Source organism: Streptomyces massasporeus (assembly GCF_014648995.1).
Lineage (GTDB): Bacteria > Actinomycetota > Actinomycetes > Streptomycetales > Streptomycetaceae > Streptomyces > Streptomyces massasporeus.
Window position 1 is genome coordinate 1 of record NZ_BMSE01000018.1, and the last position, 54,776, is coordinate 54,776.

Sequence of the window (54,776 nt, forward strand, 5' to 3'; positions counted from 1 at the left end):
CAGCTCGGCGCGCATGAGCAGCGCCATCACGCCGCCGATGACGAAGAACGCGAACGACGTCACCAGGTACAGCGTGCCGATCGTCTTGTGATCAGTGGTCGTCAGCCACTTGAGGTGCCTCATGCCCCGCCTGTGTCCGCGCCCCGCCCGGACATCACACTTCACTGACGCGACGAGCATCACGAAAACGGGTGTGACGATCGGGAAGGTGCCGGACAAGAACGGGACATGAGCAACGACGAGATCTTCGCCGCTGCCTACCGCGAGCACTACTGGGCGGTCAGCCGTTATGTCGCCCGGCGACTGGACGGGCGGGCCGACGATGTGGAGGAAGTGGTGGCGGAGGTGTTCACGGTCGCCTGGCGACGCCGGGCCGACCTCCCGGCCGCCGCGCTGCCCTGGCTGTACGGCGTGGCACGCAACTGCCTGGCCAACGCGGTACGCGGCCACGGCCGCCGCCGCAGGCTCGTCGACCGGCTCGGCAACGACGACACCGCGCACGGACGGCACATCGCGGCGGGCCCCGAGGCCGACACGCCCGGCGGCTGGGTGCACGAGGCACTCGCCCGCCTCTCCGCGGCCGACCAGGAGGTGCTCCGGCTGACGGCCTGGGAACAACTCGGCGTCGACGAGGTGGCCGTCGCCCTCGGCTGCGGCAGCCGGGCCGCGTCCATGCGGCTGCACCGGGCCCGGCGCCGCCTCAGAGCCGAGATCGACCGCATGCGTCCCGAGCCCCCGATCGCCGAGCACTCCTGCATGACCGCCCCGAAGGAACACGGCCATGGCTGACGAACTCGAACTGCTGCGCAGCGCCGATCCCGTGCCGCCCGGCGGCCCCCACTTCGGCGACGGCCCTCTGGACCACAACGCCGAGCGCCGGCTCGAACAACTGCTGCGCGACCCGGGGAACGGGCTCCCCGGGCGGCCACGCGACCGACGAGGGCCGCTCTCCGACCGTCGAGACCCCGAGGGCCGGCTCCCCGGCCACGTGCGCGACCTGCTGCTCCCGGGGCCCCGCCGGCTCCGGCTGGCCTGGGGGCTGGTCGCCACCGCCGTCGTCGCCGCCCTGACCCTCACCCTCGTGCTGAGCGGACCGAGCACCCCGCCCGCGGTCGCCGCGCCCCGCCCGCTGGTGGTCGAGACCGGCTCCACACCCGTGCCCCTGCACCGCCTGGCCGAGCTGGCGTCAGCCGTGGCCGGGACCGACGACGCGCCCCGCCTGCGCAAGGGCACGCACGTGCAGTCCTGGAGTCTCGGCATGTCCGACGACAAGCCCCCGATCACCCTGCCCGAAGAGCGCATCGTGCGCTGGCGGGCCGACGACAGCCACACCGAACTCGTCGTGGCCACGGACCCCAGGCATCCGGGCCGCCCGGTCCTCTCGGACGAGGGCGACGAACCGCACCTCGTCGACGACGGTCACGTCCTCCTCGACCGGACCTACCCGCCGAGCTGGAGCGACGCCCCGCCCAAGTCACCCCCGCCCCGCGACCCGGCCCGGCTGCGCGCCTACCTGATGGAAGCTCAGTACACCGACACCCCGCTGACCACGCCCGAGTTGCTCGACGCCATGGCGACGCTGCTCGACAACTGGACCCTCGGCGCACGGGAGAACGCGGCGCTCACCCGGCTCCTCGCCGGCGCCGAGGGGCTGCGGCCGGTCGGCCGGGTGACCGACCGGCTGGGCCGGCGTGGCCAGGCCTACGTGAACGACGACGACGGCCGCGGCGTCCGCCGCATGCTGATCATGGACCCGGCCACCGGCGCCGTCCTCGGGTTGGAGAGCACCGTGACGGCACCGGAGCCCGCGTTCGGCGTCAAGGAGGGCGACGTCATGTCGTACAGCGCCTGGATGCGCTGATCACCCCTCGGTGACACCGAGTTGCCGGGCGGCGGCCTCCACGGTCTGCTCCAGCAGCGTGGCGATGGTCATCGGGCCGACACCGCCCGGCACCGGTGTGATCAGCGAGGCCCGTTCCACGGCGGAGCCGAAGTCGACGTCGCCGACGTTCCCGGCGTTGTACCCGGCGTCGATCACCACCGCGCCGGGCTTGATGTCCTGGCCGCGGATGAGCCGGGGCCGGCCCACCGCGGCGACCACGATGTCGGCCTCGCGCACGGCCGCCGACAGGTCCCGGGTGCGCGAGTGGCAGTAGGTGACCGTCGCGTCCCGGGCGAGCAGGAGCATGCCGACGGGCTTGCCGAGGATCGCGCTGCGGCCCACGACCACGGCACGCTTCCCGGCCGGGTCGACGCCGTACGCGGCGAGCAGCCGCATGATGCCGCCGGGCGTGCACGACACGAAGCCGGGCAGGCCGAAGCTCATGGTGGCGAAGGAGGCGAAGGTGACGCCGTCGACGTCCTTCCCGGGCGCTATCGCCTCGAACGCGGCCCGCTCGTCGATGTGCTCGCCCACCGGGTGCTGGAGCAGGATGCCGTGCACGCCGGGGTCGGCGGAGAGCGCCTCGATCGTGCCGACGAGTTCCGCGGTGGTCGTGGCGGCGGGCAGCGCCACGTGCCGCGAGGTGATGCCGGCCGTACGGCAGCGGTTCTGCTTCATCCGGACGTACGTGACGGACGCGGGGTCCTCACCGACGAGCACCGTCGCGAGACAGGGCGCGGTGCCCGTCCGCTCGGTGAGGACGGCCGCGCGCTCGCCGGTCTCCTCGACGATCCGCCGGGCGAGTGCGGTGCCGTCCATGAGCCGTGCCTGCGACATGATCCACTCCTGGGCCGAGGTACTGCTTCGCCCAGGCGCACGGCATCGACTTCTGCGGGGCCGCTCCCCGGTGGTGCTCCACCTCAGCGCCAGTCACGGCCCGACCCCACCCTAACGGAGCCCGGTGACGGCCCTGCTACTCGTCCCAGGCCTGGACCAGGGTCTGCTCGGCGATCTTGCCGTCGCGCAGCCCGATCATGGACTCCGACAGCACGCGCACCCCGTCCGCGTACTGGCAGCTCTCGCTGTAGGCGGCCTCGTCGCCCTGGATGACGCACCGTTCCAGCTTGTGCGACATGTCGCGGCTGTAGACGTCCTCCAGCATCCGGCCGATCTCGTCCCGGCCGTGCAGGACCTTGGGGTGGCTGGGTTGGGTCGTGCGGTCCACGATGCGCAGCTCCGCATCGTCGGCGTACAGGGAGAGCAGGATGTCCGGATCCCCTTCCACGCCCTGGCGCAGGGTGTCCCGGTCGAAGGCGGGGTCTGCCGCGGTTCCCATGATGACCTCCTTCGAAGGGCCGCGGCCCGGCGGATGCGGGCCGCGAAAGGCCTCTCCTGTCGAGCGTCCTCCCGCCCGGCGGGCTCGGCAAGCGCAACCGGAACACTGGCCTGACGGGTGAGCGGCGCCGCCCGCCCGTGTCCGCCGGGGGCCCGTTGGCGTTGCGCCAGGCATGATCCCAACACGACGTATCGTCGCCGCCGTTGGTCTCGCCGCTGGGATCACCGGCCTTGCCGCGCCGATGGCGAACGCGGCCCACGCGGAAGCGAAGAGCCCGCTCAGCCCGATGGCCACGCTCGACTCGCTGACCGTGAGCGACATCCCCGCCGCGCACAAGGACGAGATCCCGCGGCCCTCCTCGCAGCCGGCCGGGCTCAACCGCCTCAACGACCTCGACCAGCTGAACCAGGTCGTCGGGCTGGTCTCCCCGCTCTTCGGCTTCGTCCCGAACGTCCGCTGACGGCAGCGCACGCCGAGGGCCGCCGGGATTCCGGGCGGCCCTCACGCGTGCGCGGACAGTCCGCGGTGGCCGGGCTCAGTCCGCGGTGGCCAGGAACTGCGTCGCCGCCAGCTCCGCGTACAGCGGATCGGCCGTCACGAGCTCACGGTGCGTGCCGACGGCCCGGACCCGGCCCGCGTCCATCACCACGATCCGGTCGGCCATCGTCACCGTGGACAGCCGGTGCGCCACCACGAGGACCGTGGTCGTGCGCGCCACGTCCGCGACGGTGTCGCGCAGCGCCGCCTCGTTCACCGCGTCCAGCTGCGAGGTCGCCTCATCGAGCAGCAGCAGCCGGGGGCGGCGCAGCAGCGCGCGGGCGATGGCCACGCGCTGCCGCTCACCGCCGGACAGCTTGGTGCCGCGGTGCCCCACGAGCGTGTCGAGGCCGCCGGGCAGCCGGGAGACCAGACCGTCGAGCCGGGTCGTCTTGAGCACCCGCGCGAGGGCGTCCTCGTCCGCCTCCGGATTGCCCAGCAGCAGGTTGTCCCGCAGGGAGCCCGACAGCACCGGCGCGTCCTGCTCCACGTAGCCGATCGCGGCGCGCAGCCGGGGCAGCTCCCAGTCGTTCAGGTCCCGCCCGTCCAGCGTGATCACGCCGGACTCGGGGTCGTAGAACCGCTCGATCAGCGAGAAGACGGTGGTCTTGCCGGCGCCGGACGGGCCGACGAACGCCGTCATGCCCTGCGCGGGCACGGTGAAGGTCACTCCGTGGTGGACGTGGGGCAGGTCGTCGGCGTAGCGGAAGCGGACGTCGTCGAAGGCGAGGGCGGCGGGTCCGGCGCCCGGGGAGGGCAGTGGGGCGGCCTCGGCGGCCGGTTCGGCGGGCAGGCGCAGGGCCTCCTCGATGCGGGTGAGGGCCGCGGCGCCCGTCTGGTACTGGGTGATGGCGCCGACGACCTGCTGTATCGGCGACATCAGGTAGAAGACGTACAGCAGGAACGCGACCAGCGTGCCCACGTCGACCGCGCCGGTCGCGACGCGTGCGCCGCCCACGGCGAGCACCGTGATGAAGGCGATCTGCATGGCGAGCCCCGCCGTGTTGCCCGCGGCGGCCGACCACTTGGCGGCCCGCACGCTCTGCCGCCACGACTCGTGCGCCGCCTCGTGCAGCGTCCGCTCCTCCCGGTGCTCGGCGCCGGACGCCTTCACCGTGCGCAGGGCGCCGAGGATCCGCTCCAGTGAGGCACCCATGACTCCGACCGCGTCCTGCGCCTGCCGGCTGGCCTGGTTGATGCGCGGCACGATCACCCCGAGGACCACGCCGGCGCCCAGGATCACGGCCAGGGTGACGCCCAGCAGCACCGCGTCCACCAAGCCCATCATCACCACCGTGGCGACGAGGGTGAGCCCGCCCGTGCCCAGTCCGACCAGCGAGTCGGTGGTGACCGCGCGCAGCAGCGTGGTGTCGGAGGTGATGCGGGCCATCAGGTCCCCGGGTTCGCTGCGGTCCACGGCCGTGATCCGCAGCCGCAGCAGATACGACGACAGGGTCCGCCGCGCGCCGAGCACCACCGACTCGGCGGTGCGCGTCAGTACGTACGAACCCAGCGCGCCCACCGCCGCGTTGGCCACGACCAGGGCGGACATCGCCAGCAGGGCGCCGGTGATGGCCCGGTCGTGGGACAGGTCGTCGATCAGGCCCCGCGCCACCAGCGGCAGCAGCAGCCCGGTCGCCCCGGTGACCAGGGAGAGCAGCGCACCGGTGAACAGGGACCAGCGGTGCGGCCGTACGTATCCGAGGAGCTGCCGCCACGGGGGTGTGGCGGTCTCGGTCTCTGCGATGCTCACGGCGCTCCCTCGGCGTCGGCGGAGCGTTCAGGCTACGTCGCCGCCGACCCGCGCGGCCTGCCCTTTCCGCAGGGAACAGGCCGGCCGATCAGCGCTCCTTACCGATCGGTCGCGCGTAGGGTCGGAAGGGAACGGACCCCGGCCGACGAAGGAGTCAGCAGCATGGCCCAGGAAGTACGCGGCGTGATCGCCCCCGGCAAGGACGAGCCGGTGCGGATCGAGACGGTCGTGGTGCCCGACCCCGGCCCGGGCGAGGCCGTGGTGCAGGTGCAGGCCTGCGGGGTGTGCCACACCGACCTGCACTACAAGCAGGGCGGCATCAACGACGAGTTCCCGTTCCTGCTCGGCCATGAGGCCGCGGGCGTGGTCGAGGCGGTGGGCCCCGGCGTCACCGACGTCGAGCCCGGTGACTTCGTGATCCTCAACTGGCGTGCGGTGTGCGGGAAGTGCCGTGCCTGTCTGCGCGGGCGCCCCTGGTACTGCTTCGACACCCACAACGCGCAGCAGAAGATGACCCTCGCCTCCACCGGCCAGGAGCTGTCCCCGGCCCTCGGCATCGGCGCCTTCGCGGAGAAGACGCTGGTCGCGGCCGGGCAGTGCACCAAGGTCGACCCGGGCGTCGCCCCGCAGGTCGCCGGGCTGCTGGGCTGCGGTGTGATGGCCGGCATCGGCGCCGCGATCAACACCGGGAACGTCGGCCGGGGCGACTCGGTCGCCGTCATCGGCTGCGGCGGAGTCGGCGACGCGGCCATCGCCGGATCGCAGCTGGCCGGGGCGGCGACGATCATCGCCGTCGACATCGACGACCGCAAGCTGGAGACCGCCCGCTCCATGGGCGCCACCCACACCGTCAACTCGCGCGAGAACGACCCGGTCGAGGCGATCCGCGAACTCACCGGCGGCTTCGGCGCCGACGTCGTCATCGAGGCCGTCGGCCGCCCCGAGACGTACCAGCAGGCCTTCTACGCCCGTGACCTCGCGGGCACGGTCGTCCTCGTCGGCGTCCCCACACCCGAGATGAAGCTCGAACTGCCGCTGCTCGACGTCTTCGGCCGCGGCGGGTCCCTCAAGTCGAGCTGGTACGGCGACTGCCTGCCCTCCCGCGACTTCCCCATGCTGATCGACCTGCATCTGCAGGGGCGTCTGGACCTCGGCGCGTTCGTCACGGAGACGATCCAGCTCGACGAGGTGGAGAAGGCGTTCGAGCGGATGCACCACGGCGACGTGCTGCGCTCGGTGGTGGTGCTGTGATGACGACGCGCATCGAACACCTCGTCACCTCCGGCCAGTTCAGCCTCGACGGCGGCACCTGGGACGTCGACAACAACGTGTGGATCGTCGGCGACGACCACGAGGCGATCGTCATCGACGCCGCCCACGACGCCGACGCCATCGCCGAGGCCGTCGGGGACCGCCGGCTCACCGCCATCGTGTGCACGCACGCCCACAACGACCACATCGACGCCGCCCCCGCGCTCGCCGAGCGCACCGGCGCCACCATCTGGCTGCACCGCGACGACCTGCCGCTGTGGAAGCAGACCCACCCGGACCGCGAGCCGGACGCCTGGCTCGTCGACGGCCAGACGATCGAGGCCGGCGGCGCCGACCTCCGGGTCCTGCACACCCCGGGGCACGCGCCCGGCGCGGTCTGCCTCTACGACCCGGGCCTCGGCACCGTCTTCACCGGCGACACCCTCTTCCAGGGCGGCCCCGGCGCCACCGGCCGGTCCTTCTCGCACTTCCCGACGATCATCGACTCGATCCGCGACCGGCTGCTGAGCCTGCCGCCCGAGACGACGGTCCGCACCGGCCACGGCGACTCCACGACCATCGGCGCGGAGGCCCCGCAGCTTCAGGAATGGATCGCCCGGGGCCACTGACCGCGTGTCGCCGGTAAAAGGCGACAGAAGATGTCCGGCTTACCCATGACCCTGGAGGCGACAAGCAGCCACGGTCACGGGAGGTCGGACATGTCAGCTCCGTTGCAGGACAAGGTCGCACTGGTCGCCGGGGCGACCCGGGGCGCGGGACGGGGGATCGCCGTGGAACTCGGCGCGGCCGGCGCCACCGTCTACGTCACCGGCCGCAGCACCCGCGCCCGCCGCTCGGAGTACGACCGGCCGGAGACCATCGAGGACACAGTCGACCTGGTCACCGCCGCCGGTGGCAGGGGCATCGCCGTCCCCACCGACCACCTCGACCGGGCACAGGTCAAGGCTCTCGTGGACCGGATCGCGGACGAGCAGGGCCGCCTCGACGTCCTGGTCAACGACATCTGGGGCGGCGAGAAGCTCTTCGAGTGGGACACCCCCCTCTGGGAGCACGACCTCGACAACGGCCTGCGTCTGCTGAGGCTCGCCGTCGAGACGCACGCCGTCACCGCCCACCACGCCCTGCCCCTGCTGCTGCGCAACCCCGGCGGCCTGGTCGTCGAGGTCACCGACGGCACCGCCGACTACAACGCCGGGAACTACCGCGTGAGCTTCTTCTACGACCTCGCCAAGGCCTCCGTGCTGCGCATGGCCTTCGCCCTCGGCCACGAACTGGGCCCGCGCGGCGCCACCGCCGTCGCCCTCACCCCCGGCTGGCTGCGCTCGGAGCTGATGCTGGACGGCTTCGGGGTACGGGAGGAGAACTGGCGCGACGCCCTGGAGCGCGTCCCCCACTTCGCCATCTCGGAGACCCCGCACTACGTGGGCCGGGCCGTGGCCGCACTCGCCGCCGACGCGGACGTGGCGCGCTGGAACGGGCAGTCGCTGTCCAGCGGCGGTCTCGCCCAGGTGTACGACTTCACCGACCTCGACGGCAGCCGCCCGGACGCCTGGCGTTACCTCGTGGAGGTGCAGGACGCGGGGAAGCCCGCGGACGTCACCGGATACCGGTGAGGCCGCCCACCCGAACCGGTGTCCGGTGAGGCGGACGGGCTCCGGCGGGCCTCACAGGCCTCTCTCGCTCACAGGCCTCTCTCGCTCACAGGCCTCTCTCGACGAAGCGGTCCAGCAGCGCGTCCAGGCCCGCCGCCAGGCCTTCCGGCCCGCCCCGCTCGGCGAGGGCGGGCGCGGTCGCACGCAGCCTCGGGAGCTCCTCCGACGGCATGCGGTACAGACCGGGCCGGAACGCCGGGTCCGGCTCCCTGGGGTTGTCCACCACGGCCCGCAGTTCCACGGACACGTACCCGAGGACCCAGGCGGTGAAGGCCCGCACGACCGGGGCGGAACGTGTCTCGTCGAAACCGGCGTCCCACAGGACGCCGAGTACGCGTTCATGATCCCTGAGGACCGCCGGCGCCCTGCGCGCCGGCGGTACCTCGGTGCAGCGCGTGAAGATCAGCGGTGCCCCCTCCGGGTGGTCGAGGCAGACCTGGTAGGTGACCGGGCGATGCGGTGCAGCTCGGACCGCCACTCTGCCCCTGGCCCATCTTCCTGAGGGTCACCTCCATGAAATGGGGGACATGCAGTTCGCGGCATAGGTTTCGTCTGTCCACTGCTTGGCCCGGTCCCGGGCCGCTCATGAGGAATGTCACTGTTCCGTCCCAGCGCGGCCGACCGCACAACCGGAACCGGTCTCCGTCCGTCTAGCTGGCAGACATCACCGAACCGCTTTCGCGAAAGGGCAGGACCAGCCATGGGGGACGTACGCAGACGGAGCGCCGTCGCACTGGGGATCACCGGCCTGGTGGCACCGCTCACGCTCGCGCTCGGGGCCGCACCGGCCCAGGCGGCGAGCTGCACCACGCAGGCCGGCCCGTACCAGAAGAAGGTGGAGAAGTTCCTCGGCCGTCCGGTCGACGGCAAGCAGTCCGCCGCCGACTGCAAGGCCATCAAGGCCTTCCAGACCAAGCACGGCATCACCCCGAACATCGGCTACGCCGGCTCCGTCACCTGGGGCGTGATGGACCTGATGCAGAAGCAGAAGGCCGTCGGGAAGACCCCCAACAAGGATGGCAAGTGCCCGGTGAACAAGGGCCGGATCGCCTGCGTGAACCTGACGCTGCAGCTCAGCTGGATCCAGGACGGCAAGAAGCTCGTCTACGGCCCCGTCCCGGTCCGCACCGGCCGCGACGGGTACGAGACCCGCACCGGCCTGAAGAAGATCTACTGGCGCAACATCGACCACGTGTCGTCCATCTACGACGTGCCGATGCCCTACGCGCAGTTCTTCGACGGCGGCCAGGCCTTCCACTCGGTCGGCGTCAGCATGTGGAACCCGCCGGGCTCGCACGGCTGCACCAACATGACCAAGACCGACGCCAAGAAGTACTGGTCGCTGCTGAAGAAGGGCGACGACGTCTTCGTCTACGGCCGCAAGCCGGGCACCTGATACCAGGCACCCGACTCGCGTCGGACGGTGTCCCCTTACTGGGGCGCGTCCCCGAAGTCCGGGATCTCCAGCCTGACCCCGCCCTGCCGCGCCGACTCGTGCGCGATGATGCCCGGCAGGGTGTAGCGGGCCGCCACCCACGCGTTCACCGACGGCAACGTGCGGGCGTTGACGGCGGTCACGAAGTCGTCCACCAGGAAGTGGTGGCTGCCCTCGTGGCCGTTGTGGAGGTGGTCGAACTCCCTCGGCAGCCGCGCGCGGTCGTGCACGGGCGCCGACCCGGAGGTGAAGGCGGCCCGCAGTTCCGGCGCGATGTGCTGGAGTGACGGGTCGTCGGGCGCCATGGTGGGCTTGGGCTCCAGCAGTTCGCTGATGTCCTGCACCCCCTTCTTGTCCTGCCACAGGGCGACCGTGGCGAGCTGCTCCATGCTCGCCTCGGTGCCGAAGAAGCGGAACCGCGACTCCCGTATGTGCGAGGGGTAGCCGACCCGCCGGAACTCGTTCGTACGGAACGAGCCGCCGCCCGCCACCTCGAACAGCGCGGTGGCGTTGGAGACGTCGTTGCCGAACTGGCTGACGTCCTTGTCGAAGACGCCGTCGCCCCGGTCGTCGACGACACCGATCGCCGACACGCTCACCGCGTGGGTCTTCCAGGCGCCCAGCACCCCGCCGACCGCGTGCGTCGGGTACAGCAGCGGGGGATAGCTGGCGGTCGCCTTCCAGTTCTCGCCGCCGCTGTACTGGTAGGCCTCGTAGAACCCCAGGTCCATGTCGTGGACGTAGTCGCCCTCGGCGTAGAAGAGCCGTCCGAAGGCGCCTTCGGCGATCTGGTTGCGGGCGTGGACCGTGGCCGGGTTGTACTCGCTGGTCTCGCCCATCATGTAGGTCAGCCCGGTGGCTTTGACCGCGTCGATGATCGCCGCGATCTCCTCCGTGCTGATGGCCATCGGGACGGCGGAGTACACGTGCTTGCCGGCGTTCAGGCCCTGGAGCACCAGCGGCCCGTGCGTCCAGCGCTGGGTGAAGATCGCGACGGCGTCGACGTCCTCCGACTCCAGCATGGCCTGGTAGGACGGAAAGGTGCCCGCCAGCCCCTGGGCGGAGGCGAGTTGCGCGGCCCGCTCGGGCAGCAGGTCGGTGACGTAGACGTCGCCGACACCGGGGTGGGCCTGGAACAGGGTGGCGAACTGGCCCGAGAACTGTCCGGCGCCGACGATGCCGATGGAGAACGTCATGTGAGGCGTGCCCTTCACTGGTGGGGGATCACTGCGAGAGGATCAGGTTGATCTGTTCATTGGTCTGGTCGAGGCTGCTCACGGGCTTGCCGTTGCCGTAGATGTCCTCCATCGCGGGTGCCATCAGGGCCGTCATGTCCGCCGAGTAGCTGGCGATCGGATAGGAGAAGGTCCGGAAGCGCTTCTTGTCGGCCACGGGCTCGGTGAACGCCGAGACGTCGATGCCCTTCTTCCGGTACGCGGCGACGGCCGCCTCGGTCCCGGCCGGGGTGGCGGGGAAGACCACCCCGGACTTGCCGACGACGGTCTGGCAGCGGTCCGAGGCCAGGTAGGCCACCCACTTGCGGGCGCCCGCCTTGTTCTTGGAGGCCTTGGTGATGGAGTCGGCGAGGCCGTTCATCATCGTGGCGCGCTTGCCGGTCGGGCCGGTCGGCGTCACGGCGGTCCTGATGTCCTTGCCCTTGAAGCCGGCGTAGGTGGAGATCATCCAGGCGCCGTCGAACGCCGTGGCCGCCTTGCCCGCCGCGATCTGGGTGTTCTGCTGGTTGGACTGGATGTTGTAGTCCGACAGGGGCGGCATGTAGCCCTTCTTCGCCAGGCCGAAGTACCACTTGACGACCGACTGGAAGGTCTTGCTGTCGTACTGGTACTTCGTGCCCCAGCGCGGCTTGTTCAGGTAGTTCCACCCGGCCGAGCCGGTGAAGGGGCTCCACTGCGTCTGGCCGTCGCCGAAGCCGCCTCCGCCCGTGGCCATGCCGTAGACCCTGACGTTGTTCTTGTCGAAGCCCGCCTCGTCGCCCCGCTTGCCGTTCCTGTCGACGGTGAGGTGGGCGATGGCCTTCTCGAAGGTGCCGCCGTCCTTCGGGTTCCAGGACAGGCTGTTGAGCTGATCGGCGGTCAGCCCGGCCTTCTCGGTCATCTTCGAGTTGTAGAACAGCGCGACGGTGTCCCAGTCCTTCGGAGCGCCGTAGCGGTGGCCGTCCTGGCCGACCCAGTTGGCGGCGAGGCCCGGCTGGTAGTCGGAGTCCTCGATGCCGAGGTCGTCGAGCGGTTCGAGGACCTTCAGGTCGGCGAACTGGCCGAAGTTCTGGATGTGGTCGGTGAAGACGTCCGGCGCGGTGCCCGCTATGAACCCGGCGGTGAGCTTGGTCCAGTAGTCGCTCCAGCCCAGCTGCGTGATCTTCACCTTCAGTCCGGGGTTCTCCTTCTCGAACCCCTTCGCGCACGCCTGGTAGGCCGGCAGCTGGTTGGCGTCCCACAGCCAGTAGGTGACCGTGTGGGCGGAGGACCCGGTGGCACCTCCCTGCGCACACCCGCTGACCAGGGACAGCGCCAGCGCTCCGGTCGCCGCGACGAGCGGACGAAGTCGAATTCGCATCACATGCCCCTTACTTGATCCCGGTGAAGCCGATGGAGCTGACGATGCGGCGGGCGAAGCCGGCGAACAGCACCAGCATCGGCAGCGCGGCGATCAGCGTCGCGGCCATGAGTCCGGACCAGTCGACGCCGGTCGCGGGGGTCTGTGCCCGGAAGACCGCGAGCGCCACGGTCAGCACCCGCGAGCTGTCGCTGTAGGAGACCATCAGCGGCCAGAAGTAGTCGTTCCAGGAGGTGATGTACGTCAGCACGCCCAGCGTGATGATCGGCGTGGACGCCATCGGCAGGACCACCCGGAAGAAGATCTTGACCTTCCCGGCGCCGTCGAGCAGCGCGGCCTCCTCGACCTCCTTGGGGATGTTCATGAAGAACTGCCGCAGGAAGAACACCGCGAACGGCGTCATGAACATGGTGGGCAGCGCGATGCCGAGGAGCGTGTCGATCAGGTGCAGTTGCTTGATGAGCACGAAGTTCGGCAGCAGGGTGAAGATGGCCGGCACCATCATCCCGGCCAGGAACAGCCCGAACACCTTGTCCCGGCCCCGCCAGCGCAGCCGCGAGAAGGCGTAGGCGGCCATCGCGCTGAAGAAGATCTGACAGCCGGTGATCAGGGTCGAGACCAGCACCGAGTTGAGCAGGTAGCGCCAGAAGTCCAGTCCGCCGCCCGCGCCGCCCTGCGCGACGGCCTCCTCGGCAGACTGCAGTCCCAGGGCGCGTTGGAAGCCGCTGGTGGTCAGGTCGACCGGCAGCGGACTGGTCGGGTCGGCGCTCAGGCCCGCGTTGGTGGAGAGCGCGGTGCGCAGGATCCAGTAGAACGGCAGCAGGGTGATGAGGACGATCAGTCCCATCACGGTCCAGGCGGCGGCCCGCCCGAAGGAGAACCTGCGCCGGACCGGCCGCAGGGTCGTCGGCGGTGTAGTCGGCGGTGTTGTCGTCACGGCAGCCATGGCGGTGTCTCCCTTCTCAGCCGAGGTCGGTCCGGCCGGCCCGGGTGAGCCGGTACTGGAGGACGGTGATCGCGCTCAGCACGACCAGCAGGGCGACGGACATGGCCGAGGCGTAGCCGAACTGGAAGCGGCCGAACGCCGAGCCGTAGATGTAGTACTGCAGGACGTTGGTCGCGTTCGCCGGGCCGCCCGCGGTGGTCACGGCGACGGTGTCGAAGACCTGGAACGACCCGATCACCGTCATGATCAGCACGACCGCGAGCACCGGCCGCAGCAGCGGCATGGTGATCCGCCAGAACATCCGCCACTCGCTCGCGCCGTCCACCCGGGCCGCCTCGTACATGTCGTTCGGGATGGCCTGCAGCCCGGCGAACAGCAGCAGGGCGGTGTACCCCACGTGCCGCCACACGTTGATGAGCGCGATCGTCGGGATCGCCCAGGTCTCGTCGGCGAGGAACGGGATGCGGTCCACGCCGAGGCCGCTGATGATCTCGTTGCCGATGCCGAGCTGGGTGTCGAGGATCCACAGCCAGACCAGACCGGCGACGACGTTCGACATCAGATACGGCGTCAGCACGATCCCGCGCAGCATCGCCGACTGGGTCAGTCGCTGGAGCAGGACGGCGATGGCGAGCGCCGCGACCGTCTGGACGCCGATGTTGATGAAGACGTACTCGACGGTGACCCACAGGGAGTCCCAGAAGATGGGGTCGTTGACCATGCGGACGTAGTTGTCCAGGCCCACCCACTCCGCCGGTGTCAGCAGGTTGAAGCGGGTGAAGCTCAGGTAGATGCCCCGGAGCGTCGGCCAGAGCAGGAAGACCAGGAAACCGAGCAGGGCCGGCGCGATGAAGAGCGCGGCCAGCCGGCCGTCCCCCCGGTCCTCGCCGGACACCCCCTGTCGTGTCCCGGTCCTGCTGCGGGCCTCCGCCGCGCCGCCCGTGGGCAGACGTGAGGGAGGACTGCTGGAGGCGATGGTCATCGGGAGACTCCCTCGCTGCGGCGGCTCATCCTCTGGCGGGACTTACTTTTGGTGCGAAACAATTGCTGCGTCAAGAGGCAGGCAAACATCTTTTCCCAAGAACCTCCATTGGCCTAGAGTGGTCATGTTGGTTTCAGTGCGAAAAAAAAGGGTGAGGGGAGTCGGACCGCCATGACCGACGGCACCGCCGGCTGGCTGCCGCTGAGCGCGGGCGAGCGCTCCGTGGCGATCGAAGTGCTCGTCCACGGCCCGCTGTCGCGCACGGAGCTCGCCCGCAGGCTTGGCCTGTCGGCCGGCAGCCTCACCCGGCTGACCAAGCCCCTGATCGAGTCGGGCCTGCTGGTCGAGGTGCCCGAGGCGGGAGCGCCCGCGGAGACGCGCCAGGGCCGCCCCTCCCAGCCGCTGGACGTCGTCGCCGACTCCGGCTTCTTCCTCGGCTTCAAGATCACCGAGGACACGGTCTACGGAGTCGTCACCACACTGCGCAGCCATATCGTCGCCCGCCACGACCGCCCACTCACCACCCACGACCCCGCCGAAGTCGCCGACGTGCTGGCCGAGATGACCGCCGAACTGGCCAAGGAGCACCCCCGCCTCGCCGGGATCGGCATCGGGGTCGGTGGGTTCGTCCAGGATCGCGCCGTGGTCGGCGAGTCCCCCTTCCTGCTGTGGCGGGACGTCCCCCTGGCCGACCTGGTCGAGGAGCGCACCGGGCTGCCGGTGGTCGTCGAGAACGACGTCGCCGCCCTGGTGGAGGCCGAGACGTGGTTCGGCGCCGGACGGGGCCTGGACCGCTTCGTCGTCCTCACCATCGGCGCCGGCCTCGGCTACGGGCTCGTCCTGGGCGGCAAGCGGGTGCCGTTCGCGGAGGAGGACCGCGGTTTCGGCAGGCACTGGATCGTCGACTCCAACGGGCCGCTCACCCCGGACGGCAGGCGCGGCAGCGCCGTCTCGCTGCTGACCATCCCCAGCATCCGCTACCAGGTCCGGGCCGCGACCGGCATCGACCGCGGCTACGAGGAGATCCTCGCCCTGGCCGCCGCGGGGGACCCGATGCCCGCCCGGGTCGTCGACGAGGCCGCGCGTGCCCTGGGGACGCTCGTCGCGCAGATCTCCAACTTCGTGATGCCGCAGAAGATCCTGCTCGCGGGGGAGGGGGTCGGGCTGATGGACGTGGCCGGGAAGACGGTCGAGGAGACGGTCCGTGACCTGCGGCACCCACTGGCCGCCCCGGTCGGCCTGGAGACGAAGGTGTCCGACTTCCACGACTGGGCCCGTGGCGCGGCCGTGTTGGCCATCAAGGTGCTGGTGCTGGGGTCGGCCGAAGCGTGAACGACGGCGAACGTCCGGGCGGCGAAAGGTACTCGCAGGTGGCGGATGTGAACAGCCTCACGTTTACCGGGAGATGGACGTGATCAGTAACACTGTCCGGAATGACCGTTTAGTTCATCATTACTCACATCGCCTTCACGTGCGGCGACGTATGCTTCACAGCATGTCCACCACTGTTGAATCATCATCCGAGCGATCGGCTGACGAGGTCAACGAGGAGATCCGCGCGCTGTGGCGCCGGTCGGGCGGGACACTGAGCGTCGAGCAGCGTGAGGTATACCAGCGGCTCGTCCTGGAGTGGGCCGCCGCGGCCCCGCAATCGGCGCCCGCGGCCTGACCTTCGTCCCGGCCCGCCGACGCATCGGGCCTCGTTGCCTACGCATCGGACCCTCGTCGAAGGGCACCATTGATCCAATGGGTGCCCTTCTCGCACTTTCCTCAGCCGTCGTCCATGGCATCGTCGTCCCCCAAGCTCTCGGCTCGGGGGAGAGCGTCGTGGTGCCCGTGAGCGCGGTCACCGCTGGCGGTGCCGTGCGGGGTCCCCGCCCGGCCAGGCCGGTCCCGGGAGCGGCCTGTGGCCCGTCGCCGCGGGCAGGGTCGCCGCCGTCCTCGTCCTCCGGTCCTGGCCTCCTCTACCCGGCCCTGCCCGTGGTGCCGGGCCTCGCCCTGCTGCCGAGCGGATCAGCCGCCGTCAGATGGTGGGACTGCTGGGGGCGGGCATCGCGACGGGGCTCCTCACGCCGGGCTGACGGACACGCCCCGCCAGGGCGGTCCGGCCGCGGCATCATCCCCAAGTGGCCGAGTAGTACTGCCGGTACGCCTTGCGGTCCTGCTCCGCGCGAATCCACCGGGTCGCCACCAGGGCGACGAGGCTGCCCCCGATGACGAGCATGCCGGGGCCGACGTTGCGCGGGTCGGTGAGACGGCTCAGCAGCGTCGACACGTCCGTGCCCGTGATGGGCGCCGACGAACCCGGCGAGGCCGCGCCCTGCGACGCCGACGGCGCGGGAGCGGCCCCCGTGCCACCGGACGACTTCGCCACGATCAGCTTGACCCCGAGCTCGGTCAGCGCCTTCGTCACGGGCTGGAAGAACGTCGTACCACCCGCCCTGCAGTCCCCGCTGCCGCCCGACGTCACGCCGAGCGCGACGCCGTCGGCGAACATCGGGCCTCCGCTGTCGCCCGGTTCGGCGCACACGTTCGTCTCGATGAGGCCGGTGACCGTGCCCTCGGGGTAGTTGACCGTCGCGTTGAGCGCGGTCACCTCGCCCTCGCGCAGCCCGCTGGTGCTGCCGCTGCGGAAGATCTTCTGCCCGACCTCCGCGTCGGCGACGCCCGTGATCCGCACGCCCTTGCCGTCGCCGACCGCGACGACGTCGGCGCCCTTGCCCGCACGGCCGCCGTCGTACTTCACCAGGGAGTAGTCGTCGCCGGGGAAGCTTCCCTTGAGTGACGTGCCGACCTGGTCCCGGCCGCGGTCGTCGGCGAACCAGACGGAACCGTCGGGCCCGCAGTGTCCGGCCGTGAGGATGAAGTCGCTCTTGCCGTCGGTCACGTTGAACCCCGCCGAACAGCGCCCGGCGGTCGACAGGATGGGCTGCGCGCCGTTGACCCGCGTCGTGAACGTGCCCTCGGAGCGCTCCATGCGCACGAACGATCCGATGCCCTCGGCGACCTCCGTCATCCGGGACCAGTCGGAGGAGGAGACGGTGCTGTCGCCCCGCACCACCACCTGGTTGCTCTTGTAGTCCATGGCCCACGAGGTCCCGGACACCCGGGGCGCCGAACGCAGCGTCGCTGCCGCGGACTTGAGGTCGCTCATGCTGTGCTCGACCATCTTGGGCTGCGCGCCGGCCCGCTTCACCTCGGCCGCCGCCTTGTCGTCGGTGACCGCGACGACCGGCCGCCCGGTCTTGTCGACCCAGCTGCCGGCGGTGCGGGAGTTCCCCAGCCGGGACACGAGATCGGTGCCCTCACCGGTCGCCGGCGGCGCGGTGAACGGGACGCCGATGGACGGGGCCGGGGGCTCGCTCGCCACGGCGTTGGTGACCATCGCTCCTCCGAGGAGGAGTCCGCCGACGGCCGCCAGCCGTGTCACTCGCCGGACGACCCGTCGTCGTGCGTGCCTCATGCATGGCTCCCGAACCCGAACATCACGATGCGAACACCGCGGGGCCCTCCTTGAGTTGAGTGCCCTTCATCCATACGGAGCGGAGCCGTGCCGCGTTCAGCGCACCGGTGATCTCTTCGGTCTCACCCGGCGACCGGGGCCACGAGCAGGGCCCCGCTGCGCGCGTCGCCCCACACCGAGTCGGGATCGACGTAGGGCCGCAGCAGGGCGGTGAGCGCCGGGTCACCGCGGCCGTTCAGCTCGTCGGAGGCGATCTTGCGGGCGATCCCGGCGAGGAAGTCCGCCACCTGCACCCGCGCGTCGTCCCGCGCGACGACGAGCCGCACCCCCACCAGGCCGACCCCGGCCCGCCGGGCCGTTCCCTCGATCCACGCGATGCGGTCCGGCGTCAGCATGTTCTGCCGGTCGTGCACGAGGTGGACCGGCCGCCCGTCGCGGCTCCAGAGCGCCGCCGTCGCCACGATCGCCGGAAGCAGCGGGTTGAGCAACGGGATCAGCGGCGGCCCGGCCAGGAACCCCTCCCGGTAGGAGACCGCGCGGGGCCGGGTCCCGGCGAGTCGCTCCAGGATCCCGGCCGTGTCCGTCCGCGGGTGCTCCCGGCGCAGGGCGTCGACCGTGTCGTAGAAGGCGTCCACCGGGTCGCCTTCGTGGCGGACCCGCAGCAACTGGTTGGCCGCCTCGAGGAACGCCCGCCAGCCGTCGTCCCCGAAGGCCGGGCGCCCCGCGCGGAACAGGACGGCCGCCTCCGCCGCGTCGTCCAGCAGCAGGCCGAGGGTCCGGTCCACCACGAAGAACGTCTTCTCCATGAGGTGCACCCGGGCCCGCCCGTGGATCGGCCCCCGCGGCTCGAGCAGCCACTCCAGCACCGCGCGGTGCTTCTCCCGCAGCAGGTGGTTCGCCTTGTACTCCTCGGCGGGTGACCGGATCCGGTCCCGGATCTCCCGTACCGTCGCCGCGGCCGACGCCACGGACAGCGACACGCCGGCGTGCGCGAACACGTCCGTGTTCCCGCCCGTGAGGTTCTCGCCGTCCGACCCCGACTCGTCGCAGGCGATCTCCAGGAACGTGCCCGCCGCCCCGCCCCGCTCCCCGTTTACAAGACTCCCGCTCACCACACAGCCCCCTATCGTGTGCCCATGACCAGGATCCCGCACGAAACGTCCGGTGAACCGAATCCCCTGCAAGCCCTCACCCTCGACCGCCTCCGGCAGCGCACCAGCATGAAATGGCGCACCTACCCGGAGGACGTGCTGCCGCTGTGGGTGGCCGAGATGGACGTGCCGCTCGCGGATGCCGTCGTGCGCGCCGTCACCGACGCACTCCACCTCGGCGACACCGGCTACCCGGCCGGCACCGCCTACGCGGAGGCCCTGGCCGCCTTCGCCGGGAAGCGGTGGGGATGGGGCGGACTCGCGGTGGAACGCACCGCGATCGTGCCCGACGTCATGCTGGGCGTCGTCGAGATGATCAAGCTGGTCACCGGCCCCGGCGACACGGTGGTCGTGAATTCGCCCGTGTACCCGCCGTTCTACATGTTCCTCGAGCACATGGACCGGCGGGTGGCCGAGGCTCCGCTCGGTGCGGACGGGCGCCTCGACCTCGGCGTCCTGGAGGAGACCTTCCGGCAGGCCGTGGCCGACGGGCGGCGGGCCGCCCACCTGCTGTGCAGCCCCCACAATCCGACCGGCACCGTGCACACCGCCGAGGAGCTGTCCGCCGTCGCCGGGCTCGCCGAGCGGTACGGCGTGCGCGTCGTCGCCGACGAGATCCACGCCCCGCTCGTACTCGGCGACGCCCCCTTCGTGCCGTATCTGAGCGTGCCGGGCGCCGAGCGCGGTCTGTCGCTGATGTCGGCCTCGAAGGGCTGGAACCTGCCCGGGCTCAAGGCCGCCCTCGCGATCGCCGGGCCGGGGGCCGCCGCCGACCTGGAGCGGATGCCCGAGGAAGTCGGGCACGGCCCGAGCCATGTCGCGGTCATCGCCCACACCGCCGCCCTGCGCGACGGCGTCACCTGGCTGGACGCCCTCCTGACCGGCCTCGAAGGCAACCGGCGGCTGCTCGCGGACCTGCTGGCCGAACACCTGCCCGCGATCCGTTACCAGCCGGGCGACGCCACCTACCTGGCCTGGCTCGACTGCCGCGCCCTCGATCTCGGTGACGACCCGGCCGAGGTCTTCCTGGAACGCGGCCGGGTCGCGCTGAGCTCCGGCCTTCCGTTCGGCACCGGCGGCACCGGCCACGTCCGCCTCAACCTGGGGACCTCACAGGAGGTGCTCACGGAGGGCGTACGGAGAATGGCGGCGGCGCTGCGCTGAACCCGCGGGCACGCTCGTAGACTTCCCGCCATGGACGACAGGACGCTGGACGCACTCGGCGCGGGCAAGTACCTGCTGGTCACCAGCTACCGCAAGAACGGCACGCCGGTCGCCACCCCGGTCTGGGTGGTACGCGACGGGGACGCGCTCGGCGTGTGGACGCCCGCCGACTCCTGGAAGGTGAAGCGGATCCGCAACCGCGCCGACGTGCTGGTCGGCCCCTGCGACCTGCGCGGCAACCCCACCGGCGCCCAGGTGCCCGCGACGGCGGAGATCTGCGACGCGGCCACCACCGCCCGCTACCGGCAGCTGATCGGCCGCAAGTACGGCCTGACGGGCCGGCTGACCCTGCTCGGCAGCCGTCTGCGCCGGGGTGTGGACGGCACCGTGGGGATCCGCATCACCCTCTGAAGTCCGGCAAGCGCTTTCGGCCGTGGGGGAGTGGGGAACCCGTCCACGGGAAAGGGCACCTGCCATGAGCCGAACTCCCGTCCTGCGCGCAGCCGTCGTCGGCACCGGCCACCGGGCCCAGCTGTTCACCCGAGGCCTCGCCGAACGCCCCGGCCATGTCGTGGCCGCGCTGTGCGACCCCAGCCCGACCCGGATGGCCTTCCACAACCGGCTGCTGACCGAGACCGGCGCACCGGCCGCCACCCCGTGGGAGCCCGACCGCTTCACCGACCTGCTCGCCGCGGAGGGCATCGACGAGGTCGTCGTCACCACCGTCGACGCCGAGCACGACCGCTACATCGTCCCCGCGCTGAAGGCGGGCTGCCGGGTGGTCACCGAGAAGCCGATGACCGTCGACGCCGGGCGCTGCGCCCGCATCCTCGACACCGTCCGCGCGACCGGCAACTCCCTGACCGTCGCCTTCAACTACCGCTTCAACCCCGTGCACGAGAAGGTCCGGGCCGTGCTCGCCGACGGTGCGATCGGCGAGGTGCTGTCGGTCCACTTCGAGTGGCTGCTCGACGTTCGGCACGGCGCCGACTACTTCCGCCGCTGGCACCGCGAGAAGCGGCACAGCGGCGGCCTGATGGTGCACAAGTCCTCGCACCACTTCGACCTGGTGAACTGGTGGCTCGCCGACGAGCCCCGGGAGGCCTTCGGCTACGGGCGGCTCGGCTTCTACGGCCGTGCGGCGGGGGAGCGGCACGGACTGCGCCGGGACTACGACCGCGCCCACGGCGCCGAACGGGCCGCCGACGACCCCTTCGCCCTGGACCTCGCGGCCGACGCCACCCTGCGCGCCCTCTATCTGGACGCCGAACGCGACGACGGCTACCTGCGCGACCGCAACGTCTTCGACGGGCCGGTCACCATCGAGGACGACATGTCCGTCCTGGTGCGTTATGCGCGCGGCGCGACGATGACGTACCACCTGACCGCCTACTCCCCCTGGGAGGGCTACCGGGTGATGTTCAACGGCAGCGCGGGCCGGCTGGAACTGGAGGTCGAGGAGAGCCGCTGGCAGCCGCCGCTGAGCCGGATCACCTCGTCGGTGGGCGCGGTGCACGGCGATACGGTGGCCGAGCACACGGGCGGGGCCCGCCTCACCCTGCGCCCGCTGTGGCAGCCCCCGGTGGACGTGCCGCTCGCGGTCGCCCACGAGGCCCACGGCGGCGGCGATCCGCGCATGCTCGACGCGCTGTTCGGACCCGTCGGCCCCACCGCCTCTGCGGACACCGGTGCCGCGACCCGTCCCACGGCCACCGAACGCGACGGGGCGCTCGCCCTCGTGGTGGGCCTGGCGGCGAACCGGAGCTTCGAGACCGGACGTCCCGTGCGCACCGAGGAGCTGATCGCGGGCTGAGGGCGCGTCAGCTCCAGGCCCGGTACGGCTCGTCCAGCAGCTGGAAGACCGGCTCGCCCCGTACCGGGTCCTTGGCCGTGGACAGCCGTACCCGGTCCCCGCTGTGGATGCCGATCGGCGGCCCCATCACCCGGCCGCGCACCACGAAGCCCTCGGACATCTCTATCTGCGACACGTTGCGCGCCGCGGGGGTGTTGCGGTGCACGACGGTGGAGTGGCGCACCGTACCCGTACCCTCGGCGCGCTCCGTGCGCAGCTCGCTGCCCCGGCAGACCGGACACAGCAGCCGGTGGTACATGGCGGTGCCGCACCAGGTGCAGCGCTGGAAGAGGATGGCCTCCGCGTTCTGGCCCCTCGGGTCCAGCAGACCCGTCGCGGAGCCGGCGGCCTGCTGAGTGACGCTTCCTGAGTGGTACACGCTGGTCAACTCCCTGCACTCGGCCGGAATCCGCGCACGCGATCACCCGCGCACACGTGTGCGCGGTTCGCCGTGCCACCGTGCACGCAGCACAGAGTATGGCACTCAGTGCCACTCGTAAAGGCACTCCGTACCCTCAATGTGCGGAGCCCTCAGCCCCGCCCCAGCGTCGTCTCGATCTCCTGCACGACCCGCCACAGCGGTGCCCCGCGCCGCGACACGACGACCACCACGTCCTCCGGCTGCTCCACGGCGGGCGGCAGCGGCACGCCGCCGAACGCCGACTGCACGTAGTCCAGCGCGTGGCCCACGGTCGCGCCCGCGTCGCCCTGCCCGTCCGACCGCAGCCAGGAACGCAGCGCGTTGTTGTGCGCCGCGACCACCGCCGCCGCGATCACGTCGGCCTGCAGCGTGCCGTCCCGGCGGGCGGCGAAACGTCGGCGCAGGTACTCGGCGAGGGCCCGCTCGTAGCGCCACACCACCGACAGCTCGTAGGCCCGCAGCCCCGGCACCTGCTTGGTGAGGCGGTAGCGCTGCACCGAGAACGCCGGGTTCTCGGCGTACATGCGCAGCACGAGCCGGGCCGCGTCGCAGACCCGCCGCACGGGTTCGTCGTCGTCGGAGCTGTCCGCCAGGAACGCCGTCATGTCGGCGAGGCACCGCTCGTGGTCCGGGAAGACCACGTCCTCCTTGGAGGGGAAGTAGCGGAAGAACGAGCGCCGTCCGACACCGGCGAGCGCCACGATGTCGTCGACGGTGGTCTGCTCGTACCCCCGCTCCGGGAACAGCTGGTAGGCCGCCGCCACCAGGGCGTCCCGGATGGGCGGCTTCCCGGTGCCGGCCTCGGCTTTCTCGGAGCTCATGAGCGCGAACGTAGCACCCGTGGGACCACCGATGGCACTCAGTGCACGCGCCGGGAGGTACTGAGTGCTCTGCCCGCCCGACCGACCGGGCTCTGAACCCCGGACGCGCCCGCCGCGTATCTACCGGCAGGACGATCCTCGAAGGACGGGCGCCCCCGGGCCCGGACGAAGGAGAGCAGCGTGTCGACACCGTCCGAGCCCCGGCCGCCGCACGACGGCCCGGCCCTCGAACCCATCCGCGTCCTGCGGCCCCGCCGCACCGACGCGCTCGCGGAACTGATGCGGGAGTTCCAGCAGGAGACCGGCCGCGACCCCGGCCGGCAGGAGACAGGCCGTGAATCCGGCGGCTACGAGTCCGTCGCGCTGCCGGGGCCGCCGGCCGGCTCCGAGGCCCTGACGCAGGAGCTTCCGCCCGTCGCCCGCGAGACCCGCCGGCCCACCCGCGCCGTCCCCCCGGGAGCCGGGCTGCGCCGCGCCGCCGTCGCGGTTGCCGTCCTGGCCGCCGCGGTGATCGGCTTCGGCGGTGCGCTCCTGCTGCACGGCGAGCACAAGGACGACAGTGCCGCGCCCGCGCCCGGCCCGCCCCGGACCGCCCCCTCCACCCCCGACCCCACTCCCACCCCGCCCGGCCCGGCCGCCCCCGCACCCGCGGACCCCGACGGCGCCGGCACGCTGCGCGAGGGGGCCACCGGCCCCGAGGTGACCGAGCTCCAGCAACGTCTCCTGGACATCCCGGACGTCTACCGGGACGGCTCCACCAGCGGCAGCTACGACCCCACCCTCACGGCCGCGGTCGCCCGCTTCCAGCTCTGGTACGGCATCCGCGGCGACGAGACCGGCGTCTACGGCAACGACACCCGGGCCGCCCTGGAGTCCCGGACGGCGGCGGGCACGAGCTGATGTGTGACCATGGCCGGCATGGACGAGTTCGTCGACCGGCTGAACCCCGAGATGTACGTGGTCACGGCCGCCGCGGGCGGTGAACGGGCGGGCTGTCTGGTCGGGTTCGCCTCGCAGTGCTCGCTGCGGCCCGTGCGGTTCGTCGTGTGGCTGTCCGAGCTCAACCACACCTTCCGGGTGGCGCGGAACGCGGACGTCCTCGCCGTGCACCTGCTCGGCCGCGAACAGCGCGCCCTCGCCGAGCTGTTCGGCGGGCGGACCGGCGACCGGACCGACAAGTTCCAGGACGTCCGGCTACGGGAGGCGTACGGCGGGGCCCTCGTCCTGGAGGAGGCGCCGGCCTGGTTCGTCGGCCGGATCGTGACGCGCGCCGGCGGCGGCGACCACATCGGTTTCGTCCTCGACCCGGTCGAGTGGGGCGGACACGGCGCGCACGACAGGCCGTTGCTGCGCATGTCCGACGCCGTCACCATCCACCCGGGCCACCCGGTCGACTGACGTCCCACCCTCCCCGTCGAACGCCGGGCAACGGCTGGGAAAAACGGCGGAACGGCGGGGCCGATCGGCGTCACCCTGGGCGTGGGCGACGCACGAGGCGCCCGAACCGCCACGAACCGAAGGCCACGCCCATGAACGGCTCCCGCATTCCTGGCCTGGTGCTGCCCACCCTGTTCCTGCTGGCCTCGATCGTGGGGCTGTGGTGGTACTGGCGTCACCGCGGTGACTCGTGAGCCGGTGCTCCCTACCGGTCCTGAACTCCGGGAACCCGGACGTCGACCACGCACACGTCGTCCCGCCGCACGTCCGGCAGCATCCGCGCGAGCAACGGCCCCAACGACCCCGGCCCGTCGCCGTGCGGGGCCGCCACCGCCTCGGCGAGCTGCTCCAGACCCCGGTCGATGCTGTCCGGGGGGTGCTCCACCAGGCCGTCGGTGTAGAGGATGAGCCGGTCGCCCGGGTCGAGACGGCACTCCGCCTCCTGGTAGACCGGCGTGGCGGACGCCCCGAGCAGCATGCCGCCGGGGCGGCGCAGGTACCGCGCCTCGCCGTCGCGCAGCAGCAGCGGCGGGGGATGCCCCGCCTGGGCCCAGACCAGGCGCCGGCGGCGGGGGTTGTAGCGGGCCAGCACCATCGTGGCGGTCGCGTGGGAGTCGCGTGAGTGCAGCAGCAGCGTGTTCAGCCGGGCGAGCGCCCCGGTCAGCGACGAGCCCGTGATGACCATGCCCTTCGCGGTGAACCGGAGCTGGGCCATGGTGGCCACCGCGTCGACCCCGTGCCCGGCGACGTCGCCGACCACCAGCAGCGCGTCCCCGTCGGGCAGTTCGATGGCACTGAACCAGTCGCCGCCGACGTGCACACCCGACTGGGCCGGCAGATAGGCGACCTCGACGCGCAGTCCGGCCAGGTGCACCGGCCGGTTGGCCATCGGCAGCAGCGCGTGCTGGAGCCGGGTGGCCAGGGTCCGCTCGGCCTGGAGCACGTCGTGCTGCGTCAGGATCGCCCGCTCGCTCTCGACCAGGGCCAGCTCGGCGCGCCGCCGGGCGGTCATGTCCTGCATGAAGCCGTGCACCTCGACAGGCGTGCCGTGCCGGTCGGCCACGGCCTCGGCCACCAGCCTCAGATGCCGGATGCCGCCGCTCGTCCGGATCCGGAAGGGCACGTCGAACGGCCGCCCGTCGTGGACGAGTTCGCCGACGGCGCGCGTCAGCACGGGGGTGTCCTCGGGTAGCGCGAGCTCCGGAACCTCGGTCAGCCGCACCGGGCCGTGCGCCGGGTCCCGGCCGACCAGGGAGAACACCTGGGTCGACCAGGAGGCCTCCTGCGTGGCCAGGTTCCAGTTCGCCCAGCCGAGACTGCCCAGCCGCTGCAGGTCCGCCAGCCGCTGCTCCTGCCGGTCGGAGGAGCCGTGCCGGATCCACGAGACGACGAGGGCGTCGCCGAGCGGCGCCACCCGGGCCGTGTAGAGGGACAGCTCGGCGACGCCCGCCACGACCTCTTCGTGCGCGAACGGCTCGCCCTCGTACGCCTTCCCGGTGGTCAGCACCTGCAGACAGCCCTGCCACAGCGGCTCGGCCGCCAGGGCCGGGCGCAGCTCCAGCAGTCGCCGCCCGGCCGGTTCCTCACCGGTCCGGCCCAGCAGGTCGCCCACCTGGGCGGTCGCGGCCTCCACCCGGAAGTCCTCGGTCTCGCCCGTCGCGGCCCGCAGCGGTGTGAGCAGCATCGCAGCGATCGGCAGGGCCTCGAACAGCGCCTGCACCGCGTCCGTGGCGGCGTCGGAGGCCCGCTCGGGCGGTGCGTCGAAGGCGCGCAGCCGGCCGGCGCACAGCCCGGTCACGCCCCGCAAGTGGGCGCGGTCGCGCGGGGTGAACGCCCCGGCGTGCCCGCGCAGCACACCGATGCAGATCTCGGCCGAGCCCGCGGCGAGGACGGGCAGCCAGGCGCGCGAGCGCCACCGCTCGGGAGGATCCCCGATGAGCAGGTACTGCCGCTTGTCCGCGGCGAAGTCCTCCAGCCAGCGCGGCTCGCCCGCCCGCAGCGCGTCCAGCGCCGCCATTCCGCTCAGCGGCGGTACCTGGAACCACTGGGCCGCCAGCTTGTCCTCGATGCCCGCGTGCCCGATCAGTTCGAGACCGCCGTCGGGCCTGCGGGCGTAGAGCAGGACCGCGTCCGCCGACATGTCGGGGCCGAGGTGGGCCAGCAGACACCGGGCGAGGTCGTGCGGAGTCGTCACCCGAACGAGGGCCTGTCCGAGGCGGGCCAGGGCGGCCGTGACGTCGTCCGGCGCGGCCGACTGCTCCAGGGCGTCTGCCCCGGAGCCGGGTGCGTCGACGCCGGGGAACTCACTCGCCCTGCCGGGGCCGGCCGGCGTGGGCGCGAGGCCGCCCAAGGTGATCCAGCACTCCTCCAGCAGGGTGTGGCGTGCGGCTTTGGCCTGCTGGAGCAGCTGCTCGCCCGCCGCGTCGGCGGTACACCCGCTCAGCGCCATCACCGCGCCCTTGGCCCGTTCCACGACAGCCGAGGTGGCCGCCTGGTCGCGCAGCCGGTCCATTTCGGCGCGTTGCCGGGCGACGATCTTGGCCAGTTCGACCAGGTCCGGTGCGGCACCGGGCTGCGCCGGCGTCACGGGCTCGCTCGTCACGCGTTGAGCATTGCACACCTGGCCCGATTCGAAGACCGCCTTGTGCGCACGGACTGCTCACCCGCCCCAGGCACCCCATCGGTCGCACTAGCCTCTGGCGGACTGCTCAGCTGCCGTCGCGCGGATACAGCCACAGCCGCAGCAGCCTGCTCAGCCGCGGCATCACCAGATACGTCAGTACCGGCAGCAGGACCAGCGGGAAGACCGCGGCCCGCAGGGGCAGCGGCCAGCCGGTGGTGTGGGGCGTCACCAGCCACTGGATGAGCAGGGTGAAGGGGTAGGCGCCGAGGAAGGTCGTGAGGACCATCTTCCATCGGGGCGGGGCCTGCACGGTGGTGCCGGGCAGGCTGAACCAGGTCTCCATGCCGGTCGTCGACTGGCGTTCGCTGCTGACCTCGGTGGCGATGTCCTCGATCCGCCGGTGCCAGTGCGCGCGCTCCTCGGACTCCAGCCACGCGGCGAGCCGGTGCCGGTCGGACCAGCGCAGTACCGCGTGGTAGCGGTGGCCGTCCTCGGGTGTCAGCCAGGAGACGCCCTCGTTGCCGGGGAACTGCCGGGCGCAGCGGGTGATGCCGTGCGTCCACTCCTCGAACCGCTCCTCGTGGCCGGGGCGCACCTGCCAGGTCAGGACCGTGGTCACGGGCTCGCCGCGCCGGGCTTCGGTGGTGCTCATTCCCCCACGTGTGCCACGCGCGGCGCGAGTCATGCCCGCCGGCTCACGGCTGTCGGTTCGCCTCGACCAGGGCCTGGGTGACCGCCCGGACGCTGCGGGCGATGTGCTGGAGCTGCATGACCTCGGCCGCGTACAGCTTGATCGTGTGCTCGATGACCCCCTCGTGCAGGCCGAGTCCGGGCAGGTCGGCGCGGGCGGTCTGCAGGGCGGTGCGGGCGACCCGGATCTCGTTCTGGACCTGGATCTGGGCGTGCCGGGCGAGCAGGACGGGGTGGCGGATGAACACGGGGTATCCGGCGTAGCGCGTGGGCACCAGCTCGCGCAGCCACTTGGCCGCCGAGCGTTCCCAGTCGTAGCTCCCGGGGGTCTTGACCTGGCAGGGCCAGTCCGGGCTGATGCGCGTGGTCGTCAGGGGCATGATCATCGCTTCCGGGTGTGCGGCGTCGCGTGGGTGGACGACGGGGCGTGGCGGCCCCGGCCTAGGGGATGGCCGGGGCCGCCACGAACACCCGGGACCCGGAGTGGGTAGGACCCGGCTCCACGGGTGCGGAACGGATCCGGAACTACCGGGTCGCGATCCGTGAGCAGTATTTATATATGCCATCCGGTTTGCAAGGAGCATGAAAACATTCATGCGCGCTTTGTTGCGGATGGTCCCCATGTGAGGTCCCCACGCGAGGTCCGGATGTGCCGCTCAGTCCCTGAGGAAGAACTGGTGCTGGTCGGCGACCTGCTCGTACTCCTCCAGCCGCGCCTGCGTCCGCTCCGGATCCGCGTCCGTCATGGCCTGCAGCAGCGCCGAGCACATCACGCCCGGGGCCGCGTAGGAGTCGAAGACCAGGCGCGACCCGGTCCCGAGGGCGAAGACGACGTCGGCCTCGTCCGCGAGCGGCCCCAGCGCCAGATCGGTGATCAGGGCGACCTTGAGCCCGGCGCCCCGCGCCACCCGCACGGCCGTCAGGGTCTCCTGGGCGTGCCGGGGCATGGAGAACGCCAGCACCCACGTACCTCCCGCCTCACGCGACTGCAGCAGCGCGTCGTAGGCGACGCTGCCGCCCCGGGTCACCAGCCGTACGTCCGGATGGATCCGGCGGGCGGCGTAGGCGAAGTACTCGGCGAGTGAGACGGAGATGCGCAGCCCGAGGACCGTCAGCGGCGCGGACGAGGAGAACTTGCGGCCGACGTCGATGACCACGTTCGGGTCGGCCAGGTCCCGCCGCAGGTTCTCCAGGTTTTCGATCTCGGCGTCGACCGCCGCCTGCAGTTCGTTGCCGTGCGTCTCCTCGGCCGGGCCGACGGCGAGGGTGCCCAGCGCGATCGACTGGAGCTTCTCCCGCAGCGCCGGGTAGCCGCTGAAGCCGACCGCCGAGGCGAACCGCGTCACCGAGGGCTGGCTCACCCCGACCCGGTCCGCGAGATCCGTGATCGACAGGAACGCCGCCTCGGTGATGTGCTCGATCAGGTACTGCGCGATGCGCCGCTGCCCCGGGGACAGCCGGGGCCGGTCGAAGAGTGACCTGAGCTGGGCGGACGGGGAGACCTCCGCCTCGGGGGCGGCCTTCCCCGAGGTGATCGCGGATGCCTGTGCGCGTGCCTGCTGCGGCGATGGCACCGGTGCGCCTCCTTCGTCTCCCACGGACGTTCAACATAGCTCACGCACCGTAGTGACCAGGGCTTCTTCGGGCAGCATGAGCTGCCCCGCGCGGGGATACCCGTACGCCGGGCGGGAACCCGCCGCCGCACACCACCCCCGAGAGGAGCCCCGTCATGACCGTCCCGGAGGAGAACCGGCCCAAGACGGAGACCACCGACGACCTGCTGGACCACAGGGACGAGAACCACCCCCGCCCGCCGGGCGGGACCGGCCGCACGATGCGCGAGGCCCTGGAGGAGGCCGAGGTGCGCCCCGACGACTACGACGACCGGTAGGGCACCCCGGCACCCCCCGACCGACGACGACGCTTCCGGCAGGAGAGACGGCATGAGCGCGCTGAGTGCGCTGGAACAGACCCTGGAGAACCGATGGGACGCGCTGTGGGCGCGACTGCGCGACAAGGAACCGGTCGAGGTCCTCGACGCCCTGCAACGCGAGTGCGACGACAACGCCGTGGTGTGCCGTGAGGGACGCGTCATGGTCCCCAACGCCTACGACGTGGAACTGCCCGAAGACGTGCACGAGCATCTGACCCGCACCGGCACCGACGTGGGACAGGCCCTCACCGACAGCCTGTCCCGTCACGCGGAACGCCGCGGCTACGAGTTCGCCGGCCCGCTGGCGGTCCACGTGGCGCGGTGCCCCGACGTGCCCAACGGCCGCTACCGGGTGGCCTCCAAGGTCATGCAGCACGTGAGCGCGGACGGGTTCTTCCACGCGACGCACTGACGCACGCGCACCGCCGCCTCAACGGCGGTACACCGTGATCGAGGGCCCGACGTCATCGACGGGGTGGCTGCCGCCGATCAGCTCGGCCAGCCGCCCCGAGGGCCTTCGCCGCCGCCGAGTCCGACACGACCAGCAGTCCCCGCACCGCGTGGACCGGCACGCGTCGGGGATCCGAGGCCTCGATGCCGTAGAAGGACGGCACCCCACTTCCCTTGTAGACGAGCCACAGCCGCTCACCCGGGTACCGGTCGCGGAGCCGGCCCGCGAGCCGCCCGAGGTCCTGCCCCCCGTCCACATTCGAGTCGTGCAGCCACTGCCGGGTCCTGCCCGCCCCCCGAACGCCTCGATGAGTAGGGCAGACAGTAGGGGCACTCCCGTGCCGAACTCCGCGGCGAGGTCCACCAGCACGGCCACCCCCATGGACACCCACCGCCGCCGCACCAGCAGCACGCCGCGGTCTCCGGCGCGCCCGCCACACCAGCCACGCCGAGGTCAGCACGAACCCCGCAGCCGGCACATCGAGCGTCGCGAGGGAGCCGTGGGCGGTGAGGTCGGGGGAGAAGCGGTACAGCGCGAGCGCGCCCGCGTACACCGGTTCGTCGATCGTCGGGGTCTGTAGCACGGCGGTCGTGGACCATCACCAAGGCCATCTGGGCGAGCAGGGCAGCCACCAGGAGCCGCACCGCCCACCGTCTGCCCGGCCGCCGAGCGGGTTCGGCCGGTGCCGGGGGGCGAGGGCGACACGGGCCGGGGAACGGCGGGAGCCCATCCAGAGGTCCCTCACGGACCCACTCTGCAACAGCCCCCGCCGTGGAAAGCGCTACCGCCGCACGAGGCGCACCGACAGACCGTCAGCCGTGTGGACGGGCACCGCCCGCAGCGTCTCGGAGTCCAGCTCCACGCGGTCGAACCGGCCGCGCAGCTGCCCGGCGGACAGGACGGGGACCGTCGTGCCCGCGACCGGCGGCCGCTCGGCGTCGAGCCGCAGCGACAGCACGCTGCCCCGCTCCAGCAGAACCCGACGGCCCGCCGTGAGGGCCGGGCCGTGGTTCCGGCGCAGCGGCAGCTCCAGCGTCGACTCGCGCTCCTGGATGTAGGAGCCGCGCACCCGCAGGACCTCGGCCGCGCGGAGCGTGCCGCCCGTGACCCGGACGTCGCCCTCGCCCAGGGCGTTCGGCGACGCGGCGACCAGTGTGCCGGCCTCCAGGACGGTCCCGCCGCGGTAGCGGTTGTGGCCCGCCAGGGTGAGCGTGCCCGAGCCGCGCTTGGTCAGACCGCCGTCCCCCTCGATGTCGTTGCGCCAGCTGTCGGCCGCGTGGAAGCCCCCGGCCGCCGCGTCCAGCGTCACGGTGACGTCCCGGTCGAAGGCGCCGTAGCCGTCCGCCGCGGCGAACAGGTTCAAACGGCCCCACTGCTCGAAGCCGTCCAGCAGGACGTAGCCGGAGGGCAGCGCCGTCGTCCGCAGCACCTCGCGACGCTGGGCCGCGCTCAGGTACGGCAGCCGCGTCTCCAGCAGCACCTCCGCGCCCTTCGGCACGCTCAGCGGGTCCTTGCGGCCGCGGCGCGGCAGGACGTACGTCAACCGGGGCCCGACCGCACGCGAGTTGGCCTCGCGGTCGGCGTAGGCGTCCCCGGCGCCGGGGTGGGCGTAGTCGTAGAGAGTGTCGGCCGTGGTGCCGGTCCGCTGTGTGAAGTAGGCGAGGGCCTGGGCGCGGGCGGCTGCCTTGAGTTCGGCGTTCGCCGGGTCGGCCAGCGTCGCGGCCGTCAGGGCGGTGGCCATGATCCGGCCGCCGATGACGTCGACGGTGGAGTGCATGCCCGACATGATCCGGGTGTGGCTGAGCTCGAACGCCCGCGTCACCAGCTCCTGGAACCGCTCCGGCACCGCGTACGCGAAGGCCAGCCCGGCCAGGTGGAAGGCGTTGGTGTGGCCGCTGGGGAAACCGCCGTCCTCCTGCGCGTTCTCGGAGCGCTGGCGCAGCAGCTGCGGTGCCACGACCACGTCCGAGTCGTACACCGGGTAGCCGAGCGCGTCCTTCGCGCCGGTGTCGACGACCTCGCTGTCCTCGTTCATCCGCCACGGGCGCGGGTACTGGAAGGCGAACTTGCCCGGGTTGCCCGAGGCGAACGGGCCGCGCACGGTGTCGACCAGCTTCGCCACCTGGCCGAGGTCCGAGTCGTACGAGCCCGCCCCGAGGGCGGATCCGGCCGGGGCGTCGGCGGGCAGGGTGTCGTTGATCTTCCCGGGGGGCGTGCCGTCCGGGGCGGTGGTGATCGACGTGACGGCCTTGGCACCCGCCTTGTACAGGCCCTCGAGCGGACCGAGGCCGGCGATCATGGCGTAGCTCTGGTGCTGGCGGTCGTAGAGGAAGGCCTCCTTCGCCTGCGCCTCGGTGCGGGCCCGGGTGATGCGGGCGCAATAGCGCATGTTGGCGCGCAGTACCTCGCGGTCCATGACTCGGCCGGTGTTCCAGGCGTCGCCGGTCTTCCACACCTTCGACATGCCGCCCAGGATCCGGACGACGGCGTTGGTCTCCGGGGTGAGGTTCGCGGCGATGTTCGACTTGTAGTCGTCGACGAACGCGGCGAAGCCCGTGGCGGCCTGCGCGTCCGCGGCGCCGAGCCAGGACGCGAAGGTCGGCGCGGCGAGCAGGCCCGCCGAGGCGCCGAGGGAGGTCTTGAGGAAGCCCCGCCTGTCGACGGTGGCGGGGGAGCGGTGCCCGGCTGATGACATGGGTGCGCCTCTCTGGAGCTCTGCGAAGAAGGTGTCGTGGCGTTGCGCGACGGTGCGTCGGCCGCGTGGCCGGGAAGGTGGTGCAGGCTGTGCGACTTCTGGTGCCTGTGGCGACTTCTGTGGCACCTGTTGCGTACGAGCGAAGATCTACGGCCGTGCTGTGACCCTTCGGAGAGGGGTCGGCCACCGGCCGGTGGCCGGAGGGTGAACGGCGGCCCGGCTCACAGAAGCGAACGGGCCAGGGCCAGCGCGCCCTCGACCGGCGGCACCCGCAGCGGCTGCGTCCGGGCCCCAGGCAGGGACTCGGCGAGCGCGGCGGTGAACGCCTCGTACAGCGCGGGCTGGGCGAGCACCGTGCCGCCCGCCACCACCACGTCGTCCACCGCGACCCCGCGCGCGGCCAGCCGTACGACGAGCCCGGCGAGCGCCCGTCCGCCCTCGGCGATCACGGCCCGCGCGAGCGGTGAGCCCGCCTCAGCGGCGGCGAACACGGCCGGGGAGTGGCGGCCCCACTCCGCCGAGACGTCCGTGGCGGCCTCCAGGGCGGCGCCGAGCGCGGGCACCTCGGCCACCCCGAACGCGGCGACCAGCCCGGTCGCCAGTGCGTCGGGCTCCTCGCCCCGGTCGTGCGCGGCCCAGACGGCCCGCGCGGCCTCCCGGACGAGACCGGCCGCGCCGCCCTCGTCGCCGAGCACCGCGCCCCAGCCGCCGACCTGGACCGCCTCGCCACCGGGCAGCCGCCCCACCGCGACCGAACCGGTGCCGGCGACCAGACCCACACCCTTGTCCACCCCCGCGGCGGGAACGAGCAGCTCGGCATCGCCCACGACGAGCGCGGGCACCCCCAGCCGCTCCTGAAGGGCGGCGCGGATGCCCGCGCACTGGCGTGGCGTCTCGCAGGCGTGACCGCCCACGGCGAGAGCGGACGGTCGTGGAGAGGAAGGCAGGGCGACGGCGATCAGATCGGCCAGCCAGTCGGCGGCGGCCCGGGCGTCGTGCGGGCGCCAGCCCGTACTGCTGCGGACATGATCGACGACGCCCGCGCCGTCCGCGAAGGCGCGCAGATGCGTCTTGGTGCCGCCCACGTCGATACCGACCGCGTAAGGCGTGGAGTCCTGCACGGGTCCTCTTTCGTCGTTGCGTGGCACGGCGACGGCAGGCGAACCACCCGTCGTACCACGGCAGTTGAAGAGGTAGGGAAGCCCCGGGACGGGCTTCTGCCGAACACGGCAGGCGAGTACCGTGAAGTTCGTTAGGAAGTTAACTAACGAAGTAGGGTGCGCGTCAAGAGGCACGGAATTCCCGATGCCGCGCGACCCTCGCGGCCGTCCTGCTCGGCCGCCGCACGACCTGGGGAGACCATGCACCTGAGTGAGAGTGCCCGTGTGGTGTTCGACGTACTGGCCGGGGCGGGAACGGCCACCCGACCCCAGCTGGCGGCCGGTGCGGGCCTTTCCAAGCCGACCGTCTCCACCGCAGTCGCCGAACTGGAGGCCGTGGAACTCGCCGCCCACTCCGGGCGGGCCTCCGGCAGCACCGGCCGCAGCGCCGCCGTCTACCGGCTCGGCCCGGCCGCCGGTGCCGTACTCGCCGTCGACCTCGGGCCCGCGAAGACGCGGGTGCGCAGTTGCGCCCTGGACGGGACGCTGCTCGCCGAGGGCACCGGCACCAGGCCGGAGGCCGCCGACACCGTCCGCAAGGTCCTCGACGGGCTGCCCGCCGGAGCCCCGCTGCGGGCCGTCGTCGTCGCCGTCGGTGATGTCACCACCCGGGACGGCGAAGGCGCGGGGGAACGCCCGGCGACCGCCAAGGCCGGTCCAGTCTTCGACGCCATGGCCGTCGCACTGCCCGAGGGAGTGCCCGTCCACCTGGAGAACAACGTCAACTGCGCCGCGCTCGCCGAACTGCACGAAGGTGCCGCCGTCGGCCGCGAGACCTTCGGCTACCTGCGCATCGGCGTCGGCATCGGTCTCGCCGTCGTCATCGGCGGCCGGGTGCTGCGCGGCGCGAACGGCGCCGCCGGTGAGGTGGCCCGGCTGCCCTACCCCTGGGACGAGAGCCGCGCCCCGCACTACGAGGGCCTGGAGCAGCGCATGGGATCGCGCACGCTGCTGCGCCGGGCGGCCGAGGCCTGGCAGCAGGCCGACGGCCCCCGTCCGCGCACCGCCGAGCGGCTCCTCGCCCTGGCCGGGCAGGGGCATGCCACCGCCCGGTCCGTGATCGACGCGCACGCCGCCGACGTGGGCCGGCTCGCCGCCGCCGTGGCCGCCGTGCTGGACCCCGGCCTGATCGTCCTCGGCGGCGGTACCGGCGCGGACCCGCAGCTCCTGCCCGGGGTGCGGGCCGAGCTGGCCCGGCTGAGCTGGCCCACCGAGGTGGTCAGCAGCGTGGTGGGCGACACCGGCACCGTGGCGGGCGCCAGCAGGCTCGCGGTCGCCCATGGAATTCAAACCGTGACCGGAGCTGTGCGGGCGAAGCATTGACGGCTGCGCCATCGGTCTGCCAATGTCCGGACAAGCGCTTTCTGAGTCGGCCGGGACGCCGACTCCGGGTGAGCCTCCCGCCCGTACGCGAAGTACGGGAGCCGCACGAGGGCGTGCTTGTGCGACGACGGCCGTCATGGCCGGGGACCCCACCCGTCAAGGCGACGCGGCCGGGCGAGGCCGTGCCCCCGGAAAGCGAAATTTCCTGCAAAATGCACCCGTGCCGCCTCGGCTGGCGCCGTGCTTCTTCCGCTACGACGAAAAGGGATTGAAGATGACCAGTCTGGGTGTGCGGCGCTCCCGCCGTCTCGGCCGCGGCGGCATACGTCGCGTAGTTCCCCTCGCTGCCGTGGCCACGGCAGGTGCCCTTCTGCTCTCCGCCTGCGGGTCGGGGTCCGACTCGGGCGGGAACGCCAAGTCGCTGACGTTCTGGATCTCCACGGTCCCGGGTCAGGACGCGGGCTGGAAGAAGATGGTGGCGCAGTACAAGAAGGAAACCGGCGTCAAGGTCAAGCTCGTCAACATCCCCTACGACGGCTACCCGGCCAAGCTGCACAACGCCGCGCAGGCGAACTCGCTTCCCGACGTGGCGGCCGTGCCGGCGCTGGACCCGATCTGGGCGAACAAGCTGATCGATCTCAAGTCCATCGCCAACAAGAAGAGCAACAAGATCAACGCCAACTTCCTGGCCAAGGACTCGTCCGGGAAGGTGCTGTCCATCCCCTCGGACGTCACCGCCTCCGGTCTGTTCATCAACAAGACGCTGTTCAAGAAGGCCGGCGTCTCCTTCCCGGCCTCGCCCCAGAAGACCTGGACCTGGACCGACTTCATCAAGGCGGCCGACAAGGTCCGCGAGAAGACCGGCGCCAAGTACTCCCTCACGTTCGACCAGTCGCCGTCCCGGCTGCGCGCCATGGTGTACGAGAAGGGCGGGAAGTACGTCCACGCGGACTCCTCCGGCAAGTTCTCGGTCGACGCGGCGACCAAGAAGGCCGTGAAGACCTTCGTCGGATGGAACGACGACAAGACCATGCCGAAGTCGGTGTGGACCAGCGGCGCCGACCCGTCGGCCATGTTCCAGAGCGGTGACGTGGTCGCCTACTGGTCCGGCGTGTGGCAGGTCCCCGCCTTCGCGGAGAGCATCAAGAAGTTCGAGTGGGCGAGCGTCCCGACCCCCGCCCAGCCGGTGCAGGCCAGTGACGTCAACAGCGGCGGCATGACGGTGGGCTTCAACAACAACGCCGCCGCGGCCGACGCCGCGACGAAGTTCCTCACCTGGCTGTACGAGCCGGCCCACTACCAGGTGCTGTGCGAGACGTCCGGCTTCCTGCCGGTCGAGAGCGGTCTGAACCCGAAGTACCCCTTCAAGTCCGAGGCGGCGCAGGCGGCGTTCAAGCTGTACAACGAGTCGATCCCGCTCTACGCCCCCATCTCCGGCTACTTCAACACGGCGCAGACGAAGTGGGTGCTGAAGGGCAAGAGCCTCCCCGAGGACCCGACCAAGACGGAACTCGGCAAGGCGATCAACGGACAGCAGTCGTCCGACAAGGCCCTGCAGAACATCGTGGACGTCTACAACCAGCAGGTCGGCGGCTGAGCGCAGGCCAGGCAGGCCCGGGCGGCGGGTCGAGACACCGCCGCCCGGCCCCGGCCCTCACGTGATGGGCTCATGGCCTGAGCCCACAGGAACCCATTCCACCAGCACGGAGTCAGGAAGATGACCAAACGCGCCTCGGACGTGTCCGTGAGCCCGCCCCGGAGACGCAGTAAGTACACCCTTGCGCCGCTCGTCCTCATCGCGGCCAACGTCGTGCTCTTCGCGCTGTTCTTCGTCTGGCCGGCGGTGATCGGGCTCGTCTACTCCTTCACGAACTACACGGGCGTAGGAGTCTTCCAGTTCGTCGGGCTGGACAACTACCAGAACCTGTTCGGGGACTCCACCTTCTACGACGCGCTGAGCCGGACGCTGCTGTACACCGTGCTCTTCGTCCCGCTGAACTTCGTGTTCTCCCTGCTCATCGCGAACGTGGTGGTGAGCAAGCACGCCAAGGGCGCCTCGGTCGCCCGCGTCATCTTCTTCATCCCGTGGCTGCTGTCGCCCATCGTGGTGGGTGTGCTGTGGCGGTGGCTGTTCGGTGAGAACTTCGGACTGGTCAACTACATCATCCACGAGCTCGGCGGGGACGCCGTTCCGTGGCAGTCGAACGCGGACCTGTCGCTGCTGGTGGTGGTCATGGCGGCGTCCTGGGCCTGGACGGGCTTCTCGATGCTGCTGTTCATCGCGGCGATCAAGAACGTACCCGTGTCGTACTACGAGGCGGCCTCGCTCGACGGCGCCGGCCCCTGGCGCCAGTTCTTCCACATCACGCTGCCGAGCATCGCGCCCACCTCGTTCATCGTCATCCTGCTCAACACGATCAACGCGATGAAGGAGTATCCGGTGTTCGTCGCCCTCAACAACGGCGGACCCGGAACGTCGAACAACCTGCTCGTCCAGTACATCTACGAGACCGGCTTCAAACGGGGCCAGATCGGCTACGCGAGCGCCGCGTCGTTCGTGCTCATGCTCATCCTGATGGCCGTCGCGATCATCCAGCTGATCGTCAACCGACGGGTGGAGAACCGATGACAACCACAGACATGCCACGCCCGGTCGACGCCGGTTCCGGACGGGCCGTCTCCAAGAAGCGTCCCCGTGGGGCAGCCACCGGTGGGCTCCGGCAGGCGGTGTCCGCGACGACACTGCTGTGGATCCTGGCCTGCCTCTACGGACTGCCGGTGCTGTGGTTCATCCTCAGCTCCTTCAAGCCGGCCAGCGACCTGTTCTCCTATCCGCTGACACTGGTTCCGCACAACCCCACCCTGTCGGGTTTCAAGGCAGCATGGGACAGCGCCAACTTCTCCCAGTACTTCATCAACACGACCATCGTGTGCGTGATCACAACGATCCTCACGGTGGGAGTCAGCTGCTGCACCGGTTACGCGCTGGCCAAGTACGACAACAGGTGGCTCAAGGTCTTCTTCGTCTGCATCCTGGCCACCACGATGCTGCCGTCCGAGGTCATGCTGGCCCCGGAGTTCCTGGTCGTCCGCGACCTCGGCCTCTACAACTCGTTCGCCGGCATCATCCTCCCGGCCGTGCTCACCGCGACCGGATGCTTCATGTTCCGCCAGTTCTTCCTGACGGTCCCCGACGAACTCGTGGAAGCAGCGCGCATCGACGGCGCCCGCGAACTGTCGATCTTCCTGCGGATCATGGTGCCGCTGTCCCGGCCCATCATGCTGACCCTCGCGATCCTGTCCTTCCAGTGGCGGTGGAACGACTACATCTGGCCGCTGCTGATGCTCAACGACCCCGACAAGTTCACCGTGCAGATCGGCATCCAGAGCATCGTCGGCGCGCAGAACATCAACTGGTCGGTCCTGCTCGGCGCGTCGGTCATCTCCATGATCCCGCTGATCGCCGTCTTCCTGGTCTTCCAGCGCTACGTCATGGGAGCCGACATCAACGCCGGACTGAAGGACTGACCGTGCCCACTGCGCTCGACCACGAGTTCGTCCGCGCGGTGGCCGGCGCCGCCGACCGGCTGGTCGCCCCGCTGGTGGCCGGCCCCGACGAGGAACCCGCCGGTGTGCTCCACCGCGATCTGGCGCGCCGGGTGAAGACGCTGGTCGCCGCGTACCGGTCCCCGGACTCGGTACTGCACGGCAGCGGGCGGGCCGTCGCCGCCGCGACGACCCACCTCCGTGCGCTGCGCGCCGCGCAGACGACCACCGGCCTCTTCGCCGGCGGTGACAACGTGCAGTCACCGCCGGACTCCGGGTTCACCGTCAACGACGTGTGCGACGCGCATGTCCTCGCCGCCGGCGCGGGGCCGGAACTGCGCGGCGTCACGGACGCCCTCGCCGAGATCGCCGGCGCCGCCGCCGGCAGTCTCCTGACCGGTGGGGTGCACACCCCGAACCACCGCTGGGAGCTGTCCGCGGCGCTGGCCCGGCTGCACCGGTCGTTCCCCGACGACCGGCTCCTCGACCGCGTCGGGGAGTGGCTCGCGGAGGGCGTGGACATCGACGCGGAGGGCCTGTACTCGGAACGGAGCGCCAACTACGCGGCCCACGTGTCCAACCCGTCGCTGCTGCTGCTGGCCGACGTGCTCGGCCGCGCCGACCTGCGGGACGCCGTCGAACGCAATCTCGCCGCGACCTTGGACCTCATCAGGCCGGACGGCACCGTGGAGACCGTCCTGTCCCGACGGCAGGACCAGAACCACCCGTTCCCGCTGGCGCCCTACCTGCCGCACTACCGGCTGCTCGCGATCCGCACCGGCCGGGGCGACTTCAGCCGGGCGGCGCGGCTGGCGGCCTCCGGCGGCATCGACGACCCCGACCTGCTCGCCGAGACCCTCCTCACCCCCGACCTGTGCCGTCCGCTGCCGGCCCCGGCCCCGGAGACGCTGCCCCGCGACCGGTATCTCACCACCGCGCGTCTCGCCGCACGCGCCTCGGCCACCGCGCATACGGTGGTGTACGGCGGCTCGGACGTGCCCGAGCACCGGCGCATCCGATCGGGCCTCGCCTGCAATCCCACCTTCATGCGCCTGTTCGCCGGCGAAGCAGTCCTCGACGCGGTCCGACTCTCCCGGGGGTTCTTCGACCTGGGCCCGTTCCGCGCCGCCGACGTGGAACGGCCCGCCGACCACCGGTACCGGCTCACCGAAAGTCTCACGGTCGCCTACTACCAGCCGCTGCCGGCGGACCTGCGGCGGGACGACGCCGCCTACCGGATGGCGGACGAGGGACGCTTCTCGGCCGCGATGTCCTTCGCGGACCGGCCCCGGGACGAGGTCTCCCACACGACCCGTGTCGAAGTGGACCTGCGGGAGGACGGTGCCGACCTGCGGATCGACATCAGCGGACCGCGGGTGCCCTGGTCCCTCGAACTGACCTTCCGGCCCGGTGGCGTGCCGGAGGGCGCCGTACCGATCGGCGACGGGCGCTGGTGCCTGACGGCCGTGCCCATGACCTACCGGGTCGGTGACGACGAGATCCGGGTCGCGGCCGACGTGGCGTCAGGCGAACCGCTGGCCGGGCCGGACCGGAGCGACGTACTGCGGTACGACCCGGGGCAGGACTACAGCGTGGTGGGCGGCACGGACGCGACGACCGGGAACCGCGTCTACATCGGCGGATTCGGCCCGCACACACTCACCGTCGCACTGCGTGCCCACCGGTCCGCACCCGCCGGGTGACGCGGACGGCCCACGCCGTGATCACCCCGGCCACGAAGGGCTGGCCCCGCGGCGCACCTCCCTTGCCGGCCCGGCCCGGCGCACGGCTCAACGGCGGCTCCGGGGAGGGTGGGGCGGCCACGGCCCGAGGACGGGCAGCCCCTCCGCCGCGACGGGCAGGGCGGCGGGCACGCGCCCGGCCATCCAGGCGGCCAGGTCGCGCACCCGCCCGGTGACGACCGGGCCGGTCCGGCCGGCGCGGGTCCATTCCCGACGCAGGTCATCGGCGTGCACCCGGGTGCCCGCAGGCAGCCGGCACAGCAGGAAGTCGATGGCATGGCAGGCCAGTTCCTCCGGCCAGTCCCGCGGCCGTACGCCGAGGTCCAGGTCCACCATGTGGATCCACGTCTCGCGCCACCGGGCGTGGACCGTCGCCGAGACGTCCGCGTCACGGAAGGTCACGGGCCGGCTCCAGTCGGCCTCGGTGAAGCGCGCCCAGACCGCCTCCAGGTCCGCCGAGCGGGCGGCGAGTTCGGCACGGTGTCCGGCGGCACTTCTGCCTGCACCGGCCTCGATGATCGCGTTCCGCTCCTCGGTGCCGCCCACGTAGGCCGGCACGAGTTCCCCGCGCAGGGCGTGTTCCGCGAGACGGGTGAACATCCGGGCGTTGTCGGTGAGATGGGCCAGCACGTGTCCCCGCGTCCAGCCCGGCAGCGCGGACGCGGCCCGGACCTGCTCGTCGCCCAGCGGTGTGACGAGTCGAGCCAGCACGGCATGAGCGGCGATCACCTCGGTCACCGGGGGCCGCACGAGTGCCTCTCCTGCGCGTCTGCGGCCGGGTGGCGGACGGGCGGTGCCTGAGCCGCGAGCTCCCTGAGGGCATCACCGCTCAGCCGGCACACCTTCCACTCGTCCAGGAGCTCGACCCCGAGCGACTTGTAGAAGTCGATCGTCGGCGTGTTCCAGGCCAGGACCCACCACTCGAAGCGGTCGTACCCGTTGCGCCGGCAGGTCGCTGCGAGGGCGGCGAGCAGCGCCTTGCCGTACCCCGCGCCCCGGGCGTGCGCACGCACGTAGAGGTCCTCCAGGTGCATGCCGCGGGTGCCCGTCCAGGTGGAGAAGCGCGGGAACCACAGGGCGTAACCCATGACCTCGCCCGTGCCGTCGTCCTCGGCGATCAGCGCGAAGGCGGCGGGGTGCTCCCCGAACAGCGCCTCGCGCAGTTGCTCCTCGGTGGCCCGGGCCTGCTCCACGGCCCGTTCGTACGCGGCGAGTTCGCGGATCATCGTGCGGATCTCGGGGATGTCGTTCACGGTGGCGGACCTGATCATGGGCAGATCATGCCCCATCGGCGGGCGGCCGGGAAACGGCTTGCCGGGACGGACCGACTCGGCGATTCTGGCGCGATGTCGACCTCCTTCGTCGCGTTCGTCGGCGCCGCCTTCCTGATCGCCATGGCACCGGGGCCGAGCACGGTCGTGATCCTGCGCCGGTCGGTGGCCGACGGTCGCAGAACCGGGATGGCCGCCGTCCTGGGCAACGAGTGCGGTGTGCTGCTGTGGGGCCTGGCAGCGGCCTTCGGCCTGTCGGCACTGGTGCTGGCCTCGCAGATCGCCTACGACGTCATCCGGATCGCGGGTGCCGCGGTGCTGGTGTGGATGGGAGCCCGTGCGCTGTGGCAGGCCCGGCTTCCCGGCGGCGGGGAGGCGGAGCCGGCCGCGGGGACGGCGGACTCACTGCGGCGGGCCTACTGGCAGGGGCTGGTCACCAACGCCGCGAACCCCAAAGCGGGGCTGTTCGCGGTCTCCTTCCTGCCTCAGTTCGTGCCCGAGGGGGCCGCCGTGCTGCCCACCCTGCTCGCCCTCTCGGTGGTCTGGGCCGTGGTGGACCTGCTCTGGTACCTGCCCGTGGTGTGGCTGGCAGGGCGGGTCGGGGGCGTGCTCAGGAGGCAGTCCGTGCGGCGTCGCATGGAGCAGGTTTCGGGTGCTGTCCTGGTGGGGCTGGGCGTGCGGCTGGCCGTGGACGCCTGAGGGGGTTCACGCCTCCGCGCGGGGCAGTGCCGACTCCGGAACCACGAGGTCCGCCCGCCCCCGCGTCGTCGCGACCAGGTCGGCGTTGCGCTCGTCCGAGCGTGACACCCAGGCCACCGCCTCCTCGTGTGTCTTGCCGAACCGCTCGTGGCGGGCGACCAGGCGGCGGACGCGCTCGGGCTCGGGCGGCTCGCAGAACCACACCTCGTCGAGGAGGGGGCCGACGCGGGGCCAGGCGCCGGTGGTCAGGAGCAGGTAGTTGCCCTCGGTGATGACCAGACGGGCCGTCGGCGGCACCGGGACCGCCCCCGCGAGCGGCTGCTCCAGGACGCGTTCAAAACCGGGCGCGTAGACGATGTCGTCGCCGGGCTCGTCGCGCAGCCGCCGCAGCAGGGCCGCGTACCCGGCCGCGTCGAACGTGTCGGGCGCGCCCTTGCGGTCCCGGCGGCCGAGACGCTCCAGTTCGGCGTCGGCGAGGTGGAAGCCGTCCATGGGGACGTGTGCGACCCAGGGGTCGCCGGTGCCGTTCAACTCCCGTACCAGGTGCTCGGCGAGCGTCGACTTGCCCGCGCCGGGGCTGCCCGCGATGCCGAGGATCGCGCGCCGGCCGTCCCGGGGGAGGGTCCGGGCGCGGTGGACGAGGTCGTCGAAGGTGAGCGGCACAGAGAGAGTCTGCCACCCGGGGCGGGCGCGAACGCCGGGGGGCGTCACACCCCTCGCGCCCCCCGGGGTGTGGCGTGCGCCACTCACTGGAACATCTCCGGGTGGGGAACCGGTCCTGTATGACGCAGCTCGGTCTCCCCGAAGACATCCACGCCTGCCTGTTCGACCTCGACGGAGTCGTCACCAGGACGGCCGTCGTGCACGCGGCCGCCTGGAAGGAGATGTTCGACGCCTTCCTGCGCGAGCGGGACGGTGCGGAGTACCGGCCGTTCACATCGGCGGACTACGACGAGTACGTCGACGGGCGGCCACGCGCCGACGGGGTGCGCACCTTCCTCGCCTCCCGCAGCATCGACCTGCCGGACGGCGACCCGGACGACCCACCGGGCGCCGAGACCGTGCACGGACTCGGCAACCGCAAGAACGAGCTGGTCCTGGAGAAGATCCGCACCGACGGCGTCGAGGCCTACGACGGCACGCTGCGCTACCTGGAGTCCGTCCGCGCGCACGGGCTCAGCACGGCGATCGTCTCCTCCAGCGCCAACTGCCGTGACGTGCTCCGCTCGATCGGCGCCGAGCACTTCTTCGACGTCCGCATCGACGGCGTCGTCGCCGCGGAGCGCAAACTGCCCGGCAAGCCGCACCCCGACACGTTCCTGGCCGCCGCCGAGGACCTCGGCGTCGACCCCTCCGAAGCGGCCGTCTTCGAGGATGCCCTGGCCGGCATGGACGCCGGCCGCGCGGGCCGTTTCGGATACGTCGTCGGAGTCGACCGGGTCGGGCAGACCGACGCGCTGTACCGGCACGGCGCCGACATCGTGGTGCAGGACCTCGCCGAACTGGGGGAGACCGAGTGATCACACAGCGGGCGTACAACGTCGAGCCCTGGGCCGTGCGCGAGACGGAACTCAACCTCGACGTCCTGGCGCAGAGCGAGTCCGTGTTCGCCCTGTCCAACGGGCACGTCGGCTGGCGCGGCAACCTCGACGAGGGCGAACCCCACGGGCTGCCCGGTTCCTACCTCAACGGGGTCCACGAACTGCACCCGCTGCCGTACGCCGAGGCCGGCTACGGCTACCCCGAGTCCGGCCAGACCTCCATCAACGTCACCAACGGCAAGGTGCTGCGGCTCCTGGTCGACGACGAGCCGTTCGACCTGCGCTACGGGCGGCTCGTCACCCACGAGCGGACCCTCGACCTGCGGCGGGGCGTCCTGGAGCGGGTCTGCGAATGGACCTCGCCGGCCGGCTCGACCGTCCGGGTCCGCTCCACGCGCCTGGTGTCCCTCACCCAGCGCGCGATAGCCGCCGTCGCCTACGAGGTGGAACCCGTCGACAGCCGGACCCGCGTGGTCGTCCAGTCGGAGCTCGTCACCAACGAGAGCCTCCCCGAGCCGGACGGCGACCCGCGCGCCGCCAAAGCGCTGAAGTCACCGCTGGAACCGGAGGAGGACCTCGCCACGGGCAGCCGGCTGCGCCTGGTCCACCGCACCCGCCGCAGCGGCCTGCGGGTCGCCGTGGCCGCCGACCACACCGTCACCGGCCCCGAACGGACCACCACGAGCAGCGAGTCCAACGTGGACGTGGCCCGGCTGACCATCACCTCCGTCCTGGAACCGGGGGAGCGGCTGCGCGTGGAGAAGCTGGTCGCGCACGGCTGGTCCGGCGTCCGCTCCCGGCCCGCGATGAGCGACCAGGTCGAGGCGGCCCTGGCGGCGGCCGGGCACAGCGGCTGGCAGGGGCTCCTGGAGGACCAGCGGGCCTACCTCGACGACTTCTGGGCGCGCGCCGACGTCGAGATCGACGGCGACGAGGAGATCCAGCAGGCCGTCCGCTTCGCCCTCTTCCACGTCCTCCAGGCCGGGGCCCGCGCCGAACAGCGCGCCATCCCCGCCAAGGGACTCACCGGCTCCGGCTACGACGGCCACGCCTTCTGGGACACCGAGGCGTTCGTGCTGCCGCTGCTGACGTACACCGCGCCGAAGTCCGCCGCCGAGGCCCTGCGCTGGCGCCTGGACACCCTGCCCGCCGCCCGGGAGCGGGCCACCCAACTCGGTCTGCGGGGCGCCGCGTTCCCGTGGCGGACCATCGAGGGCTCGGAGGGCTCCGCGTACTGGCCGGCCGGCACGGCGGCCTTCCACGTGGGCGCCGACATCGCCGACGCCGTCGTGCGGTACGTGGCCGTCACCGGTGACGAGACCTTCGAACGCGAGGTCGGCGTGGAGCTGCTGGTGGAGACCGCCCGCCTGTGGCGCTCCCTCGGTCACCACGACGACCGGGGCGTCTTCCACATCGACGGTGTCACCGGACCGGACGAGTACAGCGCGATCGCCGACGACAACACGTACACCAACCTCATGGCCCGGGCGAACCTGCTGGCCGCCGCCGACGCCTGCAAACGCCACCCCGACGAGGCCGCACGGCTCGGCGCCGACGAGGAGGAGCGGGCCGCCTGGCGGGACGCCGCCGAGGCCATGAACGTCCCGTACAACGAGGAACTCGGCGTGCACGAGCAGCACGCCGGCTTCACCCGCCACCAGCGCTGGGACTTCGCCGGCACCGGCCCGGACCAGTACCCCCTGATGCTCCACTTCCCCTACTTCGACCTGTACCGCAAACAGGTCATCAAGCAGGCGGACCTGGTGCTGGCGATGTACACCTGCGGCGCGTTCTTCGAGGAGTACTTCGACGAGGAGCAGATCGCCCGCAACTTCGCCTACTACGAGCCGCTGACCGTCCGCGACTCCTCCCTGTCCGCCTGCGTCCAGGCCGTCATGGCCGCCCGGGCCGGCCACCTCGACCTGGCGAGCGACTACACGGCCGAGGCCGCGCTGATGGACCTCGGCGACCTGGAGCACAACACCCGCGACGGCCTGCACATCGCCTCGCTGGCCGGTACCTGGATGGCCCTGGTCGCCGGGTTCGGCGGCATGCGGTGCAGCGACGGCACCCTGCGGTTCGCGCCCCGCCTGCCCGAGCGCTACAGCCGGCTCGCCTTCACCGTGGGCTTCCTCGACCGGTGCCTGCGCGTCGAACTGACCGCCGACCGGGCCACGTACACCCTGAACTCCGGCTTGCCCCTGACCATCCGCCACCACGGCACCGAGCTCACGGTGAGCGAGGACGCCCCCGTCTCCCACCCCATCCCCGACCTGCCCCACCGCCCGGCCCCGGGCCAGCCCTCGCACCGCGCCCCGAACGCCCGCTGACCCACTCGCGGGTCAGGCACTTGGCCGAGTTCCGCCCTGCATGCCCACGCCCCCCGGGTTAGCGTGATCGTGTTTTCGATCAACGGGGCAAGGGGCGGAACATGGCCGATGGCGCGAACGCCATCCTGGTACGACGGCGAAGACGCGAACAGACGGCGGGGCCGCGCACCACCCGCTGGACGCGCGGCAACCGCTCGTCAGCCGTCCTGGCCGCCGTCTTCACGCTCGCGCAGCTCGCCCTGGTCCGGCCCGTCCTGGGCCTGGGCTGGGACGAGATCGTCTACGTCAGCCAGGTCACCTCGCACCACCCCGCGGCGTTCTTCAGCGCCCCCCGTTCCCGCGGCGTCTCGCTGCTGGTCGCGCCCGTCGCGTCCTGGTCGCCGTCCGTCCCCCTGCTGCGCGTCTATCTCGCCCTGCTGTCCGGACTCGCCCTCTACCTGGCCCTGCGCGCCTGGCGCGGCCTGTTCCCGACCCGCGTCCTGCTCGGCGGCGGGGCCCTCTTCGCCTCCCTGTGGTTGACCCTCTTCTACGGTCCCCAGGCCATGCCCAACTACTGGGTCGCGATCGGTGCCCTGATCAGCGTCGGCTGCTTCCTGAGGATAGGGGCGGAACGTTCCTCCCCCAGGACGCTGTGGGGCCTCGCGGCGGGCGGCGCGCTGATGGCCTGGATGCGTCCCACCGACGCGGTCTACGTGGCCGTGCCGCTGCTCGTCCTCGCCCTGGTGCGCCGCCACTGGCGCCTCCTGCTCGTGCTCGCGGCGGGCCTCGCGGCGGGCGTCGTGCCCTGGGTGATCGAGGCGTACCTGAGCCACGGCGGCCTCGGGGCGCGGCTGGCGGAGGCCTCCCGGATCCAGGGCGGGCTGGGCTGGCAGATCGCCGTCGACGACCAGCTGCGCAGCCTGGGAGGACGGGCCCTGTGCCGGCCGTGCACCGGGTCGATGCCCACCCCGCTGGTCACCTTCTGGTGGTTCACCCTGCCCGTCCTGGTCGGCCTCGCGCTGGTGGTCGCGGCCCGTGCCCGGCGCCTGGAACGGACCCTGGTCCCGCTGGCCTGCGCCACCACGGCCGCGCTGCCGTACCTGTTCATGATCGGCTACGCGGCCCCGCGCTTCCTCCAGCCGGCCTACGCGCTGCTCGCGATCCCGGTCGCCGACGCCCTGTGGCACCTGGTCAGAGGCCCGGGCGGATCATGGCGCCCGGTGGCCGCCCCGCTGGTCGCGCTCGTCCTGGCCGGGCATCTCGCGGCGCAGCTCGCCGTTCTGGACGGCGCCGTGTCGCGCAACACCGAGAGCCGCCGCGACTGGGGCCGCACCGCCGACGCCCTGCACCGGCTCGGCGTTCGCCCACCCTGCCTGCTCACCGGCCACGAGGCCATCCCGATCGGCTACTACACCGGCTGCTCCTCGGGGGCGACGTCCGGAAACAACGAGAACATCACCGTGGCCGGGGTCCTGCGCACCGCGGACCGCCTCCCGGTCGCCCACCTGGCACCGGCCGGCGGCACCCCGCCCCGCTACGCCCGCTCCTGGCCCGCCCACCGGATCTCGGACCTGGACGTCCGTGTCGCGCCGGGGCCCTGACGCAGCGCGGCGCGTTTCCCGTCCGTCCGGCTCAGGTAGGAGTCGGTCGACGGCAACGATCGAGATCGGCTTCCACGCCGAGGGCTCCGGATCGCCGTACGCCCGGGGCGCGTTGAAGAAGCTGTGCCGCCCGGGCATGTCCCGGCGCGAGGCGGCCCTGGCCGCCCTGCAGGCGCTGTACGACGCGGCGGACGACGACTCCGCGACCGGCGGCCCCGACCTCACCCGTCGCATCTACCCGATCGTCTCGGTCATCACCGAGGACGGCTTCGAGCGACTGGCCGAGACGGAGACGGAGGAGCTCAGCCGCGCGATGGTCGAGCAGCGTCACACCCGGCCGGAGGGACCGAACGCCGAGGTCTGACACCGGACGGCTCCCTGTCGCCCGGCGGAGTTTTCGGTTCCATGGACAAGACCTGTCACGGGCTTTACTGCACATCACTTGCAGGTACCGCAGGATGGCACGAGGCTGTTCACCGCAGCCGTCCCGTCCGACAGAAGGACCTTCCCCCCGATGACGGCCGCCCCTGAGTCCACTCCGCGCCTCCCCGCCCCGGCCCCCGCCCAGCGCACGGCCTGGCACCGCGTCCGCACCTCCATGACGCGGCGGGAGTGGACCAGGGTCGGGGGGATGGCGGCCTTCATCCTGGCCCTGCACGTGATCGGCTGGTTCACCCTCGTCGCGATCGTCGCCCCGCAGCACCACGCCATCGGCACTCAGACCTTCGGCGTCGGCATCGGCGTCACCGCCTACACGCTGGGCATGCGGCACGCCTTCGACGCCGACCACATCGCCGCCATCGACAACACCACCCGCAAGCTGATGGGGGAGGGGCAGCGCCCGCTGTCGGTCGGCTTCTGGTTCTCCCTCGGTCACTCCAGCGTCGTCTTCGTCCTGGCGTTCCTGCTCACCCTCGGTGTGAAGACCCTGGCCGGGCCGGTCCGCGACGACGGCTCCTCACTGCACGACGTCACCGGCCTGATCGGCACGACCGTCTCCGGGACGTTCCTCTACCTCATCGCGGGCGTCAACCTCGTCATCCTGGCCGGCATCTGGAAGGTGTTCCGCGCGATGCGCTCCGGCCGCTACGACGAGGCCGCCCTGGAGGAGCAGCTGAACAACCGCGGCCTGATGAACCGTCTGCTGGGTCGTGTCATGAGGTCGGTGTCCAGGCCCTGGCACATGTACCCGCTGGGCCTGCTGTTCGGCCTCGGCTTCGACACCGCCACCGAGATCGCCCTGCTGGTCCTGGCCGGCTCCGGCGCCGCCTCCGGACTGCCCTGGTACGCGATCCTGTGCCTGCCCGTCCTGTTCGCCGCGGGCATGTGTCTCCTGGACACCGTCGACGGCTCGTTCATGAACTTCGCCTACGGCTGGGCCTTCTCCAAGCCGGTGCGCAAGGTCTACTACAACCTCACCATCACGGGCCTGTCCGTCGCCGTGGCCCTCCTCATCGGCACGGCCGAACTCCTCGGCCTCCTCGCCGAGCGGCTCGGCCTGCACGGCCCGTTCTGGGACTGGATCTCCGGCCTCGACCTCAACGTCCTGGGCTATGTCGTCGTCGCCCTGTTCTTCGCCACCTGGGTGGTGGCGCTGGTGGTGTGGAGGGTCGGACGCATCGAGGAGAAGTGGTCGGGGGACCTGGCCGGGCCGGGGCGCGGCGTCAATCCATGACGGCCATGGCATAGGCGAGCGCCAGGACCACCGCAAGGCCGACGGCGGCCACCGCGAGCACGACCGCACCGAACAGGCACGTCACCACGGACATCCCCATCCAGGCGACCCGGCGCGCGCGTTCGGCCTCCCGGACCGCGTTGCCGTCCTCGTACCAGCCGTCATCAGCCATGACACCCTCCCGGCGGGGAGACTACAGCCAGGCGCTCACGCCCCCGGCCGCAGCTCCTTGCGCCACTTGGTGATCTGCTTCTCCGCATCGCCCGTGTACGACCACGGCGTGCGGGTCGCGCGGGGCCCCAGCATGCCCAGCAGGATGCCCGCGATGTCCCTGGCACCCGCCGTGCAGGCCGCGTGGGCCAGGTAGTTGAAGTCGCGGAGTTCGGCGGGCGCGATCCCGGTCTCCGTCCGGCCCATGACCCAGCGCTGCCAGGTCCGCCGCAGGTCGCTCGCCGCACCGTCGTGGTTCCAGTGCTGCGACAGGCCCACGGCGGAGTGCCTGCCCTGCGCGGCGTCCAGGGCGAAGCGGTACTCCTCGACCCGGGCGTACTGCACCAGCACCGGCAGCGGACAGCCGGGCGGTGCCACCCCGGCCGCGTCCCGGGCGAAGTCGTACATCAGGCCGTGCGTGCCGTGCCAGCGCGCCGAGTAGTAGTGCAGCACTTGCAGGTGCCCCTCGATGCTGTACGGGTCGCGCCCGTGCAACTCGTCCCACCAGCGCCCCAGTTCCTGGCGCCGGACCCCCGAGGGGTACAGCCGCGCCACCGAGATCAGCGACACCCAGGGCGTCGGATCCTCCGGGTGCGCCTCCGCCGCCGTCAGGCAGGCCAGCACCGCGGCGTCCACGCGCTGCCGGTCGATCGGCACGCCCCGGCCGGCCGCGATGGCCACGTTGAAGGTCCGGGCCGTCTCCGTGGCCGCCCGCAGCACCAGCGCGTCGGCGCTGTGGGCGTCCGCGGAGAGCCAGGACTCCACCGTCGAACTGCCCGCGCACACCTGCGCGAGCTGCCGTATCCGGTGGCCTCGGGACGCCCAGTCGCGGCCGGTGGCGCCCAGCAGGTCCCGCAGTCCCTGCCAGCGGCCGATCACGACGTCCTGGCGGGCGGAGGTCAGGTCGGTGTCCCCGCAGTCGGGGTCGAAGTCGGGGGTGAAACCACGTCTGAGACTGCCTCGCGCCATCGGGGTCCTCCTCAGAAGTCGGTGGAGAGACCCTCGTGGACGCGGGCGTGGCCGTCCTGTTCGCCGGGCACGTAGTCCGTCTCGACCGCGCGGGAGGCGTCCAGTTTCGCGGGCCGGTAGTAGTCGCTGCCCTGCCTCCAGTACCAGAGCATCGGGATCAGCCCGACCGCCAGCCCGCCGATGCCGATCGAGATCGCGGCGTTGCTCAGCTCGCCCAGCGACTCCACGAAGACCCAGAACATGAACAGGGCGCCGCACAGCGGCCACAGACCGCCGAAGAGGAAGTTGGACGCGGACTTCAGCAGCATCTTCCGGTACGCGACGACCACCGCGAGCCCCGCGAGCCCGTAGTAGACCGCGATCTGCAGGCCGATCGCCGAGATGGCGTCGGAGAGGATGTCGCCCACCGAACCCAGGGCGTTGGAGGCGATGAACATCACCAGCGCCACCGACCCGACCACCACGATCGCCACCCAGGGCGTGTTCCACCGGCGGTGCACCCGGCCCAGCGCAGACGGCATCGTACGGTCCCGGCCCATCGCGAACAGCGAGCGCGTGACCTGGATCAGCGTCGTCTCCAGCGTGGCGATGGTGGACAGCATCACGGCCACGATCAGCAGCTTGCCGCCCCAGCCCGGCCAGACCTCCTCGCCGAGCACCGCCAGCACGTTCGCGTCGTTCTCCTCGATCTGCTTCGAGGACAGGATCACGTTCACCGCGATGGTGAACACCTCGAACAGCAGGAAGACGATGCCCACCCCGATCAGGCCCGCGAGTCCCGTCGTACGGCGGCTGTTGCGGGTCTCCTCGCTGAGGTTGCTGGTGACGTCCCAGCCCCAGTAGTAGAACGCGGCGATGAGCGCGCCCGAGGCGAAACCGGCCATGCCGTCGAAGTGGGAGAAGCCGAGCCAGGACCAGTCGAAGGCGCGGGCGTTGTCCGTGTGGAAGAAGGCGAGCACCGCGAACAGCGCCAGGACGACGAGCTCGACGCCGGACATGATCAGCTGGGCCCGCACCGTGAGCCGGGCGCCGCCCAGCACCACGCACAGCATGATGACGAACCAGGCCGCGCCGACCACCGTGGACAGCGCGGTGTTGTCCGCGAGGGTGTCGTCGAAGAGCGCGAGCGTCATCGACCCGGCGGGCAGCGAACCGGCCACCATGAAGATCGTCGCCGAGATCACCAGCGCCCAGCCGCTGATGAAGCCCAGGAACGGGTGGAGCGTGCGCCCCACCCACGAGTAGCTGGCGCCCGCGTTGACGTCGATCCGGCCGAGGTAGCTGAACGCCAGCGCGATGCCCAGCATGGGTATCGCGCAGTACAGCAGGGCGGCCGGACTGGCCAGTCCCACCGCGCCCACCAGGACGGCGGTGGTCGCGGCCAGCGAATACGCCGGTGCGCTGCCGGCGACTGCCATCACCACGGTGTCGAACGTGCTGAGGACGTTGGCCTGCAGCCCTCTGCCCCTGCTGTAGCTCATGGATACGCCGCTTTCACTTGTGCACGACCGGGGGCGGGCAGGCCGTCCCGGAGGCGTTGGGGGGTGGGGGGTGGAGCTCGCCGCCGGACGGAGGAGGGTGGTCTCCGGCCCGGTGACGGTGAAAAAGGGGTGGTGGATACCGTGCTGCCGCCGCGTCGGCAGTCGGTCACACCGTGTGTGCGAGTGATGATAGTCCCACTCCTTGATCTTTCAAGATTGACCGGTGGGTAACGTGCGGCCCGGCCCAGGGTTTTAACTCCCGTTGGCCCGCGAGACGTTCGGTGCGCCGACCCGGCCGGGGATCATCCGCCGAGGTTAGAGACCGCGTAACGGGAAACGCGGAACGCACAGCACGACGAACAAGTCGACGCAGCGCGACAGGGAGGCAGGAGTGATGGGCACGGAACCGATGCGCCCCGAACCGATGGCGGACGACGCGTACCAGCCCACCGGGACCAACGAGGAGCAGGCGGACGCCGCGCCGCTGGACCTGCAGGACGCCGTCGACGAGCGGACGTACGACGACACCCTCGACGAGGGCTACTCCCCGCCGGAGAAGCCCCTCGGCGTCACCAAGCGCGGCACTACCGCCGCGGAGCAGCACGAGGGCGAGACCCTCGACGAGCGGCTGGCCCAGGAGGTCCCCGACGTGTCCGCGGAGCCGGGCGGGGACGGCGTGGGGGACACCCCGGACAGCGACGGCGAACCGGTGGACCCCGAGGCGGGCACCGACCGCGCCGGCCGCCTGGTCGCCCCGGACGAGGGCGCCCACGCGGACACCACGAAGGAGACCGTCGCGACCGATGTCGGCATCGACGGCGGAGCGGCCGGCGCGGAGGAGGCCGCCGTGCACGTGGTGGAGGACGAGACGGCCCTGCCCGAGGACGACGGCGGGGTGTGACCCGCCCGCCGGGCACACAGAGGGCCACCCACCCCGGACGCGACGGCGCCGGGCGGGTGGCCTTCCGTGTGCCGAGGGGGTGCGGCTAGGGCAGCAGCTTCTCCAGGGCGGTGGGTCCCTCCGCCGCCAGCTTGCGCTTGGCCCACTCGAGGTTGTGCGGGGTGAGGTCCTTGCCCGAGGCGAGGACGAGATCCTCCGGCGACACGTCGGTGCCGGTGCGGGCGTGGAGCAGGCGGTCCGGGGTGGCGCGGTCCTCGGGCGGCCGGGATGCGGCGGGCTCTGACGTCGACATGTTCTCTGCTCCTAGGGTCCGGATCGCTGGTGCGGCCCCGGTGCTGAAAAACGGGTCCGATATCACCATTCCCCCCGGGAGCGCGGCGTGCATCCGGAGAGTGCGAAGACGGCCCGGCCGGACCCCGCGCACCCCGTTCGGACGCTCACCGATGTCGCGCCGGCTCACCCCGCGTGACGGTGGAGACACGTGTCCCTGCGACTGACAGGAGCTTTACCCATGCACATACGTGTGACTGCCGCGGCCGGCCTGGCCTGTGCCGCCCTGCTGGCCTTCGCCGGTACCGCGAGCGCGAACGACGGCCCCGTCGGTGTCGCCACCAACAGCCCCGGCGTCCTCTCCGGCAACGTCGTCCAGATCCCGATCGACATCAACGCCAACGTCTGCGGCAACTCGATCAACGTGATCGGGCTGTTCAACCCCGCGTTCGGCAAGTGCGAGATCAAGGACTGACGTACCGGTCGCAAGACCCCGCCGGCGGCGGCCCGCGCGCAGCGGACCGCCGCCGACCGCTGTCTTCAGGGCCCCTCCCGAGGACGCGGCGCGAGCACCAGCATCGTGACGTCGTCCTGCACGTCGGGGCAGTGCCGGACGAGGTCGGTCCACACCCGTTCGGCCAGTGCGACCGGGTCCTCGGCGGCGAGGCCCGGCAGCCGTTCGGCCAGGGGGTAGAAGACCCCGCCCGCGTCCCTGGCCTCGGTGACCCCGTCGGAGGCGAGGAAGAGCCGGTCACCCGCCGTCAGCGGCACCGAGACGGCCCGGGGCGGGGCGGTCCCGGCGAGGCCGAGACCGAGCGGCGTGCACGGCTCGACGTCCAGCTCGACGGCCCTGCCGTCACGCAGCAGCAGCGGTCCGGCCTGTCCGCACGCCACGATCCGCACGACCCGGGCGTCGGCGGAGAAGTCGAGCAGCACCGCCGTCGCGAACAGCTCGGCGTGCGGGTCGTCCGCCGAGTCCACCGCCAGCCTCCGGTCGAGCCGGGCCGC

The 54,776-nt window shown here is 71.8% G+C and carries 54 protein-coding genes, 3 pseudogenes and 1 riboswitch (1 of these 58 running past the window's edge); of the genes and pseudogenes, 29 read left to right on the plus strand and 28 right to left on the minus strand.

The window, feature by feature from the left end:
- Window positions 1–180 (minus strand): annotated as a pseudogene (locus IE153_RS41975) (aa3-type cytochrome oxidase subunit I); the annotation flags it as partial.
- A 48-nt stretch (window positions 181–228) separates the two neighbouring features.
- Here IE153_RS41975 and IE153_RS31040 point away from each other — a divergent pair.
- Window positions 229–789 carry an RNA polymerase sigma factor gene (locus IE153_RS31040; protein WP_189593067.1) on the plus strand — a complete coding sequence of 187 codons (561 nt, stop codon included), beginning with the start codon at window positions 229–231 and terminating at the stop codon, window positions 787–789.
- Window positions 782–1,861 (plus strand): CU044_5270 family protein, encoded by a 1,080-nt coding sequence (locus IE153_RS31045; protein ID WP_189593068.1) that lies wholly within the window; start codon window positions 782–784, stop codon window positions 1,859–1,861. The genes IE153_RS31040 and IE153_RS31045 overlap by 8 nt, the downstream gene beginning before the upstream one ends.
- Here the strand turns inward: IE153_RS31045 and IE153_RS31050 are convergent, their stop codons facing one another.
- Window positions 1,862–2,719: a bifunctional 5,10-methylenetetrahydrofolate dehydrogenase/5,10-methenyltetrahydrofolate cyclohydrolase gene (locus IE153_RS31050; protein WP_189593069.1), complete on the minus strand. Its 858-nt coding sequence runs from the start codon at window positions 2,717–2,719 to the stop codon at window positions 1,862–1,864. It abuts the gene before it with no gap.
- Window positions 2,720–2,741: 22 nt separating this feature from the next.
- Window positions 2,742–2,826: riboswitch (ZMP/ZTP riboswitch) on the minus strand.
- A 29-nt stretch (window positions 2,827–2,855) separates the two neighbouring features.
- The gene (locus IE153_RS31055) at window positions 2,856–3,218 is read right to left on the minus strand and encodes a nuclear transport factor 2 family protein (protein ID WP_185011314.1); all 363 of its coding nucleotides are present in this window, start codon (window positions 3,216–3,218) and stop codon (window positions 2,856–2,858) included.
- Window positions 3,219–3,390: 172 nt separating this feature from the next.
- Between IE153_RS31055 and IE153_RS31060 the strand changes: the two genes are divergently transcribed.
- The gene (locus IE153_RS31060; protein WP_189593070.1) at window positions 3,391–3,678 is read left to right on the plus strand and encodes a hypothetical protein; all 288 of its coding nucleotides are present in this window, start codon (window positions 3,391–3,393) and stop codon (window positions 3,676–3,678) included.
- Between the two features lie 75 nt (window positions 3,679–3,753).
- Here IE153_RS31060 and IE153_RS31065 read toward each other — a convergent pair whose 3' ends face one another.
- Window positions 3,754–5,508 carry an ABC transporter ATP-binding protein gene (locus IE153_RS31065; RefSeq protein ID WP_189593071.1) on the minus strand — a complete coding sequence of 585 codons (1,755 nt, stop codon included), beginning with the start codon at window positions 5,506–5,508 and terminating at the stop codon, window positions 3,754–3,756.
- A gap of 162 nt (window positions 5,509–5,670) precedes the next feature.
- Between IE153_RS31065 and IE153_RS31070 the strand changes: the two genes are divergently transcribed.
- From IE153_RS31070 to IE153_RS31080, 3 genes are all read left to right on the plus strand, one after another.
- Complete coding sequence (locus tag IE153_RS31070) at window positions 5,671–6,759, plus strand: S-(hydroxymethyl)mycothiol dehydrogenase (RefSeq protein ID WP_189593072.1); 1,089 nt, start codon at window positions 5,671–5,673, stop codon at window positions 6,757–6,759.
- Window positions 6,759–7,388: an MBL fold metallo-hydrolase gene (locus tag IE153_RS31075; RefSeq protein ID WP_189593073.1), complete on the plus strand. Its 630-nt coding sequence runs from the start codon at window positions 6,759–6,761 to the stop codon at window positions 7,386–7,388. The genes IE153_RS31070 and IE153_RS31075 overlap by 1 nt, the downstream gene beginning before the upstream one ends.
- A 90-nt stretch (window positions 7,389–7,478) precedes the next feature.
- The gene (locus IE153_RS31080; RefSeq protein ID WP_189593074.1) at window positions 7,479–8,393 is read left to right on the plus strand and encodes an SDR family oxidoreductase; all 915 of its coding nucleotides are present in this window, start codon (window positions 7,479–7,481) and stop codon (window positions 8,391–8,393) included.
- A gap of 85 nt (window positions 8,394–8,478) precedes the next feature.
- On the opposite strand, the gene IE153_RS31085 is transcribed toward IE153_RS31080, so the two are convergent.
- Complete coding sequence (locus IE153_RS31085) at window positions 8,479–8,910, minus strand: TetR/AcrR family transcriptional regulator C-terminal domain-containing protein (protein ID WP_308432218.1); 432 nt, start codon at window positions 8,908–8,910, stop codon at window positions 8,479–8,481.
- A gap of 222 nt (window positions 8,911–9,132) precedes the next feature.
- Here IE153_RS31085 and IE153_RS31090 point away from each other — a divergent pair, with 222 nt between their 5' ends.
- On the plus strand, window positions 9,133–9,828 hold the full coding sequence (locus IE153_RS31090) for a L,D-transpeptidase family protein (protein ID WP_189593075.1): 696 nt from the start codon (window positions 9,133–9,135) through the stop codon (window positions 9,826–9,828).
- A gap of 35 nt (window positions 9,829–9,863) precedes the next feature.
- On the opposite strand, the gene IE153_RS31095 is transcribed toward IE153_RS31090, so the two are convergent.
- Genes IE153_RS31095 through IE153_RS31110 form a run of 4 tightly spaced genes read right to left on the minus strand, consistent with a single transcriptional unit; the run spans window position 9,864 to window position 14,369 of the window.
- The gene (locus IE153_RS31095) at window positions 9,864–11,063 is read right to left on the minus strand and encodes a Gfo/Idh/MocA family protein (RefSeq protein WP_189593076.1); all 1,200 of its coding nucleotides are present in this window, start codon (window positions 11,061–11,063) and stop codon (window positions 9,864–9,866) included.
- Between the two features lie 28 nt (window positions 11,064–11,091).
- Window positions 11,092–12,441 (minus strand): ABC transporter substrate-binding protein, encoded by a 1,350-nt coding sequence (locus IE153_RS31100; protein WP_189593077.1) that lies wholly within the window; start codon window positions 12,439–12,441, stop codon window positions 11,092–11,094.
- A 10-nt stretch (window positions 12,442–12,451) separates the two neighbouring features.
- Window positions 12,452–13,387 carry a carbohydrate ABC transporter permease gene (locus IE153_RS31105; RefSeq protein WP_189593078.1) on the minus strand — a complete coding sequence of 312 codons (936 nt, stop codon included), beginning with the start codon at window positions 13,385–13,387 and terminating at the stop codon, window positions 12,452–12,454.
- A 16-nt stretch (window positions 13,388–13,403) separates the two neighbouring features.
- Window positions 13,404–14,369: a carbohydrate ABC transporter permease gene (locus IE153_RS31110; protein ID WP_189593079.1), complete on the minus strand. Its 966-nt coding sequence runs from the start codon at window positions 14,367–14,369 to the stop codon at window positions 13,404–13,406.
- A gap of 171 nt (window positions 14,370–14,540) precedes the next feature.
- Here IE153_RS31110 and IE153_RS31115 point away from each other — a divergent pair, with 171 nt between their 5' ends.
- Window positions 14,541–15,701 (plus strand): ROK family transcriptional regulator, encoded by a 1,161-nt coding sequence (locus IE153_RS31115; RefSeq protein WP_189593080.1) that lies wholly within the window; start codon window positions 14,541–14,543, stop codon window positions 15,699–15,701.
- Window positions 15,702–15,852: 151 nt separating this feature from the next.
- A complete protein-coding gene (locus tag IE153_RS31120; protein ID WP_031105578.1) occupies window positions 15,853–16,038 on the plus strand; it encodes a hypothetical protein in 186 nt (61 codons plus the stop codon).
- 447 nt (window positions 16,039–16,485) lie between these two features.
- On the opposite strand, the gene IE153_RS31125 is transcribed toward IE153_RS31120, so the two are convergent.
- Together IE153_RS31125 and IE153_RS31130 are read right to left on the minus strand one after the other, a co-directional pair.
- The gene (locus tag IE153_RS31125) at window positions 16,486–17,832 is read right to left on the minus strand and encodes a S1 family peptidase (protein ID WP_189593081.1); all 1,347 of its coding nucleotides are present in this window, start codon (window positions 17,830–17,832) and stop codon (window positions 16,486–16,488) included.
- 122 nt (window positions 17,833–17,954) lie between these two features.
- A complete protein-coding gene (locus IE153_RS31130) occupies window positions 17,955–18,944 on the minus strand; it encodes a DUF3800 domain-containing protein (RefSeq protein ID WP_189593082.1) in 990 nt (329 codons plus the stop codon).
- A gap of 24 nt (window positions 18,945–18,968) precedes the next feature.
- Between IE153_RS31130 and IE153_RS31135 the strand changes: the two genes are divergently transcribed.
- The 3 genes from IE153_RS31135 to IE153_RS31145 all read left to right on the plus strand — a co-directional run bounded on the left by IE153_RS31135 (window position 18,969) and on the right by IE153_RS31145 (window position 21,960).
- The gene (locus tag IE153_RS31135; RefSeq protein ID WP_189593083.1) at window positions 18,969–20,147 is read left to right on the plus strand and encodes a MalY/PatB family protein; all 1,179 of its coding nucleotides are present in this window, start codon (window positions 18,969–18,971) and stop codon (window positions 20,145–20,147) included.
- Between the two features lie 30 nt (window positions 20,148–20,177).
- A complete protein-coding gene (locus tag IE153_RS31140) occupies window positions 20,178–20,558 on the plus strand; it encodes a PPOX class F420-dependent oxidoreductase (RefSeq protein WP_189593084.1) in 381 nt (126 codons plus the stop codon).
- Between the two features lie 64 nt (window positions 20,559–20,622).
- On the plus strand, window positions 20,623–21,960 hold the full coding sequence (locus tag IE153_RS31145; RefSeq protein ID WP_189593085.1) for a Gfo/Idh/MocA family oxidoreductase: 1,338 nt from the start codon (window positions 20,623–20,625) through the stop codon (window positions 21,958–21,960).
- Window positions 21,961–21,967: 7 nt separating this feature from the next.
- On the opposite strand, the gene IE153_RS31150 is transcribed toward IE153_RS31145, so the two are convergent.
- Window positions 21,968–22,378 (minus strand): Zn-ribbon domain-containing OB-fold protein, encoded by a 411-nt coding sequence (locus tag IE153_RS31150; RefSeq protein ID WP_142156529.1) that lies wholly within the window; start codon window positions 22,376–22,378, stop codon window positions 21,968–21,970.
- A gap of 152 nt (window positions 22,379–22,530) precedes the next feature.
- Window positions 22,531–23,241, minus strand: coding sequence for a TetR family transcriptional regulator (locus IE153_RS31155; RefSeq protein WP_189593086.1), 711 nt, complete (start codon window positions 23,239–23,241; stop codon window positions 22,531–22,533).
- A gap of 180 nt (window positions 23,242–23,421) precedes the next feature.
- Here IE153_RS31155 and IE153_RS31160 point away from each other — a divergent pair, with 180 nt between their 5' ends.
- Both IE153_RS31160 and IE153_RS31165 read left to right on the plus strand, forming a co-directional pair.
- Window positions 23,422–24,141 (plus strand): peptidoglycan-binding domain-containing protein, encoded by a 720-nt coding sequence (locus IE153_RS31160; RefSeq protein WP_189593087.1) that lies wholly within the window; start codon window positions 23,422–23,424, stop codon window positions 24,139–24,141.
- A gap of 9 nt (window positions 24,142–24,150) precedes the next feature.
- Complete coding sequence (locus IE153_RS31165; protein WP_189593088.1) at window positions 24,151–24,639, plus strand: flavin reductase family protein; 489 nt, start codon at window positions 24,151–24,153, stop codon at window positions 24,637–24,639.
- A 244-nt stretch (window positions 24,640–24,883) separates the two neighbouring features.
- On the opposite strand, the gene IE153_RS31170 is transcribed toward IE153_RS31165, so the two are convergent.
- The 4 genes from IE153_RS31170 to IE153_RS31185 form a co-directional block, all read right to left on the minus strand.
- The gene (locus IE153_RS31170; protein ID WP_189593089.1) at window positions 24,884–27,280 is read right to left on the minus strand and encodes a SpoIIE family protein phosphatase; all 2,397 of its coding nucleotides are present in this window, start codon (window positions 27,278–27,280) and stop codon (window positions 24,884–24,886) included.
- A gap of 106 nt (window positions 27,281–27,386) precedes the next feature.
- Window positions 27,387–27,953: an antibiotic biosynthesis monooxygenase gene (locus tag IE153_RS31175; RefSeq protein ID WP_189593090.1), complete on the minus strand. Its 567-nt coding sequence runs from the start codon at window positions 27,951–27,953 to the stop codon at window positions 27,387–27,389.
- 43 nt (window positions 27,954–27,996) lie between these two features.
- Window positions 27,997–28,377 (minus strand): hypothetical protein, encoded by a 381-nt coding sequence (locus IE153_RS31180; protein ID WP_031133768.1) that lies wholly within the window; start codon window positions 28,375–28,377, stop codon window positions 27,997–27,999.
- Window positions 28,378–28,647: 270 nt separating this feature from the next.
- Complete coding sequence (locus IE153_RS31185; RefSeq protein WP_189593091.1) at window positions 28,648–29,565, minus strand: MurR/RpiR family transcriptional regulator; 918 nt, start codon at window positions 29,563–29,565, stop codon at window positions 28,648–28,650.
- A 155-nt stretch (window positions 29,566–29,720) separates the two neighbouring features.
- Between IE153_RS31185 and IE153_RS31190 the strand changes: the two genes are divergently transcribed.
- Together IE153_RS31190 and IE153_RS31195 are read left to right on the plus strand one after the other, a co-directional pair.
- On the plus strand, window positions 29,721–29,882 hold the full coding sequence (locus IE153_RS31190) for a hypothetical protein (protein ID WP_189593092.1): 162 nt from the start codon (window positions 29,721–29,723) through the stop codon (window positions 29,880–29,882).
- Between the two features lie 52 nt (window positions 29,883–29,934).
- Complete coding sequence (locus IE153_RS31195; protein WP_189593093.1) at window positions 29,935–30,336, plus strand: DUF3662 domain-containing protein; 402 nt, start codon at window positions 29,935–29,937, stop codon at window positions 30,334–30,336.
- 18 nt (window positions 30,337–30,354) lie between these two features.
- On the opposite strand, the pseudogene IE153_RS42935 reads toward IE153_RS31195, so the two are convergent.
- The 3 genes and pseudogenes from IE153_RS42935 to IE153_RS31210 all read right to left on the minus strand — a co-directional run.
- A pseudogene (locus IE153_RS42935) lies at window positions 30,355–30,786 on the minus strand (phospholipid carrier-dependent glycosyltransferase); the annotation flags it as partial.
- Window positions 30,787–31,156: 370 nt separating this feature from the next.
- Window positions 31,157–33,070 carry a phosphatase PAP2 family protein gene (locus IE153_RS42470; RefSeq protein ID WP_189593094.1) on the minus strand — a complete coding sequence of 638 codons (1,914 nt, stop codon included), beginning with the start codon at window positions 33,068–33,070 and terminating at the stop codon, window positions 31,157–31,159.
- Window positions 33,071–33,291: 221 nt separating this feature from the next.
- Complete coding sequence (locus IE153_RS31210) at window positions 33,292–34,191, minus strand: N-acetylglucosamine kinase (RefSeq protein ID WP_189593095.1); 900 nt, start codon at window positions 34,189–34,191, stop codon at window positions 33,292–33,294.
- Between the two features lie 240 nt (window positions 34,192–34,431).
- Between IE153_RS31210 and IE153_RS31215 the strand changes: the two genes are divergently transcribed.
- From IE153_RS31215 to IE153_RS31235, 5 genes are all read left to right on the plus strand, one after another.
- Window positions 34,432–35,553: an ROK family protein gene (locus tag IE153_RS31215; RefSeq protein WP_189593096.1), complete on the plus strand. Its 1,122-nt coding sequence runs from the start codon at window positions 34,432–34,434 to the stop codon at window positions 35,551–35,553.
- A gap of 274 nt (window positions 35,554–35,827) precedes the next feature.
- The gene (locus IE153_RS31220; protein WP_189593097.1) at window positions 35,828–37,150 is read left to right on the plus strand and encodes an ABC transporter substrate-binding protein; all 1,323 of its coding nucleotides are present in this window, start codon (window positions 35,828–35,830) and stop codon (window positions 37,148–37,150) included.
- A gap of 120 nt (window positions 37,151–37,270) precedes the next feature.
- Window positions 37,271–38,182: a carbohydrate ABC transporter permease gene (locus tag IE153_RS31225; RefSeq protein WP_189593098.1), complete on the plus strand. Its 912-nt coding sequence runs from the start codon at window positions 37,271–37,273 to the stop codon at window positions 38,180–38,182.
- Complete coding sequence (locus IE153_RS31230) at window positions 38,179–39,081, plus strand: carbohydrate ABC transporter permease (RefSeq protein WP_189593099.1); 903 nt, start codon at window positions 38,179–38,181, stop codon at window positions 39,079–39,081. The genes IE153_RS31225 and IE153_RS31230 overlap by 4 nt, the downstream gene beginning before the upstream one ends.
- Window positions 39,082–39,083: 2 nt before the next feature.
- Entirely contained in the window at window positions 39,084–40,802 is a 1,719-nt protein-coding gene (locus IE153_RS31235) for a hypothetical protein (RefSeq protein ID WP_189593100.1), read from the plus strand.
- An 87-nt stretch (window positions 40,803–40,889) separates the two neighbouring features.
- On the opposite strand, the gene IE153_RS31240 is transcribed toward IE153_RS31235, so the two are convergent.
- Window positions 40,890–41,591 (minus strand): maleylpyruvate isomerase family mycothiol-dependent enzyme, encoded by a 702-nt coding sequence (locus IE153_RS31240; protein WP_189593101.1) that lies wholly within the window; start codon window positions 41,589–41,591, stop codon window positions 40,890–40,892.
- Window positions 41,576–42,112: a GNAT family N-acetyltransferase gene (locus IE153_RS31245; protein ID WP_189593102.1), complete on the minus strand. Its 537-nt coding sequence runs from the start codon at window positions 42,110–42,112 to the stop codon at window positions 41,576–41,578. Before IE153_RS31245 ends, IE153_RS31240 begins: the two co-directional genes overlap by 16 nt.
- Window positions 42,113–42,187: 75 nt before the next feature.
- On the opposite strand from IE153_RS31245, the gene IE153_RS31250 reads away from it, so the two are divergent.
- Window positions 42,188–42,811, plus strand: a complete 624-nt coding sequence (locus IE153_RS31250; RefSeq protein ID WP_189593103.1) for a LysE family translocator — start codon at window positions 42,188–42,190, stop codon at window positions 42,809–42,811.
- Between the two features lie 6 nt (window positions 42,812–42,817).
- Here the strand turns inward: IE153_RS31250 and IE153_RS31255 are convergent, their stop codons facing one another.
- The gene (locus IE153_RS31255; protein ID WP_189593104.1) at window positions 42,818–43,474 is read right to left on the minus strand and encodes a nucleoside/nucleotide kinase family protein; all 657 of its coding nucleotides are present in this window, start codon (window positions 43,472–43,474) and stop codon (window positions 42,818–42,820) included.
- Between the two features lie 119 nt (window positions 43,475–43,593).
- On the opposite strand from IE153_RS31255, the gene IE153_RS31260 reads away from it, so the two are divergent.
- From IE153_RS31260 to nicT, 5 genes and pseudogenes are all read left to right on the plus strand, one after another.
- Window positions 43,594–44,331, plus strand: a complete 738-nt coding sequence (locus IE153_RS31260) for a beta-phosphoglucomutase family hydrolase (protein ID WP_189593105.1) — start codon at window positions 43,594–43,596, stop codon at window positions 44,329–44,331.
- A complete protein-coding gene (locus IE153_RS31265; RefSeq protein ID WP_189593106.1) occupies window positions 44,328–46,682 on the plus strand; it encodes a glycoside hydrolase family 65 protein in 2,355 nt (784 codons plus the stop codon). Before IE153_RS31260 ends, IE153_RS31265 begins: the two co-directional genes overlap by 4 nt.
- 101 nt (window positions 46,683–46,783) lie before the next feature.
- On the plus strand, window positions 46,784–48,262 hold the full coding sequence (locus tag IE153_RS31270; protein WP_189593107.1) for a hypothetical protein: 1,479 nt from the start codon (window positions 46,784–46,786) through the stop codon (window positions 48,260–48,262).
- A 70-nt stretch (window positions 48,263–48,332) separates the two neighbouring features.
- A pseudogene (locus IE153_RS31275) lies at window positions 48,333–48,626 on the plus strand (proteasome subunit beta); the annotation flags it as partial.
- A gap of 150 nt (window positions 48,627–48,776) precedes the next feature.
- Window positions 48,777–49,937 carry a Nickel transporter NicT gene (gene nicT, locus IE153_RS31280; protein ID WP_189593108.1) on the plus strand — a complete coding sequence of 387 codons (1,161 nt, stop codon included), beginning with the start codon at window positions 48,777–48,779 and terminating at the stop codon, window positions 49,935–49,937.
- Here nicT and IE153_RS31285 read toward each other — a convergent pair.
- From IE153_RS31285 to IE153_RS31295, 3 genes are read right to left on the minus strand one after another with little or no spacing between them, the layout of a single operon-like run.
- Window positions 49,927–50,109, minus strand: a complete 183-nt coding sequence (locus IE153_RS31285) for a hypothetical protein (RefSeq protein WP_189593109.1) — start codon at window positions 50,107–50,109, stop codon at window positions 49,927–49,929. The two genes, nicT and IE153_RS31285, sit on opposite strands and share 11 nt — an antisense overlap.
- Window positions 50,110–50,144: 35 nt before the next feature.
- Window positions 50,145–51,116 carry a hypothetical protein gene (locus IE153_RS31290; RefSeq protein WP_189593110.1) on the minus strand — a complete coding sequence of 324 codons (972 nt, stop codon included), beginning with the start codon at window positions 51,114–51,116 and terminating at the stop codon, window positions 50,145–50,147.
- A gap of 11 nt (window positions 51,117–51,127) precedes the next feature.
- Window positions 51,128–52,597 (minus strand): APC family permease, encoded by a 1,470-nt coding sequence (locus IE153_RS31295; RefSeq protein ID WP_189593111.1) that lies wholly within the window; start codon window positions 52,595–52,597, stop codon window positions 51,128–51,130.
- A 409-nt stretch (window positions 52,598–53,006) separates the two neighbouring features.
- Here IE153_RS31295 and IE153_RS31300 point away from each other — a divergent pair, with 409 nt between their 5' ends.
- Entirely contained in the window at window positions 53,007–53,498 is a 492-nt protein-coding gene (locus IE153_RS31300; protein ID WP_189593221.1) for a DUF5709 domain-containing protein, read from the plus strand.
- 85 nt (window positions 53,499–53,583) lie between these two features.
- On the opposite strand, the gene IE153_RS31305 is transcribed toward IE153_RS31300, so the two are convergent.
- A complete protein-coding gene (locus IE153_RS31305) occupies window positions 53,584–53,790 on the minus strand; it encodes a hypothetical protein (protein ID WP_031110000.1) in 207 nt (68 codons plus the stop codon).
- Between the two features lie 219 nt (window positions 53,791–54,009).
- Here IE153_RS31305 and IE153_RS31310 point away from each other — a divergent pair, with 219 nt between their 5' ends.
- A complete protein-coding gene (locus tag IE153_RS31310; protein ID WP_189593112.1) occupies window positions 54,010–54,243 on the plus strand; it encodes a chaplin in 234 nt (77 codons plus the stop codon).
- 65 nt (window positions 54,244–54,308) lie between these two features.
- On the opposite strand, the gene IE153_RS31315 is transcribed toward IE153_RS31310, so the two are convergent.
- Window positions 54,309–54,776, minus strand: the end of a protein-coding gene (locus IE153_RS31315; RefSeq protein ID WP_189593113.1) for a PP2C family protein-serine/threonine phosphatase. Its footprint extends 642 nt past the window's final position; the window shows 468 of its 1,110 coding nt (coding positions 643–1,110); its start codon lies off the right edge, out of view; it ends in the stop codon at window positions 54,309–54,311.

What these genes read in the sequence shown, in the direction of transcription:
- IE153_RS31040 (WP_189593067.1), top strand. Translation starts at nt 229, where the DNA reads ATGAGCAACGACGAGATCTTCGCCGCTGCCTACCGCGAGCACTACTGG.
- IE153_RS31045 (WP_189593068.1), top strand. Translation starts at nt 782, where the DNA reads ATGGCTGACGAACTCGAACTGCTGCGCAGCGCCGATCCCGTGCCGCCC.
- IE153_RS31050 (WP_189593069.1), bottom strand. Translation starts at nt 2,719, where the DNA reads ATGTCGCAGGCACGGCTCATGGACGGCACCGCACTCGCCCGGCGGATC.
- IE153_RS31055 (WP_185011314.1), bottom strand. Translation starts at nt 3,218, where the DNA reads ATGGGAACCGCGGCAGACCCCGCCTTCGACCGGGACACCCTGCGCCAG.
- IE153_RS31060 (WP_189593070.1), top strand. Translation starts at nt 3,391, where the DNA reads ATGATCCCAACACGACGTATCGTCGCCGCCGTTGGTCTCGCCGCTGGG.
- IE153_RS31070 (WP_189593072.1), top strand. Translation starts at nt 5,671, where the DNA reads ATGGCCCAGGAAGTACGCGGCGTGATCGCCCCCGGCAAGGACGAGCCG.
- IE153_RS31075 (WP_189593073.1), top strand. Translation starts at nt 6,759, where the DNA reads ATGACGACGCGCATCGAACACCTCGTCACCTCCGGCCAGTTCAGCCTC.
- IE153_RS31080 (WP_189593074.1), top strand. Translation starts at nt 7,479, where the DNA reads ATGTCAGCTCCGTTGCAGGACAAGGTCGCACTGGTCGCCGGGGCGACC.
- IE153_RS31090 (WP_189593075.1), top strand. Translation starts at nt 9,133, where the DNA reads ATGGGGGACGTACGCAGACGGAGCGCCGTCGCACTGGGGATCACCGGC.
- IE153_RS31095 (WP_189593076.1), bottom strand. Translation starts at nt 11,063, where the DNA reads ATGACGTTCTCCATCGGCATCGTCGGCGCCGGACAGTTCTCGGGCCAG.
- IE153_RS31100 (WP_189593077.1), bottom strand. Translation starts at nt 12,441, where the DNA reads ATGCGAATTCGACTTCGTCCGCTCGTCGCGGCGACCGGAGCGCTGGCG.
- IE153_RS31105 (WP_189593078.1), bottom strand. Translation starts at nt 13,387, where the DNA reads ATGGCTGCCGTGACGACAACACCGCCGACTACACCGCCGACGACCCTG.
- IE153_RS31110 (WP_189593079.1), bottom strand. Translation starts at nt 14,369, where the DNA reads ATGACCATCGCCTCCAGCAGTCCTCCCTCACGTCTGCCCACGGGCGGC.
- IE153_RS31115 (WP_189593080.1), top strand. Translation starts at nt 14,541, where the DNA reads ATGACCGACGGCACCGCCGGCTGGCTGCCGCTGAGCGCGGGCGAGCGC.
- IE153_RS31120 (WP_031105578.1), top strand. Translation starts at nt 15,853, where the DNA reads ATGCTTCACAGCATGTCCACCACTGTTGAATCATCATCCGAGCGATCG.
- IE153_RS31125 (WP_189593081.1), bottom strand. Translation starts at nt 17,832, where the DNA reads ATGAGGCACGCACGACGACGGGTCGTCCGGCGAGTGACACGGCTGGCG.
- IE153_RS31135 (WP_189593083.1), top strand. Translation starts at nt 18,969, where the DNA reads ATGACCAGGATCCCGCACGAAACGTCCGGTGAACCGAATCCCCTGCAA.
- IE153_RS31140 (WP_189593084.1), top strand. Translation starts at nt 20,178, where the DNA reads ATGGACGACAGGACGCTGGACGCACTCGGCGCGGGCAAGTACCTGCTG.
- IE153_RS31145 (WP_189593085.1), top strand. Translation starts at nt 20,623, where the DNA reads ATGAGCCGAACTCCCGTCCTGCGCGCAGCCGTCGTCGGCACCGGCCAC.
- IE153_RS31155 (WP_189593086.1), bottom strand. Translation starts at nt 23,241, where the DNA reads ATGAGCTCCGAGAAAGCCGAGGCCGGCACCGGGAAGCCGCCCATCCGG.
- IE153_RS31165 (WP_189593088.1), top strand. Translation starts at nt 24,151, where the DNA reads ATGGCCGGCATGGACGAGTTCGTCGACCGGCTGAACCCCGAGATGTAC.
- IE153_RS31175 (WP_189593090.1), bottom strand. Translation starts at nt 27,953, where the DNA reads ATGAGCACCACCGAAGCCCGGCGCGGCGAGCCCGTGACCACGGTCCTG.
- IE153_RS31180 (WP_031133768.1), bottom strand. Translation starts at nt 28,377, where the DNA reads ATGATCATGCCCCTGACGACCACGCGCATCAGCCCGGACTGGCCCTGC.
- IE153_RS31190 (WP_189593092.1), top strand. Translation starts at nt 29,721, where the DNA reads ATGACCGTCCCGGAGGAGAACCGGCCCAAGACGGAGACCACCGACGAC.
- IE153_RS31195 (WP_189593093.1), top strand. Translation starts at nt 29,935, where the DNA reads ATGAGCGCGCTGAGTGCGCTGGAACAGACCCTGGAGAACCGATGGGAC.
- IE153_RS42470 (WP_189593094.1), bottom strand. Translation starts at nt 33,070, where the DNA reads ATGTCATCAGCCGGGCACCGCTCCCCCGCCACCGTCGACAGGCGGGGC.
- IE153_RS31215 (WP_189593096.1), top strand. Translation starts at nt 34,432, where the DNA reads ATGCACCTGAGTGAGAGTGCCCGTGTGGTGTTCGACGTACTGGCCGGG.
- IE153_RS31220 (WP_189593097.1), top strand. Translation starts at nt 35,828, where the DNA reads ATGACCAGTCTGGGTGTGCGGCGCTCCCGCCGTCTCGGCCGCGGCGGC.
- IE153_RS31225 (WP_189593098.1), top strand. Translation starts at nt 37,271, where the DNA reads ATGACCAAACGCGCCTCGGACGTGTCCGTGAGCCCGCCCCGGAGACGC.
- IE153_RS31230 (WP_189593099.1), top strand. Translation starts at nt 38,179, where the DNA reads ATGACAACCACAGACATGCCACGCCCGGTCGACGCCGGTTCCGGACGG.
- IE153_RS31245 (WP_189593102.1), bottom strand. Translation starts at nt 42,112, where the DNA reads ATGATCAGGTCCGCCACCGTGAACGACATCCCCGAGATCCGCACGATG.
- IE153_RS31250 (WP_189593103.1), top strand. Translation starts at nt 42,188, where the DNA reads ATGTCGACCTCCTTCGTCGCGTTCGTCGGCGCCGCCTTCCTGATCGCC.
- IE153_RS31260 (WP_189593105.1), top strand. Translation starts at nt 43,594, where the DNA reads ATGACGCAGCTCGGTCTCCCCGAAGACATCCACGCCTGCCTGTTCGAC.
- IE153_RS31270 (WP_189593107.1), top strand. Translation starts at nt 46,784, where the DNA reads ATGGCCGATGGCGCGAACGCCATCCTGGTACGACGGCGAAGACGCGAA.
- nicT (WP_189593108.1), top strand. Translation starts at nt 48,777, where the DNA reads ATGACGGCCGCCCCTGAGTCCACTCCGCGCCTCCCCGCCCCGGCCCCC.
- IE153_RS31285 (WP_189593109.1), bottom strand. Translation starts at nt 50,109, where the DNA reads ATGGCTGATGACGGCTGGTACGAGGACGGCAACGCGGTCCGGGAGGCC.
- IE153_RS31290 (WP_189593110.1), bottom strand. Translation starts at nt 51,116, where the DNA reads ATGGCGCGAGGCAGTCTCAGACGTGGTTTCACCCCCGACTTCGACCCC.
- IE153_RS31295 (WP_189593111.1), bottom strand. Translation starts at nt 52,597, where the DNA reads ATGAGCTACAGCAGGGGCAGAGGGCTGCAGGCCAACGTCCTCAGCACG.
- IE153_RS31300 (WP_189593221.1), top strand. Translation starts at nt 53,007, where the DNA reads ATGCGCCCCGAACCGATGGCGGACGACGCGTACCAGCCCACCGGGACC.
- IE153_RS31305 (WP_031110000.1), bottom strand. Translation starts at nt 53,790, where the DNA reads ATGTCGACGTCAGAGCCCGCCGCATCCCGGCCGCCCGAGGACCGCGCC.
- IE153_RS31310 (WP_189593112.1), top strand. Translation starts at nt 54,010, where the DNA reads ATGCACATACGTGTGACTGCCGCGGCCGGCCTGGCCTGTGCCGCCCTG.